General features: G+C 31.9%; 49 protein-coding genes and 1 CRISPR repeat array. Of the genes, 37 read left to right on the forward strand and 12 right to left on the reverse strand.

The window, feature by feature from the left end:
- The 21 genes from PQ963_04190 to PQ963_04290 all read left to right on the forward strand — a co-directional run.
- The coding region (locus tag PQ963_04190) for a hypothetical protein (protein MEN4028863.1) at positions 1-220 on the forward strand (220 nt) is incomplete at its 5' end.
- Positions 217-444 carry a hypothetical protein gene (locus PQ963_04195; GenBank protein ID MEN4028864.1) on the forward strand — a complete coding sequence of 76 codons (228 nt, stop codon included), beginning with the start codon at positions 217-219 and terminating at the stop codon, positions 442-444. The genes PQ963_04190 and PQ963_04195, both read left to right, overlap by 4 nt.
- A gap of 27 nt (positions 445-471) precedes the next feature.
- Positions 472-846: a DUF4064 domain-containing protein gene (locus tag PQ963_04200; GenBank protein ID MEN4028865.1), complete on the forward strand. Its 375-nt coding sequence runs from the start codon at positions 472-474 to the stop codon at positions 844-846.
- A 29-nt stretch (positions 847-875) separates the two neighbouring features.
- On the forward strand, positions 876-1247 hold the full coding sequence (locus PQ963_04205; protein ID MEN4028866.1) for a response regulator: 372 nt from the start codon (positions 876-878) through the stop codon (positions 1245-1247).
- Positions 1248-1267: 20 nt separating this feature from the next.
- On the forward strand, positions 1268-2329 hold the full coding sequence (locus PQ963_04210) for a DUF6569 family protein (protein MEN4028867.1): 1062 nt from the start codon (positions 1268-1270) through the stop codon (positions 2327-2329).
- 199 nt (positions 2330-2528) lie between these two features.
- Positions 2529-2729: a hypothetical protein gene (locus tag PQ963_04215; GenBank protein ID MEN4028868.1), complete on the forward strand. Its 201-nt coding sequence runs from the start codon at positions 2529-2531 to the stop codon at positions 2727-2729.
- 1 nt (position 2730) lies between these two features.
- Positions 2731-4812 carry a tetratricopeptide repeat protein gene (locus PQ963_04220; protein ID MEN4028869.1) on the forward strand — a complete coding sequence of 694 codons (2082 nt, stop codon included), beginning with the start codon at positions 2731-2733 and terminating at the stop codon, positions 4810-4812.
- A gap of 11 nt (positions 4813-4823) precedes the next feature.
- Complete coding sequence (locus PQ963_04225; GenBank protein MEN4028870.1) at positions 4824-5813, forward strand: tetratricopeptide repeat protein; 990 nt, start codon at positions 4824-4826, stop codon at positions 5811-5813.
- Positions 5803-6522, forward strand: a complete 720-nt coding sequence (cas6, locus tag PQ963_04230) for a CRISPR-associated endoribonuclease Cas6 (protein ID MEN4028871.1) — start codon at positions 5803-5805, stop codon at positions 6520-6522. The genes PQ963_04225 and cas6 overlap by 11 nt, the downstream gene beginning before the upstream one ends.
- Positions 6519-8384, forward strand: coding sequence for a hypothetical protein (locus tag PQ963_04235; GenBank protein MEN4028872.1), 1866 nt, complete (start codon positions 6519-6521; stop codon positions 8382-8384). Before cas6 ends, PQ963_04235 begins: the two co-directional genes overlap by 4 nt.
- 12 nt (positions 8385-8396) lie before the next feature.
- Entirely contained in the window at positions 8397-8738 is a 342-nt protein-coding gene (locus PQ963_04240) for a hypothetical protein (GenBank protein ID MEN4028873.1), read from the forward strand.
- A 1-nt stretch (position 8739) separates the two neighbouring features.
- Entirely contained in the window at positions 8740-9981 is a 1242-nt protein-coding gene (cas7i, locus tag PQ963_04245; protein ID MEN4028874.1) for a type I-B CRISPR-associated protein Cas7/Cst2/DevR, read from the forward strand.
- Between the two features lie 11 nt (positions 9982-9992).
- Positions 9993-10832, forward strand: a complete 840-nt coding sequence (gene cas5 / locus PQ963_04250) for a CRISPR-associated protein Cas5 (GenBank protein MEN4028875.1) — start codon at positions 9993-9995, stop codon at positions 10830-10832.
- Entirely contained in the window at positions 10832-13438 is a 2607-nt protein-coding gene (gene cas3, locus PQ963_04255) for a CRISPR-associated helicase Cas3' (GenBank protein MEN4028876.1), read from the forward strand. The genes cas5 and cas3 overlap by 1 nt, the downstream gene beginning before the upstream one ends.
- Before the next feature lie 19 nt (positions 13439-13457).
- The gene (locus PQ963_04260) at positions 13458-13886 is read left to right on the forward strand and encodes a hypothetical protein (protein MEN4028877.1); all 429 of its coding nucleotides are present in this window, start codon (positions 13458-13460) and stop codon (positions 13884-13886) included.
- 59 nt (positions 13887-13945) lie between these two features.
- Positions 13946-15661, forward strand: a complete 1716-nt coding sequence (locus tag PQ963_04265) for an SWIM zinc finger family protein (protein ID MEN4028878.1) — start codon at positions 13946-13948, stop codon at positions 15659-15661.
- Positions 15627-15836 (forward strand): hypothetical protein, encoded by a 210-nt coding sequence (locus PQ963_04270; protein MEN4028879.1) that lies wholly within the window; start codon positions 15627-15629, stop codon positions 15834-15836. The genes PQ963_04265 and PQ963_04270 overlap by 35 nt, the downstream gene beginning before the upstream one ends.
- A complete protein-coding gene (locus PQ963_04275) occupies positions 15836-15994 on the forward strand; it encodes a hypothetical protein (protein MEN4028880.1) in 159 nt (52 codons plus the stop codon). The genes PQ963_04270 and PQ963_04275 overlap by 1 nt, the downstream gene beginning before the upstream one ends.
- Before the next feature lie 261 nt (positions 15995-16255).
- Positions 16256-16603 carry a hypothetical protein gene (locus PQ963_04280; GenBank protein ID MEN4028881.1) on the forward strand — a complete coding sequence of 116 codons (348 nt, stop codon included), beginning with the start codon at positions 16256-16258 and terminating at the stop codon, positions 16601-16603.
- Positions 16604-16963: 360 nt separating this feature from the next.
- Positions 16964-17239 (forward strand): AbrB/MazE/SpoVT family DNA-binding domain-containing protein, encoded by a 276-nt coding sequence (locus PQ963_04285; protein MEN4028882.1) that lies wholly within the window; start codon positions 16964-16966, stop codon positions 17237-17239.
- On the forward strand, positions 17236-17664 hold the full coding sequence (locus PQ963_04290) for a type II toxin-antitoxin system VapC family toxin (protein MEN4028883.1): 429 nt from the start codon (positions 17236-17238) through the stop codon (positions 17662-17664). Before PQ963_04285 ends, PQ963_04290 begins: the two co-directional genes overlap by 4 nt.
- Positions 17665-17746: 82 nt before the next feature.
- Here PQ963_04290 and PQ963_04295 read toward each other — a convergent pair whose 3' ends face one another.
- From PQ963_04295 to PQ963_04325, 7 genes are all read right to left on the reverse strand, one after another.
- Positions 17747-18043, reverse strand: coding sequence for a DUF86 domain-containing protein (locus tag PQ963_04295; protein MEN4028884.1), 297 nt, complete (start codon positions 18041-18043; stop codon positions 17747-17749).
- Complete coding sequence (locus PQ963_04300) at positions 18040-18165, reverse strand: hypothetical protein (GenBank protein ID MEN4028885.1); 126 nt, start codon at positions 18163-18165, stop codon at positions 18040-18042. The genes PQ963_04295 and PQ963_04300 overlap by 4 nt, the downstream gene beginning before the upstream one ends.
- 4 nt (positions 18166-18169) lie before the next feature.
- Positions 18170-18574 carry a nucleotidyltransferase domain-containing protein gene (locus PQ963_04305; GenBank protein ID MEN4028886.1) on the reverse strand — a complete coding sequence of 135 codons (405 nt, stop codon included), beginning with the start codon at positions 18572-18574 and terminating at the stop codon, positions 18170-18172.
- A 142-nt stretch (positions 18575-18716) separates the two neighbouring features.
- Complete coding sequence (locus PQ963_04310; protein MEN4028887.1) at positions 18717-19304, reverse strand: plasmid pRiA4b ORF-3 family protein; 588 nt, start codon at positions 19302-19304, stop codon at positions 18717-18719.
- Positions 19305-19398: 94 nt separating this feature from the next.
- Positions 19399-19653, reverse strand: coding sequence for a type II toxin-antitoxin system RelE/ParE family toxin (locus PQ963_04315; GenBank protein MEN4028888.1), 255 nt, complete (start codon positions 19651-19653; stop codon positions 19399-19401).
- Entirely contained in the window at positions 19643-19816 is a 174-nt protein-coding gene (locus PQ963_04320) for a hypothetical protein (GenBank protein ID MEN4028889.1), read from the reverse strand. The genes PQ963_04315 and PQ963_04320 overlap by 11 nt, the downstream gene beginning before the upstream one ends.
- 171 nt (positions 19817-19987) lie before the next feature.
- The gene (locus PQ963_04325; GenBank protein MEN4028890.1) at positions 19988-21829 is read right to left on the reverse strand and encodes a hypothetical protein; all 1842 of its coding nucleotides are present in this window, start codon (positions 21827-21829) and stop codon (positions 19988-19990) included.
- Between the two features lie 532 nt (positions 21830-22361).
- On the opposite strand from PQ963_04325, the gene PQ963_04330 reads away from it, so the two are divergent.
- From PQ963_04330 to PQ963_04405, 16 genes are all read left to right on the forward strand, one after another.
- Positions 22362-22544 (forward strand): hypothetical protein, encoded by a 183-nt coding sequence (locus PQ963_04330; protein MEN4028891.1) that lies wholly within the window; start codon positions 22362-22364, stop codon positions 22542-22544.
- A gap of 85 nt (positions 22545-22629) precedes the next feature.
- Entirely contained in the window at positions 22630-22833 is a 204-nt protein-coding gene (locus PQ963_04335; GenBank protein MEN4028892.1) for a HEPN domain-containing protein, read from the forward strand.
- 150 nt (positions 22834-22983) lie between these two features.
- Complete coding sequence (locus PQ963_04340; GenBank protein MEN4028893.1) at positions 22984-23307, forward strand: nucleotidyltransferase domain-containing protein; 324 nt, start codon at positions 22984-22986, stop codon at positions 23305-23307.
- Positions 23308-23596: 289 nt separating this feature from the next.
- Positions 23597-23839: an AbrB/MazE/SpoVT family DNA-binding domain-containing protein gene (locus tag PQ963_04345; protein MEN4028894.1), complete on the forward strand. Its 243-nt coding sequence runs from the start codon at positions 23597-23599 to the stop codon at positions 23837-23839.
- Between the two features lie 89 nt (positions 23840-23928).
- A complete protein-coding gene (locus PQ963_04350; GenBank protein ID MEN4028895.1) occupies positions 23929-24309 on the forward strand; it encodes a type II toxin-antitoxin system VapC family toxin in 381 nt (126 codons plus the stop codon).
- A gap of 32 nt (positions 24310-24341) precedes the next feature.
- On the forward strand, positions 24342-24857 hold the full coding sequence (gene cas4 / locus PQ963_04355; GenBank protein ID MEN4028896.1) for a CRISPR-associated protein Cas4: 516 nt from the start codon (positions 24342-24344) through the stop codon (positions 24855-24857).
- A 44-nt stretch (positions 24858-24901) separates the two neighbouring features.
- Positions 24902-25447, forward strand: a complete 546-nt coding sequence (locus tag PQ963_04360) for a nucleotidyltransferase domain-containing protein (protein ID MEN4028897.1) — start codon at positions 24902-24904, stop codon at positions 25445-25447.
- Positions 25431-25853, forward strand: a complete 423-nt coding sequence (locus tag PQ963_04365; protein ID MEN4028898.1) for a HEPN domain-containing protein — start codon at positions 25431-25433, stop codon at positions 25851-25853. The genes PQ963_04360 and PQ963_04365 overlap by 17 nt, the downstream gene beginning before the upstream one ends.
- A gap of 85 nt (positions 25854-25938) precedes the next feature.
- On the forward strand, positions 25939-26904 hold the full coding sequence (gene cas1b, locus PQ963_04370) for a type I-B CRISPR-associated endonuclease Cas1b (protein ID MEN4028899.1): 966 nt from the start codon (positions 25939-25941) through the stop codon (positions 26902-26904).
- Between the two features lie 92 nt (positions 26905-26996).
- On the forward strand, positions 26997-27329 hold the full coding sequence (locus tag PQ963_04375) for a nucleotidyltransferase domain-containing protein (protein MEN4028900.1): 333 nt from the start codon (positions 26997-26999) through the stop codon (positions 27327-27329).
- Positions 27326-27484: a HEPN domain-containing protein gene (locus PQ963_04380; GenBank protein MEN4028901.1), complete on the forward strand. Its 159-nt coding sequence runs from the start codon at positions 27326-27328 to the stop codon at positions 27482-27484. Before PQ963_04375 ends, PQ963_04380 begins: the two co-directional genes overlap by 4 nt.
- 5 nt (positions 27485-27489) lie before the next feature.
- Positions 27490-27753 carry a CRISPR-associated endonuclease Cas2 gene (gene cas2, locus PQ963_04385; GenBank protein MEN4028902.1) on the forward strand — a complete coding sequence of 88 codons (264 nt, stop codon included), beginning with the start codon at positions 27490-27492 and terminating at the stop codon, positions 27751-27753.
- 354 nt (positions 27754-28107) lie between these two features.
- Positions 28108-33727: direct repeats of the CRISPR family, unit length 30 nt; unit sequence GTTAAAATCAGACTATTTTAGGATTGAAAT.
- Between the two features lie 844 nt (positions 33728-34571).
- Complete coding sequence (locus PQ963_04390) at positions 34572-35633, forward strand: DNA double-strand break repair nuclease NurA (GenBank protein ID MEN4028903.1); 1062 nt, start codon at positions 34572-34574, stop codon at positions 35631-35633.
- Positions 35621-37135 (forward strand): ATP-binding protein, encoded by a 1515-nt coding sequence (locus tag PQ963_04395; protein ID MEN4028904.1) that lies wholly within the window; start codon positions 35621-35623, stop codon positions 37133-37135. The genes PQ963_04390 and PQ963_04395 overlap by 13 nt, the downstream gene beginning before the upstream one ends.
- Complete coding sequence (locus PQ963_04400) at positions 37135-38262, forward strand: DNA repair exonuclease (protein MEN4028905.1); 1128 nt, start codon at positions 37135-37137, stop codon at positions 38260-38262. The genes PQ963_04395 and PQ963_04400 overlap by 1 nt, the downstream gene beginning before the upstream one ends.
- A complete protein-coding gene (locus tag PQ963_04405) occupies positions 38259-40958 on the forward strand; it encodes an AAA family ATPase (protein MEN4028906.1) in 2700 nt (899 codons plus the stop codon). Before PQ963_04400 ends, PQ963_04405 begins: the two co-directional genes overlap by 4 nt.
- Positions 40959-41042: 84 nt before the next feature.
- On the opposite strand, the gene PQ963_04410 is transcribed toward PQ963_04405, so the two are convergent.
- The 5 genes from PQ963_04410 to PQ963_04430 all read right to left on the reverse strand — a co-directional run.
- Positions 41043-41426 carry a DUF2283 domain-containing protein gene (locus PQ963_04410; GenBank protein MEN4028907.1) on the reverse strand — a complete coding sequence of 128 codons (384 nt, stop codon included), beginning with the start codon at positions 41424-41426 and terminating at the stop codon, positions 41043-41045.
- A complete protein-coding gene (locus PQ963_04415) occupies positions 41426-41743 on the reverse strand; it encodes a DUF4258 domain-containing protein (GenBank protein MEN4028908.1) in 318 nt (105 codons plus the stop codon). Before PQ963_04415 ends, PQ963_04410 begins: the two co-directional genes overlap by 1 nt.
- Before the next feature lie 94 nt (positions 41744-41837).
- The gene (locus tag PQ963_04420) at positions 41838-43220 is read right to left on the reverse strand and encodes an MFS transporter (protein MEN4028909.1); all 1383 of its coding nucleotides are present in this window, start codon (positions 43218-43220) and stop codon (positions 41838-41840) included.
- Between the two features lie 287 nt (positions 43221-43507).
- Positions 43508-43666 carry a hypothetical protein gene (locus tag PQ963_04425; protein ID MEN4028910.1) on the reverse strand — a complete coding sequence of 53 codons (159 nt, stop codon included), beginning with the start codon at positions 43664-43666 and terminating at the stop codon, positions 43508-43510.
- 23 nt (positions 43667-43689) lie between these two features.
- The coding region (locus tag PQ963_04430; GenBank protein ID MEN4028911.1) for an RNA-guided endonuclease TnpB family protein at positions 43690-44324 on the reverse strand (635 nt) is incomplete at its 5' end.

Here is a 44324-nt window from a genome sequence, read left to right on the forward strand (position 1 = left end):
AAACCCAACCCTGGGAACACCAGAAGGAACAGAAATAATGATGGGAGACTCAGAAAAAGTAGGAGCAAGCACAGTGTCAATATGGTACACCGGACCACCAATAGATCTTGACCTTTTCAGCAATATAAAAGTCACAGGAACATTCAAAAGAAACTCAGACTACAAATACGGCCTATCAGACTACGTAATAGTAACTGACAAAGTAGAAGGAATTAAATAAAATTAAACAGGGATACTCAAAAATTCACCATGAAATGCAGTTACGCTGAGATAAACGGTGAAGGAAGAGATGTTTTCAAATATCCAGTAACAGATAAAGGTAAAATCTCAAAAAAGGGTATAATAAATAATTTTTCGCTTGAAACAGTGTTTTTAAACGGTAAAATTGTGAAAGAATATAGTTTAGATGAAATTAGAGAAAACGCCAGCAGGGGCTTAAAATAAAAAATTATGGTGTAGGAGGATGATAAAATGGTTGAAGAAGTAAAAGAACAATCTCAAGTTTTAGAAACTGTTAAAGAACCATCAAGAACTTTAGAATTAGTTCTTGGGATTATGGGCGGATTTTTTGGATTACTTGGAGGCATTGGAGCTGTAATGATTGGTAGCTTTGGAGAAGCTTTTAATGTGGCTGGTTATTCTGATATAATGATTTCTGGGACAATTGCAATCATTGTGTCAATTACAGGAGTTATAGGGGCTGTAATGGTCAAGAATAAGCCACAAACCGGCGGTATAATAATGATACTAAGTGCAATAATAGGATTCATCTGCATCTTTGTATTTTATATACTGGGAGGTTTCTTCCTGGCACTTGGAGGTGTACTGGCTTTAGTGAGGAAATGAATGACCTCATTAAAGAGGAGAATTAAGGAATGTCCGGTGCAAAAATACTGGTGGTTGAAGATGAGGCCATTTTGATAATGGAACTTCAAGATGGGTTGAGGTCATGGGGTTACAAACCATTTACAGCCACTTCTGGAGAAGAAGCCATTAAAAAGGCAGCTAAAATAAAACCAGATTTAATCTTAATGGATATCATGTTTAAAGGCGAAATAGATGGAATAGAAGCAGTCCAGCAGATCAATGCCCACCAGGATATTCCAGTAATATATCTTACAGCTCATAGCAGCAATGAAGTATTAGAACGTGCAAAGGCAACAAAGCCACATGCTTATTTGATAAAGCCTTTTAATGAAAGAGAATTGCAGATTACGATTGAAACAGCTCTAAAAACACAGAAGTAAAAAATTAGGAGTTTAATAAAGTGGATTCGTTAATGGGTAAATATTTATCAACTCTGGAATTTGGACAGATACAGGAATTTGGAGAAATGTCCGTTATTCCACTATTTAAAAAAGAAAATCATGCGCTTAATTATCTTACATTACAGGAAGCCCTGGATAATGGACAGATACAGGAATTTGGGGAAATGTCCATTATTCCACTATTTAAAAAAGAAAATCATGCGCTTAATTATCTTACATTACAGGAAGCCCTGGATAAGGATCTCCTGATTATAACAGAAAAAGATCATGGAGGTTCAGTACCTGAATTAAAGGTCGTAAACAAAGCGGAAATACCTGTTCTGCTCCTTGATGGTGAAGAAATTATCGGTGCAAAGCAAAATCGGATAATAAATACAACAATACTACTTAAAGAACAGTCCGAAACCATTATTCCAGTTAGCTGCACAGAAAGCGGAAGATGGTCCTATACTTCAGCAGAATTTGCAGATTCAGATACAGTTGCTTCTTCTAAAATCAGAAAGAAAAAATCAGCCTCTGTTAGAGAATCTCTCAAAACTTTTGGCGAATTTCGGTCAGAACAAGGCGCTATTTGGGAGGGTATTGAAGAAATGCACTGCTATGCAGCAACCACAGAAACTGAGTCACCTACAAGAGCTATGAAAAACATTTATGAATCTAAAGATAAAAACCTTGAAGAATATTTAGAAGCATTTAAACCATTGGATGGACAAAAAGGCATATTTGTATTTATAAACGGAGATATAACAGGCTTTGATATTTTTTCACTGGAATCAACATATAAAAAATTCCATAAAAAGTTAATTAAAAGCTATAGCATAGATGCAATCTTACAGGAAAACTATAAAGATGTTATAGCCAAAAATAGGGTTGAAAGAGCCAGAAATTTCATTAAAAATATCACAGAATGCGAGGAAAGCGTACACAAATCAGTAGGATATGGCTGGGACTGCAGATATAAAAGCAAATCCTTGATCGGCTCTTCTCTTTTATACCAGGACCAGATTATCCATGCAACCTTTTTTGAAAACGAAAACATCAGTAAAGAAGAAATAGTATAATAAGTGAGTTTCAAGGCAAACCCATGATTTTTTATTAATTACAATGAATCTACTGTAAATACATACAAATGCCGATATCCACATCACAAAAAGATATTACCAATAAAAGAATTTTTATAAACATTTATATATTTGAAAAATCCATTAACCCATAGAAAAGAATAAAAAATGCCCCAATAAGATGAGGCAGGGAAATAAAATGAGACTAAAAATCAGTTTATCATCAAAAACCGGTAATTATTTAATTCCTTATAATTACAACCATATTCTTTCAGCTATTATTTACAGGAAGATAGCAGACCTTGATTTAGCGAGCAAACTCTATTTTTTAAGGGATTTTAAATTTTTAATCTTTCTTTTCCAGGTATATACTCTAAAAGAAAATTTAATGAGGGTTTAAATTGGAAACTCGTGCAATAACAGAAGAAGAGTTCAAAAGGATAGTTGAACACTGCAATAGAGAATTAATTCAAAAACCTGAGGATCCTGAAAACTGGACAAGGAAAGGAATGGCTTTAAATGGCCTTAATAGGCATCAAGAAGCAATAGAAAGTTTTAAAAAAGCGCTTGAACTGGATCCAGATTTTGATTGGGCCCTTAATAATATTGGGCATGCTTTATTTGCAGCAGGTGAATATGAAGAGTGTTTAAAATACATGGATAGAGCGCTGGATAAAAATCCTACAGATAGAGTGTTATGGAACAATAAGGCCTTCTATTTATCCGCAATGGGAAGATATGCGGAAGCTGTGGAAATTTTTGACAGAATTATTGATGATGCAGATGATAAAATATATATTTTGAGGGAAAAGTGCTTCTGTCTTCTTAAAATGGAAAATTATGATGAATTGGCCAAATGTGCACAGGAAATACTGGATATAAAACCTGAAAACATTGAAGCTCTGGTCTGGAGAGGATTCAGCCTTATTGAAGAGGATAAAAATGAAGCCATGAAATGCCTTCAAAAAGCTATAGAAATTGATGATGAATGTTTCTATGCATGGATATTCTCTGGAACAGCTTATGCCACATATGGACAATATGGGGAAGCACTTAAGTTCTATGATAAAGGGTTGCAATTAAATCCTGAAGATAGCCGTACATTACTTTTAAAGGCCAGAACGTTATATGAAATAGGTAAATTAGATGAATCTCTGGAATTTTTTGATAAATCAATAGAAATAAAATCTACAGTTCCAGAAGCTCATTATAGAAAAGGTCTTGCATTATATGATCTTGGAAGATACTCTGAATCTCTCCAATCATACAATAATGCTCTGAAACTTGCTGAAAATGATATTGGAATAATTTATCGTAAAGCTGATGTTCTTCATAAGCTTGGTAGATATGAAGAAGAAATGAACACTTATGATGAGATAATAAAGCTCAATCCTGAATTTTTAAATGCATATACTGATAAAGGAGCTACTTTAATTGAACTTGGAAGATTTGAAGAAGGTATGGAATATTTTGACAACGCTTTGAGGATAGATCCAAATGCCATTTACCCCCTGATGAACAAATCATCTATTTTCATGCATTTAGAAATGTGGGAAGACGCACTTTCCTGTTTAGATAAAGTTTTAAAGATTTCACCAGAATTTATGGATGCCCTATTTTTTAAAGGAAAAACACTTCAAAAAATGGGAGACTATGGAGAATCCTTAAAGTATGTGGATGAAGTTTTAAAAAGAGAACCCGAGCACGTTGGAGCATTGCTTTTAAAGGGAATTGCACTTTCAAATCTTGACAAACATTTAGAAGCACTGCAGATGCTGAATAAAGTTATTAATACTGATCCTAATAATCGGGAAGCATTATATTATAAGGGAAGAAGTGAAATGAACCTGGCAAAACTTGAAGATGCGCTTAACACATTTAAAACAGTTTTAAAGACATATCCTGATGATGGCGTGGCTTTACTTTCTCAGGGGATAATATTAAAGCTTTATAATAAATGTGAAGAGGCGATAGATAGTTTTGATAAAGCTCTAAAACAGATGCCTGATAATGAGAGTATCTGGATAGATAGAGGTCAATGCTTAGGAGTACTTAATAGACCTCAAGAAGCGCTTGAATCATTCAACGAAGCCTTGAAATTGAATCCAATGAATCGAGAAGCACTTTACTATAAAGGAATAGCTTTAAGGCAATTGGAAAGATATGATGAATCTACCAAAAGCTTCCAAAAAGTTTTGAATGAAAATCCACAACAGATTGACGTGTTGTTTCAGATAGGAATTAATTTTCTGGAATTAGATGAATATTCCCTGGCAATTAAGTATTTTGATAGTATTTTAGATAATAATTCTTACTTGGTGCCTACCTGGATAGAGAAAGGAAGATGTTTGGGTTTAATGGGGAGACCAGAGGAAGCTTTAGAATGTTTTGAAAAAGTTCTGGAAATTGAACCAGATAATGAAGCTGCTATAAATCTTAAAAAGATAAGTTTGGACATCATTAATCAAAATAAAGGCATATAGGAAGGATTGAATTGGAAAAGGGCGAGAAACTACAAAAAACAGTTGAAGATATAGACCAGAAACTGAAAAAAGATCCTGGAAACGCTGAATTATGGAGCCATAAAGGATTGCTCATGATGTATTTAAATTCAAATGAAGAAGCTCTCCATTGCTTTGATGAATCCCTGAAATTAGACCCTGGACATGCAATGGCTGCGGGTAGTAAGGGCATTGCTTTATCCAACTTAAATCGCCATGATGAAGCTCTTGAAGCTTTTGATAATGCTATTGAAATAAATCCTGATGATTGTGATATATATTTTGGTAAAGGGAGCTCTCTTGTAGCTTTAGGGGATTGTAAAAGTGCTTTAAAATATTATGAACAGGCTATCAGGCTTAATGGGGATTATGAAGTTGCCTGGATTGAAAAAGCCACATGCCTTGGATTTTTAGGAAAATATCAAGAGGCGCTGGAATCTATAAACAGTGCATTGGAAATAAATCCTGAAAATCCTCATGCAATGTATCTTAAAGGAGTACTTCTAAGGCAACTGGGACAATACGAAGAATCAATTGATTGCATGGAATGGGTTTTGAAAAACGACCCCCCAAATAGTTTGATGGCATTTGATCAGATAGGACGCAGCTTACAGAGAATGGAAAAATATGATGAGTCTGTAGAAGCTTTTGATAAGGCCTTAGAAATAGATCCAGATGTAACATCTGTTTTAAGGGAGAAAGGAAAATCACTGGGGATGTCAGGCAGAGATAGTGAGGCCTTGGAGTGTTTTAATAAAATTCTGGAAATGGATCCAGGGAATGAAGAGGGTAAGTATTTAAAAGATATTGCCTTGAATTTTATTAACCAAAAATACACTGTAAATGTATATATAGGCGAAAAAATGTTGCGCATACCAGAAATTAAAGGAAGGGAAATCGCAATAGGTATTGGTAAGCATTTTATGGAATATATGAACGGTGAAGGTTTTGAAATAATTGAGGAAAAAGAAAATGAGGCTTAAAATCAGTTTAGCATCAAAAAACAGTGATTATCTGATCCCTTATAATTACAACCACGTTCTTTCTGCTATTATTTATCGTAAGATAGCAGACCTTGATTTAGCAGCGAAACTCCATTTTTCAAAGGATTTCAAATTTTTTACATTCTCACAGATTTATGTTCCCCAATTTAAGCTCACAAAAAGAGGTGTTCTTTCCAGGGATGGGAAACTTGAATTTTATGTTTCTTCTCCAAACGACGATTTAATAAAAAGTCTCGTTGAGGGCCATCTTGAGAATTCAGAAGTTAATTTTAAAGGCGATAAACTTCTGGTGGAACAGATTGAGCTATTAAAACAGCCACTATTCAAAGAAAATATGAAAATGAAAACCATGTCACCAGTTATGGCCCGGATAAAGCGAGAAGTTGATGGGAAATTAAAGATATGGGATTTGGGGCCAGGGGATGAGCGGTTTTATGAGAGTGTCCAGAAAAATTTGATAAATAAGTATGTTAAGTTTTATGGTGATTTTGATGGTGATAGATGGGTGAAGATAAGGCCGGATATGGAATCTGCTAAAAGGCGCAGGATTGATATTAAAGGGAATTATCACAGAGGTTTTATGATGAATTTTGAGATTGAGGCAGATCAGAGGCTGGTGGAGTTTGCATATGATTGTGGTTTGGGGGAGAAGAATAGTATGGGTTTTGGGATGGTGATGGCTTTATGACCATGGTAGAAAATCGTGAAAATGTTTTAGAAGAAGAAATTATTGGAGAAAATAATGTTAATGTTCCTGAACTTCAATTTACAGGTAATTGGTTCATTGATGCGGGAATTTTGGGCTTTGTAAATTTAATGGAAAAAATATATGGATGGAATTTGGATGAACTTAAAAACAGGACAAAAGAAAACCCTGAATTAATTTATTATGGATATTTTCCATTTGCTTATGTATCTAACAGTCTTTATCTGAATGATGAAATTCAATATGCGATTGATGAACTTGAAAATAGCTTATCAGAAAGAGAATTCGAGTCTTCTGAAGATATATTTAATTTTGTTTGGGAAAATCATATTTCCAAGATAGCAGAAGATAAATGGAAATTAAATAAAATGAAAAAATTATTGCAAGTACAAGATGCTTATAATAAAAAAGGAGAAGTTAAACCTGATTTTAATGATAAAAATTATCTTGAATTGGTAGATAAGCGAGAAAAACTAATTAATATTTTAATTTCAGAAAATCAAGATGAATTAAAGAAACTTTTAAACAAAAGAGGTAAGATTGAATCATTAAAATATGAGGATATTGAACAACTAGAACAATTAGATTTAGATAATGTCAGTGAAACTTTCACTAGCAACGTAAAGAATCTTAAAGAAAGTAATTTAGAGCTTAAGTTTTATCTTAGTAAAACTTGGAATAATGAAATTGTTGGCAATCCAAGTATTATTGAAGAAAAATCTAAATTTTATAGAATTCCTTTATACAGTGGATTTTATGGTAATTTTGTATTTTTTAACAATTCTTATGGGTACTACAAACAAAAAAACGGATTTTACAATCTTATAAGTTTTAAAGTTGAAGAAGAGGCCATAATGAGCAAAATAGATAAAACAATAAATAAATTTATGGCATCTGAAGACAAGTTTTCTAATATTTCATATACTACTTTCTCAACTGAGATGTTTAGGGAGTCAATGCCTTTTTTATTTGTTTATTTTTTATGTTTTTCTAATGTATTTGAGTATTTTAGAGGAATTGGATATACTTTATTTTATTCAAATGATTTGAACTTCACCTATGAGCTCAATAAACGATTGAAATCTAAAAAATCTAAAATTGATGACTCAAATTCTCTTTTTAGAGTTACATGGCAGGAAATAATTGATCTTGTTATTGAATTTAAGTCTCAATGGAGTCTAGAAAACTTGTATGTGATTAAATACCAGAAGTTAGATAATAGAGCCCAAAATGGTATTGAGTATATAGGCATCCCTAAACTTCAAGCAATGGTAATTATAGATGATCAAATAAGAAAATCTTTAAATAAGAACCTTCAAATAAGAGGAGGCGATAATTCAAAATGGATTTGGTTAATTGAAGAATTCATAAGAAGTAAACCTCTTTTCCCTCATGTTTTAAATCATTTAGTGGAAAGAGTTAAAAACAAAATTAAAAAAGGAAATAAAAAAACATTGCTTTACTCTCTTGCCGTCGATGCTCAAATAAGGACATTAAAAAGAAATTCACAAAAAAGTCTATTTGAACCGAATTTTTTCCAAGAATATGAAGATATAGTTTTTCAGATTAAAGAAAGTAATAAATGGATGAATTTAGCATCTAAAAATACATACAAAGTTTTTTCAAGTGATAATAAAGATAAAATCATTCATAGACTTGTCACAACGATAAAAAAGCAGAATAAACATGCATTTATGAATATTATTTTAAAAGCATTACTTGAGGAAAGAAAAAAGGATCCTAAAACCGTTAAATACATAAATGACTATCTTTTTAATAATATAATTCAAAATGAGACTAATTGGCAAAACTATGCTCTTGCAATAGTTGTTGGTTTGTTATAGGGGGTGTAAAAGTTGGAAAATTTGGAAGTGAAAAAAGAAACTAAAAGATCTTTATCACAGAAAGATCTCTGGAAAATAAAAGAATATACTCATAATGCCTTTAATAAAATCGGATCTGATAATTACCGGCAAAAAATAGTTTATAATCTGCTAAATACGACTAAAACTAGTAATCAATCTGAATTTTTTTCTATTCTTTTGAGAACATTAAATGCTCAAAAATCTGACGAAAATGTTAAAGAGCTATCTGACAAATTACAAGAAATTTACCCTTTAACATCGAAAAACTTTGAAAATGTTGCTTATTCAATTATTATGGGAATAATGGCTGTTAAATCTGATGGAGGCGATTAAAATGGGAAAATATATAGTTATGGATATTGTATTCTATGGAAACTCTTTAAACTACGACCAAGGAAGTGGGAATTACCAAGAGCTTAAAAAAATAACAAAATGGGATGGAAGGCAATATACACTGGTAAGTAGGTATGCTCTGAGATATAGCTTACTTGAAACTGCTAGAAAAGCTAGTTTATGGAGTTTAGCCGAAGAAAAAAATTTAACGGCATCTGGAAGTGGAGATAAAAAGGTTATTCAGCCTGCAGTAGATTTTCTTTTATCAGGTGAGCTTCTTGAATATCCTGAATTTGATTTATTTGGATATCTAATTACAGACCCTCAAAATTTTAGGACTGCTCCTGTAAAAATCGATCATGCGGTTTCAATGACTCCTTTCAATTATGATGCTCTGTTTAATGCAAATCTTGGACTTGCTAACAGGATGAGGAAAAAATTTGGAGATATGAAGCCTAATCCATTCACATCCGAAGAACATGAGACTTTTTATCAATATTCTGTTGTTATAGATATTGAAAATATAGGTGAAACAGAAGTCTACATTAAAAAAGATTCGGAAATTAACTTTAAAAATGAAAAATGGAAAATAGAAGACATTGAAGATGGAGAAAAAATTATTTTTAAGCTTAAAAAGGGTAAAAAGCAGGATGAAATTATCCAAAGTGATAATATCGAAAAATTAGAATTAATAAATCCTAATGATGATTTAACCATAATAAAATATGGATTGAAAAAGAATTCTAATGATTCAGTAGAAAAAAGAATTTATCAGCTCATAAAAACAATATTAAACCTTAAAAGAGGTATAAAAGGAAGAGAAGAAGATCTTACGCCTAAAGTAATGATTTTGGGCATTTATGAAGATAATTTTTATAAAACTTACAAAGATAAAATCACTCTTCTAGATGAGTACGTAGAGGAAGAGTATGACGAAATAGAAGAGTCTAAACTCGAAAATGGTGGAAAAATAGTAAAGGTTAGGCACAAAACAACCAAAAGCAGGAAACCAACTTTTGAAATTAATGGCGTAAACAGTGCCCCTGAATTAATAGATGAAAAAAGAATCTTTGAATGTATAAATCACCTGTTTAGAGATAAAACAAACTCTCAAGAAGAAGCATCAGAAAAAGAGGGAAAAATTACTCATGATGAAGAGTCTATTCAAAAGGAATGTGAAGAAGTAACTGTATTTTACGATCCAAGCATTGAAGTAGAAATAAAAAATAGTAAGGAAAAATAGGTGATTGCCATATGGAAAGAGTAACCTTACTTGAAATATTTCAACCATTTGCACAGTATAGAAATCCTTTCACCTTTTATTATGCTCAATCCTACCCTTTACCTCCAAAATCAACGATAATTGGTATGTTACAGAATATCACCAGAAGATATTATGATGAAGATTTTCATGAGATCAAAATTAGTGTTCACGGAGGTTTTGAGAGCTTTTTCTGGAACTATCAGAGCTTAATTAAAGGTGCTAAAAATGGTATTAACCTTATGAAATATAAAGGGGAAATAAAACTGTGGAATCAAGGATTTCCATTATATGGGAGAGGTATAACTTCTCAAAGATCTCCCGTATTTCAGCAGGAATTGTTTAATGGTCACCTTTACATTTTTCTTAAAGGAAAAGAAGATTTAGTTGAAGAAATTGAAAAATCTTTATTAAATCCAAGTAAAATACCGTATATTGGAAGAAGTGAAGATATAATATTTTTAAGGAGTGTTTATTCTGAAGAAGACTTTTCTTTTTCTGAAAAAATAGCAAAAAAAAATATTTGGTTGACACAACCAGCTTATATTAAACTCAAAAGTAAGAATGATTCGTACCAGGAATTTCCAATTAAAAATGAGAAATTTCCTGTTTATTCTATCCCCCTGAAAGTAACATTCAAAAATGGAGAAGATCCGATTACTAATAAAGCAGAAATTACTAAATCCACTAAAAGAGTGCCAGAATTTGAAACTGTTATATATACTGGATTAGATCAGGTTATTTTTCTTAAAGATGAAGTAAAAGTTGAAAATTACAATATAAAGGATAAAAATTTAACTTTTAAAATACCTGAAGAATTCGGGTGGTTATAATGAATGAATTAATTGAAATTTTAAGAGCCAAATCAGGAGATCAGGAAAATTATTTGCTTAAAGACCACCTAAAAGAAGCTGTAAGAAGAGTTTTAGAACTCAATGAATTTGTAAAAGAAAATAAAGATTCATTTAATTATGATATGGTTGCTAACAATGACATTTTTGAAAAACTCGTGATTGCAGCTATATTACATGATCTTGGTAAAATTGATTATACTTTCCAGAAAAAGGTTTTTAACAGCGATGAAAAAGATAGTGAAGATTGGAAAAAGTTAAAAACTTTTTTAAAGCCACTTAATAATCCTGAAATGAGATATCCAAGGCATGAAATACTTTCGTCGATTTGGAGCACATTTCTATTAGGAAACAACGAATTAGACAAAAAACTGAGGACAGCAATACTTCTCCATCATTATAATGAGTATTTCATTGCAGAAAAAGATCTTATGGAGATAATTTCTAACTATCATAAGGCTACATCTTCTTATCTTAAATTTATCAATGGAAATTCTGGTATTTTACGAAATTTCCTTATGAACTTGTTTAAATATATTAAAGATGAATTTTCTAATTCTGGAATAGCATGTTCAGCAATTAATTCACTAGAAGCAGAAACGAATATTGGGAAAACAAATTTACTCCTTGAAAAGATAAATTCTCGTGAAGATGACATATCTGAATTTGCAGAGTTCTATGATATAGATAATGACAATCCAGATTATGATTTTTTAGTTCTACTTGGTTTCCTTAGAAGATGTGATTATTCTTCAAGTGGTGGAGTTAATATTGAATATAAAGAACTCGAAAATGTTTTTGAAGGATTATCTGATAAAATTGAAGGCAGTATAACTAAAGATAATGAAGAAGCTTACCTCTGGCAAAAAGATGTATTAAAAAATGTTAATACAGACAAATCACTTATCTTTATTGCCCCTACAGGCTCAGGAAAAACAGAATTTGCCATCTTGTGGGCTGAAATGAATAAAAGAAAATTGATTTATACTCTACCTTTGAGAGTCGCACTAAATGATCTTTTTTCACGTTTCCGAAATTCTAAGGATGGTTATTTTAAAGAGGAATTTGTAGACATATTACATTCAACAGCATTTATTGAATATATTAAGGAAGAAAAAGAAGGAAAATATCTAGATATGGATAAAATGATGACTTCAGTGAAAATGATTTCTTCTCCGATTCTCCTTACAACTCCAGATCAAGTATTTTTGACTTCTTTGAATTATTACGGCTCTGATAAAGTAATTTCTGTTTATCCTTTTTCATCCATAGTTATTGATGAAATACAAACATATAATGAGGAAATGGCAGCAATAATCATTAAGACACTTGAAATTATTCACAATCTAAAAGGAAAACTTCTTATAATAACTGCCACATTTCCACCTTACTTTAAAAAGTTCTTTAAAAGCATATTCGGCGAAGATTTGGAAATTATCGATGTTGCAAAGCTTGATAAAAATACTAAAAGCCAAATAAAGAATTTCGATCAGAGAAGGCACAAGATTAAAGTAATTGAAGAATCTCTTTTCAGCAAAAATTCTCAATTAAATGAAGAATCGGAATTAGAAGATTTTATTAAACTTTTTGAAAATAAAAATTTGTTTTTGGTAGTTAATAATGTTAAAAAAGCAATAAATTTGTTTAAATCATTAGAAAAAGGCAATAAAAAAGACAATATATATCTTTTACATTCCAGACTAATTGAGTTGGAAAAAAGTAGACGAATAAGTGAAATAAAAGAGAAGATTAGTAATGGCGAAAAAGTAACTGTTGTAGCAACTCAAATAATCGAAGCATCAGTGAATCTTGATTTTGATGCAATGATAACAGAAATATCAACAGTTGACAGCCAAATACAGAGATGGGGAAGAATACACAGAAATAGAGAAGCAGATTATGATGAAAATATTCCTAATGTTGTCATATTTGCAGGGGCTAAATCTGAAGATGGATCTTTAAAACTCGATAGAGGAACTAGCTTTGTATATGACAGTAAAGTAGTTGAAAAGACGTTTGAAGCCCTTAAAGAATATGAAAATAAGCAGGATTCCTTAAATTATGAAGACGAACGAAAAATGATAAATGAAGTTTTTGAAAGAAAAATAGATGGAATTAAACTTAAAAAGATTTATGAAGATGAAATTGAAAAAACATTAGACTATTTAAATTACTTTACAGTTGAAAAGAAAAGTCAAGCACAAAGACTTTTCAGAGATATCGCGGGCTATAAAGTTGTAATTCCAGGACTCATAGAATTGGAAGAAAATAAGGATAAAACTGTTAAAAATATATTTGCAAAATCTATAAGAGAAAATGCAAAGTCTTGGAAAGAAATAATGGCTAAAATAAAGGAAAATACTGGAGAAGATATAGATATCTGGGAATTAAAGAAAATCCTTTATGAATATTCAGTAAATGTTCCTATCTACTATGAGGATAAAAGCGATTTCTGGAATAGAGATACTCGTGAATTTAGAGGATTTTACATTTGGAATAGAGTTAATGACGAAGAAGTTAACTCAGTGAAAAAATATGGGCTTGATAGTATTTTGAAAAAAGAAAATGATTCGGTTGAAATTCTTTAAATAATTAAAGGTGACATTTTTGAGCAGAATCTGGGGCCTTGAAGAGCTTGTGGCAAAAGGAAAGATTACTAAAAAACACGCCGACAAAATAATGCTGGAATTCATCTATAAATCTGTAAAACTGGAAGAAGAAAAAGGAATTTGCATTTATGATGTCGTTAACGAAGAAAATCTTAATGACTATCTTAAAGGCAATGATAATGAAGAAACTGATTTCTTTGACAATAAAACAAGTGTTTGTAAGAACTGCGGTCATCTAATCAGGCGAAAATTTGACAGTTATTTTTTATGGCAGCATTTCACTCACTATATTTATAACCTGGAGGCGGAAATCATGGTGGACATCATAGAAGCCGAAAAAGAAGAATCTATTGGACCTATGCCTATTGAACAATTCTTCAAAGAATTAGAAGAAGAAGCGAACAGTAAGACGAAAACGGGTATTTGAGGAGAGGTTGATTTTTAAAAACCAGTAGATTAATTTCAAATAAAATTCCAAATCATCTTATGAAAGATATTGATGTACACCAGGTTCAAAGTGCATTTGGCAATGTAACCTTCAACAGGGGAATGGGATATTATGAGAATAAATATGTGTTAATGAGGATTAAAAAAGGAAACAAACTTACTGGAACGGTCATCGGTGCAATGCCTGAACCTTACAGGGTATGGGTTGAAATTACAGATACTATTAACTCCAGATGTAGTTGTCCTGTGGGAGTAATGTGCAAACATGGTGTGGCCCTGATTTTAGAGTGGATTAACCATAAAGATTCCTTTTTAGATGCTGATGATCTGATGGTTTCACTGGAAGCTAAGGATAAAAATGAACTTCTGGATATAATAAACCTGATTTTAGAAGAAGATCCATTTTTAGCATCCAAATTAGGGTTTTCTAAAGAAATAGATGAAGTTAAGGTGAATATGGAGTCTATTTCCACCAGAATTGACTATTCAATGGAGGGATTCATTGATTACTATGCTGTGTCTGGTGTGGTTCATGAGCTGGAGGAAGTGAAAAAAATCGCCGACAACCAGGGGAAAGAGGGAAATTTAAGGGACGCAACTGAAATATACCTTCTGATCATAGAAAAAGGAGCAAAAAATTACGGCAACGTTGATGATTCCAGCGGAGAGTTGGGCAACCTTATCGTGGAATGCGTTGAAGATGCCAGTAACTCGCTCATAGCTTTAGATGAGGAAGATAAACAGGCCCTTGTCCACAGAATAATAAGGATCGTGGAAAAGGAAGATTATGGCCTTGAAACAGAGCAGATGCTCTTTGCTGTGGCAACTCCGCACAACATGCACATCATAGAAGAAGAATTACTCCGCCGGGTTCCGGAGGCAGGGGTTGATAATCACTCCAGGTATCAGAGGAGAAAAATCATCGAACTGGTAAGTTCCCTGTATATGAACCTTAACTTACCTGAAAACTCACTTAAAACTATCCTTAAAGCAGGATTGGAAAATAAAGATGATTACCTGCGGATTGCCAGTTTTCTGGTAGGGGAAGGTAGAAGCCAGGAGGCCTTTGTATATGTGACAGAAGGGCTGCAACTGAAGGAAGAAAGGAATTACTCCCTTGATAAACTGTACTTCGATCTCATGAATCGTTTTTCAGACGAAAAATGGCTGCAGGTAAATGAAAGGGATGCTCTGGAGGTTGCTGTTAATTTATTATCTTATCATCGTGATATTAAAAAATATTCCATGATAAAACGCTTATTTATTAAAATAGAGAAGTATGATGAGCTTTTGCAGGCCATAATAACTAAGTGTGATGATAGTGTGGTAATACCCATACTTTTAAAGGAAGATCGGCTTGATGAGGCTGTAAAGCGTGCATTTTCGTCTCGTTATTTATATTCTGATTTGATAGTGAAAGTGGCTGAGGCTGCAAAGGATAAAGGACAAAATACCGATGCTGTGAATTTAACACTTAAAGCTCTGGAAAAAGGACAATTCAAAATCAATGCAACTTTTGTGGAACTCGTTGATTTTCTGGTGGAAGAATTAGAGGATGAAAAAATTGAGGAAGCTATAAATCTTACAATGAATGTTCCTGCAGCTAAAATATTTGCCACCGCTCTCTTAAAGAGAAGTCAGGAATCTGCTCTTAGATTACTTGAAAGATTACTACCCTATCTGGAGAAAGCAGAGATAAAATTCTATATGGAACGTTTAAATGCAGAATATGTGGTTAAACTCTCTAAACCATAGATATCAGACTGTTAACATTTCCCATATCCACTATGATGATGCCCTGGATATTCTGATGTTACTGAAGGAAATGATAAGCAAGGCTGAATTTGAAAAGTATGTGCACTGGCTTGCTAAGAGCAATAAAGGTAAAAAGAAGCTATTGAAAATGATGGAAGAAAGAGGTTTGATTTAATGAAATTTGAAGCACTCCAGAAAGGACGATTATCGGTTGTTGGCGATATGGCTTTTAAGGCTGCTGAAGAGGCCATATCAGCATTTGAAAGTAGAGAAAATCTATATTCTACCCACAGAAGAACCCAAACTTTTCACATGGTAAAAACCGAATTTTAAAAAAGAAAGTGTTTTCACCGACTGCACAGAATTTATGAAAGATTGGGCTATGGTGGAAGCAACGGAGACCTCGCTGAAGAAGCCGTTCAGGTATTTTAGTCCCTCAAGAATATGAAAATGAGCTTGAAAGATTCATGCGAAGCCATAAATTGAATTACCAGAAAGAAGTGGTTTTTGCATAGATTCTGCTATTATTTCAAAGGATTTTAAAATAAAATCATGCTATTCATGATTGTAATTCTGTAATGCCAAGATACTTATATGGTTAACCATATAAGACTAACCATGACTTACGTAAGTAAAACCAAAACAATCGGCACAAAAATAACATTAGCAGAATATGAAGAAGTACTCGCCCTAATAGAAGCGGGAAGATTCATAAGTGCATCTGATTTTGCGCGAGAAGCTATCCGGGATAAATTAAGGTCAATAAACATAATTAAAATCCGGGATGTGGATTATGATACTGCTAAAAAAGAAGTTTTGGGGTATTACAAAAAATACAAAAAGGCTTATATAGATGTTGTAGCAGAGGACTTAGAATTAGATCTGGAACTTGTAGCTCATATAACAGATGAACTCGTGAAAGAAGGCCGCTTAGGAGAATAATAAATGCCAGAGATTTATACGGGTAGAGAAACTGTTATAAAAGGGGATAGGATAGTTTGTGAGGCTAGAAAGATATCGCAAACTAAAGTGATTGTGAGATCTGGCAGACATAAAGCGCAAAAAGTGGTTTTAAGGGACAATGCAGTGTGTATTATTGTGAAAGAATTAAAATTTTTAAGCGCTTAAATCAGACTATTTTAAGGGGATGAATTCAAAAATTTAGGAAAAAATAACTTCTATAAATATTTACCTTTGAACCTTAATCACCTCTGTTAGGTAAGATCAATTATTTAGGTAAGAAATGTTTATATACCTATAATCACATAAAATAACCTAACACCTTAAAAAGAGGTAAAAACAATGTCCCCTGCTTTAATAAAAAAAGAAGAAATAAAAACAATTGACAATCAGGGAAGATTGGTTATACCCAAAAAATGGTTAAAAGAGCATGTAAAAGACCGAACTGTTAAACTGGAAATTACAGATGGTGAGATAATAATCAAACCCTATGAAGTTAAGGATATAAGCGATTTATTTGATACTGGTATACCTCTCGAAAGTGATGGAAGTGATTGGCATGAAATGAAACGAGAACTTATTCTCAAAGGACTAAAAAAAGAAGGTATTGATTTATGAGAATCATAGACGCTAATGTGATCGTTTATGCTTTTACCACACACAAAAAAACAAATCCTAAAACACTTGAAAAAAAGGAAAATGCTAAAAATATAGTAAAATGCTTAATATCCGGAAAAGAAACTGTTTACATGACATCAATACAAGTAAGCGAAGCAATGAACATTATCGAACGTATAATAAGTCATGATTCATCCATAAGAGTTCAAAAATTCCTTTTAGATAATCCATTCATCAAAATAATTGAAATAACTCATTTAGACATGATAAATGCTCACCAGATCGTAAAACAATACAGACAGAATAAAATAGGGTTTAATGATGCAATAGCATACATAGGTATGATAAAAACAAACTGTACTGAAATATGCACATTTAATAAACATTTTGATGTATTTCCAGACATTAAACGCATAGAAAAATGATATTGAGTTTTGCTCATAAATTTGAGCAATCATTTATAAATAATCACTCACAAAGTTGAGTAACTCTTCATGATAAACTCAATCACATTTTATCCACATAACAGGCAATATATCGGGCATATTCATCAAAATCATCCAGATTATTCTCCAGTATCTGTGAAATCATGGCAGGATCAACCTCTGTGTACATATGCACCAGTATGTTCCTGAGTTTCGCTGCCTCAGAAAATCTCCTGGCAAATTTCTCAGGGATTATCCCCTCTTTTCCAAGCGTAATTATAATGCTTCGATAGTCTTCTGGTTTTTCAAGATTCTCAAAAGAAATTATAACTTCTCCAATATCCAGGGCAGATTCAATGGCCAGTTGAAGATTACTCAATAGCAGATTTCAGGGGGTAATTCTTTACTAATTCTTCTTCGTCTGCAGGTTGTTCCTTTAAAAATTCCACATACCCTTGCATATTCAACTATTTTCCGGGCAATTTTTTCTTTTATTTTCATCTTTTCATTCAGCCGTTTTTTTAATCAGGTTGTCTGCCCATCGCTTATCGTAATATTGACGGTCCAGGTATCGGGATATGATATATTGTTCTAAATCTACCTTCAGATCTTTATTCCGAATAAAAAGTGGATAGTTAGCCTTTATAATTTCAAAATTAAGTGAAAGGGGTGCATCGTTCATTATAACCAGATCCAGACGGTCAATTTTTAATATATCCTCTAAATCAGCTATCAATCTAAGTTTTTTCCTGAACTTCTCTTTTTTATCAAGTGATTCGTCCAGAAAGACCGCCAGATCTACATCGCTAAGCTTACCTGCTCTTTGCAAGGCTACGGATCCAAAGAGGTAGGTCAGTTCAACGTAGTCCTGTTTTTGCAGGAATTCTTTAACTTCCTTCTCATACTTCAAAGAATCACCAATTTACTTTCCTTCTCGCTTAATATTCTTTAAGTTACATATATTAAATTTTTATGGTGATAAATGTCCAATAAGATGAATGATTGAACTATGACCAAAATTGACATCCCGTTATTCCTTTGAAATTACAAACTTACAATAAATCAAGTTCCTCTTTCAATCTAATTTCATCATCCAGATATTCATCAGGGTCATCAAAAACAACCTCTTTGGGGTCAAAATGTTCCGGATCGAATTTTCCTCCAAGCCACTCAAGTGTTTCTTCGTATTCTTCATGATCAGGATTTTTTATGATCTCTAAAAGCTCTTCATATTCCCAAACACCCCCGCTATCCTCAGGTGGAGATGCTCTTTTTCCTTTGATACATATCGGATAATTAACGCCTTTTTCTCTGAGGATTATCTTCTCCAGTTTTATTTTGTGCTCCCACCAATCGCCAAAGTCATAGACGTAACTTGCTCGCGGTTTTTCCATATTAAACCAATCAGATATATTTGTCTCCCACTCCGGAGCTTCTAATTCGACTTTTTTCCCGGTGAATGGATCTGTGACGTAGAATCTATGCAAATGGCCTCCACTCCAGAGCATGGCATTTTGAATGGCCACGTGCAGATCAAAGAAAGTATAGGTTTCAGGGACCTGTATTCTGCGCCAGATGGGTGGTTTGATATCTTTCAGGTCAATTCGGAACTGATAAACATGTTCAAATTTCTTTTTCATATCTAACACCTCTAGAAATCAGGAAAAACATTTATTGAATTGGAAAAAGTACAATTTAAGAACTTTAAATTATATAAATAAGAAAATTAAGGGATTATTTTTTATAAGCCTTCTTTCGAGGTAGAATGGCATAAACTATTATAGAAGGACCTTCTTGAAGCTCAAAAAGAATTCTATATCCTCCTGCTCTTAAACGATAATGGTTTTTAAAGCCTTTTAACTTTTTAATGTCAAGTTCAGGAACAAAACCTTCTTTAAGTTTAATTATTTTATCTTTTATATGGTCATTGTCATTAAGATTTTCCAGTTGTTTCTGAGCCCTTTTCTCTAGAAATACCCTATATTTCATTTAACTCAAGAGTCCCTTGCTTTTTCTTTTTTTGATACGTCTTTATCTCTTCAATTTCATCCGCATCAGGTTCTTCTATTCCTATTAGTCTTGAATCGATTATTCCTTCAATTTTTTCTAGTAGAAATTTAATTTCAGATATCTCTTTATCTATTTCGCTCAATTATCTCACCATTGGAAAATTCAGATAATTTAATATTTTAATGGTTATATCTATTAAATTTTGGGGGAATCATATTCTAAAAAATATGAAAATTTTTCTAATTATATAATTAAAGAAAAGTACATTAAATCAATAAAATTAGAGAAAAATAAGATCTAAGAGGTTTACAAGTCAATATTCTTCCATTAGTTTATCCCACCAGTCAAACTCATCAGGAAACTTCTTATAATTTTTTTCAAACCAGTCACTTAAGTGGGAATCATAAAACCCGCCTTTATTAAACCGTTTTTCAAATTTTTTAAAGCTCATTTTCATTCTAATGGCCAGAATGTAATTACGTGCACCTGCATTATCACCAGGATTTGATTTTAAGAGTTTTCTGAATAAATCCAGAGCATCATCTGTTTTTGAGGATTTCCACAACAAAACAGCCTTATTTAAAATGGTACTGATGATATGCCTGTTTTCCACCCATCCCCACTCCAGTAAGTCTGGCCATTCACCTTTCTTATCAGTTATCAGGTTTATTGCTCTTTTATAGGCTTCATCCAGCAATTTCTCTGCTTCTTTTTGTTTGCCCTCATTCTGTAATATCTTAAAGAGCGTTAAATAGGAGCCAAAAAAGTCAGGGTCTTTTTTAATTAGCTTTTTTAATTCCACTTTTAATTCAGGAATTCCAGGTTCTTCCTGAATTAAATTATGGTAATCATTCACAACTTCCCGTTCCCTGTCTATGTATTCTCCTTCATCCGGACTGGAGTTATTGTAATCAAATAATGTGGTTTGCCCAGGGTCGTATTCATTCTCTTTAATCGTGTCATATTCTCTTCTTTTTCTCCATATTGCAGATTGAATTAATTCATCTTTCAGTAAATCACGCATCGATCCCTTTTTTATTAGATCATCAAGTGATCCATCCTCCACCATGGCCTGGAATGATTCATCTTCCATCATAAGTTCCATCACAGCCTCCAACATCTTATCCTCATCATCCACTGGAACATCCTGCATATCTTTTTTTATTCTGTCTATTAATTTCAAATTAGAAGCTAAGGTCAATTTAATTCCCAGTTTAGAAGCTATAGGTTCAAGGAAAGTGAAAAGTTCTTTTTTCTTAACAATAATTTCAGTGGGTAATGATCCGGTGTTTTCAATGTTTTCCTGCACTTGAATTGAAAAAACACTCACCCACTCTTTCGGGTTCACTACTTCGGTGTTTAAAATGAGTCCAGTGTCTCTTTCGGCCCATAAAATTACGTAGGGAAAGTATGGCCTTTCTTCGGGGCCATCCTGAACAGCCTCATGAAAATAAAAGAAATCAGCTTCCCAGATTCCATGACGCTTCAATTTCTGGAGATCCTCCAAAACATTTTCATCTACGCCACCTACCATCATTTCCTCTTCATCCATTTCAAGGGGTTCTAACCATTCATCTCTCCATTTAAGGCCATTTTCTTTTAAAGGCACCCGAACTAATATTTCAGAAGCTGAAGGGGGAACAAGCATCTCTGGATCATTTTTAAAACGATTACAAACATGAATTGCCTGCTGAAGTGCAATGGTCAGAAACTGTACTTCTTCACTGTTTAAATACCATGGAAGATGGCCCGGCAGATAACTTCTAAACAATGGCCATTCATTCTTCCCCCTGAATTTTAACCCCAGTTTTCTGATTATCTCATAATCACGCTTTTCTATATATTCTCTGTTTTCAAATGAAGCCATGAGACATTTTTGATTAAGAAGCCCAACAGGTTCATCAGGAAGGATTTTTTCTCCAGATAATATTCGTAACAACTCCCCCAATCCTTCACTGCCCAAATACACCCCCAGGGCAAAATGTTCGCCTGATCTTCCCATTATGCAGCAATAACCGATTTCACCAGTGCCCGGGTTTTGAACTCCGAATATATCAGAATCCCACATCCAATCCCATGGTTTTAATTTTTTAAATTCTATTGCTGCAGAATACAGGTCTTTCCATTCGTTAATAGACGGCTGTTTATCCTTCATTTTAATATCATCCCCTAATTTTTTGTTTTAGGTGATCTCACATGAACATTAATGGATTGCATGATTACTCCTTTTTTGAGTCTTTAACTGGCCATACACTTAAAGCCATGTTGATGGTGAATTTATCGAATTCCTTATCAATCAGCATTTCTGCGATTTTAGATTACAATTCAAAATAGCCAGCCCTCTTTATTGATATGGCCACTACGCCGGGCATTAAGGTCTTCTTCTGGTAAAGTTATCATCCAACCAGAAAAACGCTTATTAAAACTATCTGCAATTAATTTCATAATCTGCCACCTGAAGACCATCTCAATTGAGTTACTTAAATCTTTATTTATCTACAATTTTATATTTCTTTGGGATCAATGAAATAATGGTTTAAACTGGTTAATCCCCTGGAGATAGTATTTACTTTAAAAACTAATATTTTAACAGGATAATATGGCAGAGAAACTAAAATTTCAAAGGATTTTAAGACCATAATCTTATGGAAATAAGGAAAAAGTTCAAATTAAAGCCAGGTGACATTATGGGATGGAAATCAACTAAAAACGGTGCAGAAGTTAAATTTCGAAAGAAAGTAACCTTTGAAGACTTCTGCAGAATAGTTGACGGGCCAGAAACTGATGCAGTTGAACTTAAAAAGAAAGTTCAACGTGGAGAAAGATTTAGATTGGGTAACTTACCCATAAACTTGAGCAATCATTTATAAACAATCACTCATAAAGTTGAGTAATTCAGTTTAAAATCTAAACCCATAAATACTCCCGAATTCTAAATAATATTAGAGGTTTAAAATGAGAGAAGAAGTTTCTAACTGGTGGAAGCAGGCGCTGAAGAACCTGGAAAGTGCTTCCAAAAACATTGAGATCAATGAATATTATGTAACTGCTTTTTTATCTCAACAGGCCACTGAAAAGGCACTAAAAGCACTTTATATCCATACAATTAAAGAGTCTCCCGGTCCAACTCATTCACTACTTTTTTGGAAGAAGCGTTAAAATCCCCATTGAATTTTTAAGCGGGCTTCGAAAATTAAGCCCTGATTTCGTTATTACCCGTTACCCTGACGCTGCACATGGTGTTCCTTATGAGCTTTACGACGATGAAATAGCAAAAGAACGGTTAGAAATTGCAAAAAATGTGATAAAATGGGTCCAGAAGGAATTGAAGATATAAAAAACTTTTTATATCTTGTAAAAAAAGAATTTAACCCAGAATTAGTACTTTTATTTGGCAGCAGGGCCAGAAATGAATACCTTAAAGAAAGTGACTATGATTTTATAATTGTAAGCAAAAAATTTGAAGGCATACACTTCCTGGAGAGAATTCAACAACTCCTTGAGTTCTGGGATCTTGATCAGGATGTGGATATACTGCCCTACACTCCAGAAGAATTCGAAAAAAAGAAAAATGAAATTGGAATAGTAAATGAAGCTTTTAAAGAAGGCATAATTATAAAATCTGCTGGATGAGAAGAAAAATTCTAATGGAAAATTATTTGAAAAACTTGAAGCAGCTAAAACTCTTTTTGAAAATGATTATGATTTATGTCCAATTAGGCAAAAAAAGAAGCCGGAATTATTATTGAAGGTGTGGAATTGTTTTTAGAAGAGTGTAAGTCACTAATTTCGCCGTAAAATTTCTGAAATCAGCTTTAACATTTTTCACCACATCCAGATGAACAGGAATCTGATCTGTATCACCTGGAAAGTTACCAAACTACTTAAAGTATTACAAATATAGAAATAGTAAGGTGATACCATGGTAAGTGTTACAAAGAAGTATCAGGTAACGATTCCCAAAGAAGTGAGAGAAGATCTTAATATTCATCAAGGAGACAAAGTGGTTTTTGTAAAAGACAGGGAAGGAAAATGGATTCTCATGACAGTTGAAGAATTAAGGGACAGAATGGTAGAGGCATCAAAGGACATTGAAGAAACTATAACCGAATCAAGAGAAGGTTTCAAAATCTTTGATTTTGATACCCAAACACACAGTATTTGATGGGTTCAAAAGAGGAGTTAAAAAGAGTCTCGAATCATTGGGCAAAGATAAATAATGAATAACTAAACTTTTTTGTTTTTGGTGATTGGATGAAACTGGTTCTTGATACTAATGTTTTTAAAAGCAAAAAATTTTGCGGCTGGCTTCTTACATCAAAAGATGTGAAATATTTACCTGCTTTTGCTTATATGGAATATCTTTATCATAATCTTAAAAAAGGAAATACCGAATCTATGGTAGATGCATTCCTGAAACAGATGAACATATCTATTGTTCCCTTTGGAAAAGATGATGCAGCAGAAGCAGCCCGTGGATCCATTGAAAACCGGGATTTCAAAGATAATGCGAGAGATTATGCTATAGGGGCCACTGCAATCAAATTGAATGCAAAACTGGTTACAAATAATTTAAAACATTTTAAATGGATGAAAAATGTTGTAACGCCTGATGATGTACTTAAAAAGCCTTAAAATTTTCATACTACCATAATTAGGGACCAAGCATGCTTTCAGACTCCGAAAAACAACTTCGAATAATAGGGACCCAGATCAACTATTATTTCATCTGCAAGATGAAACTCTGGCTTTTTTCTCACCATATTCAGATGGAACAGGAATCTGATCTTTTATCCCTTGGAAAATTACTGCATTCAAAAAGCTATAAAGATGAAAAAGAGTATACAATTGATAATTTAATCAGCGTTGATTTTATTAAAAAACAGGATTGTCTGGAGCTTCATGAAGTTAAAAAGAGCAGTAAAATGGAAAGGGCGCATGAATATCAGCTCCTGTATTACATGTGCTATTTAAAAAACAAAAAAGGTATTGAAAACATCAAAGGTATAATTAATTATCCTAAGATGAGAAAGAAAGTAATGGTAAAGTTAGATGAATCTAAAGAAAATGAACTAAATACCATAATTGAAGATATTGGCAATATAATTAATGAAGACGCTCCAAAACCTGAAAGAATGAGAATTTGCAGGAAATGTGCATATTTTGAGTTCTGCTGGGTTTGATTGTTCCAAAAATTTAAATATAAGTTGTTCCAAAAAATGAACATATGTTCCAAAAAATGAACATTCTTTCAAAACCATCTTTAAAAATACTATGCTTCCTTGGGAAAAGATACCGAGAAGAGTATCATACAAGAGAGATTGTAAGAAGGCTTAAAATAGGATTAGGCTCAGCAAGCAGGTATTTAAAAGTATTAGAAGAAGAAGAGCTCGTAATTAAATCTGAAATAGGAAAATTAAGCCTATATAAAGCAAACATGGAAAGTCCACTGCTTAAAGAGCTTAAAATCGTTTTCACATTGCTTGAAATAGATGAAATGATTAAAGATCTTAAAGCTGATTCAGATCAGATAATTTTGTTTGGAAGCTGTGCAGACGGAGAAGATACTGAAGAAAGTGATATAGATTTATTTGTCCTTTCAGATGATGGAAAACAAGTAAATAGAATAATTAATAAGCATCAAAGGATTATTGAAAGAAAAATATCTCCAATAATTGTTAATAATGCAGAATTAAGAACACTACAACAAAAAGATACGCCATTCTATTCTAGAATTAAAAAAGGAAGGGTTTTACATGAAATATCAATTTGAAAGATGTAAAGATAGAGGGAAGATAGTACAAACAGGTATTGATTCTCAACTAGTTGAAAAAGAGCTCGAAGAATCTCGTTATGATCTAGAATCAGCAGAAAAATCCGTAAATGAAGGGAATTATAAATGGACGATTGTTCAAAGCTACTATTCGATGTTTCATGCATTTAGGGGATTACTTTTTAGTAGAGGCTATAGAGAGAAAAGTCATATTTGCCTTAAGTTTGCAATTGAAGCTATTTTTGTTGATAATGGCCTTATAAGTGAAGATATACTTGAAGACTTTGATTTCGCGATGAGAGCAAGAGAAAGGGCAGATTATAGCTACATATATAATGAAAACCTCGCACATGACATGCTTGAATCTACAAAAAAGTTAATTAGCGAAGTAGAGAATCTACTTTAATTTAGAAGAGCTTGAAACATGAAAAAATATAAAATTTGTAAATAAAATCAATTAGATTACTACATAGTCATGTGTTGGTGAGCTAATGAAAAAGAACTACTATTTAATGTCAGATGGACTGCTTAAAAAACGAGAAAATACAGTTTATTTTGTAAATAAAGACGGCAAAAAGCCAATTCCAATCAACAAAATTTATTCTATCTATGCATATGGCTCGTTAACCTTTTCTTCCCAGGCAATGCATCTTCTTGCAAAAGAAGGCGTTCCAGTTCATTTCTTTAACTATTATGGCTATTATGACGGCAGTTTTTACCCGAGAGAAAAGCTATTATCTGGAGATCTGATTATAAAACAGGCAGAACATTATCTGGACCATGGAAAGAGAATTTTCATAGCTAAAAAATTTGTGGAAGGCGCTGCAAAAAATATGGAGAAAGTTCTCAAGTATTATAATCTTGAAAACCAGATAAGCAGCATATTGCTGGATTTAGAAGGTTGCAACATGATAACAGAAGCTATGAATGTTGAAGGCAGGATACGTGCTGATTATTACCAGAAGATGAATGAAATTCTCCCAGAAAGCTTTAATTTCGATAAAAGAGTTAAAAGACCGCCGGAAAATATGATAAATGCGCTTATAAGCTTCGGCAATTCCATGGTTTATTCAACAGTTCTGTCTGAAATTTATAATACTCAGCTTAATCCAACGGTTTCTTATCTTCACGAGCCATCTGAACGTAGATTCTCACTGGCACTGGACTTAAGCGAAATTTTCAAGCCATTTTTAGTAGATCGGCTGATTTTCTATCTTGTAAACAAAAGGATGCTCAGTGAAGATGATTTTGAAAAAGATCTTAATTACTGTCTTTTAAATGACAGTGGAAGGAAGACTTTCATTAAAGAGTATGATGAACGGCTTAAAAAGACCATCAAACACAGGGAACTTAACAGGAAGGTTTCTTATAAGAGACTTATTAGACTTGAGGCATATAAACTTATAAAACATATTTTAGGGTCTAAAGAATATAAACCGTTTGTAATGTGGTGGTAGAACTACAAATCTCAACTTTTCAGTGTTTAGAAGAATTTAATATTATTAACAACAAATTAAATTTAGATATAAAATTATTGCAGGTGGCGAAAATGAAGGTTAAAAGATCTATGAAGGAAATAAAACCGATTCTTTTAGAGATTAAAAAGTTACTTAAGAATATTTATGATGATCGCCTTACAATTATCCTTTATGGCTCTCTTGATAGAGATGAAGCTACAATTGAATCAGATATCGACATTGCGGTTGTTTTAAAGGGTAGAATTGATAAAATCAAAGAAATTGATAAGATACATGATATCATTTATCCACTGACAATAGAATATGGGGAGCTTATATCTGTTAACCCAATGTCTGAAGAAGAAATTAAAGATGTAGAATGGCCTTTATATTACCATATCCAAAATGAAGGGATAACAGTATGAAAGAAAAAATTAAAGCGCTTATTAAAAGAGCTGATGACAGCTTAGAATCTGCAAAGTTACTTGTTAATAACGGATTTAACGACGTTTCTGTTTCAAGATCCTATTATGCTATGTTTTATGCGGCCGAAGCTGTCTTGAAACATTTTCAAAGATGATCTGAATGTACGTGATAATTGTCTATGATATTAAAGTGGAACGGGTCAATAAAGTCAAAGGATTCCTCCGAAAACATCTCTACTGGATTCAAAATTCTGTTTTTGAAGGAGAAGTCACAAAAAGCGAGCTTGAAGAAATAAAAACAGGTTTAATGGATATTATAGAAAAAAACGAGGATTCTGTGATAATATACAGGTTTAGAACTGCAGATGCATTTAACAGGAAGGTTTTAGGTGTTGAAAAAGCACCTATTGATGGTATACTTTGATCTATAAGATTTTATTTTTATTTTAATGTAGTAAGTAATGTTTTTTTGTGTTTAACGCCTAAATAATGGATCGTTTATTATCTGATTTTTTAGCGCCTGATTAAAGTTACTTTAAGTTATTTTATATTTAAATTGCTTTAAAATAAGTTATACATAATTATTTAAACTGTTCCTTATTATTATTCTTACAAATAAATAAAAAAGATATATAAGTCCTTAATTTCCAAAAAAAGTTATGATTCAGAAGTCGTCGATCCATATAAAGGAATTCAGGAATTGGAGGTCGACGATAACAACGTATTTATAGGAGAGAGGAGAAAATGAATCTTAGGAAATAGGGCAAATTTTCGGCCTGTTAAAATCAGACTATTTTAGGATTGAAATAGTGTTTATATACGTATATTAATTTATTAGTGTTTATGTTAAAATCAGACTATTTTAGGATTGAAATAAACTTGATCTTACTATTGTATCTATCTCTTTTAATTGTTAAAATCAGACTATTTTAGGATTGAAATCTATTATCATAATATGTGAACATTTCCTCCTTAAACGTTAAAATCAGACTATTTTAGGATTGAAATCCATTTAAACAAAAAAAATAAAAAATGTTTTTTTTAAGTTAAAATCAGACTATTTTAGGATTGAAATATTGGCGCTGCACTGCAATTGTTAGGTGGGGCGGTGGTTAAAATCAGACTATTTTAGGATTGAAATGAAAACAAATATTGAAGCAAGGGGTGATGAGTTAAGGTTAAAATCAGACTATTTTAGGATTGAAATTTTCCTTATTTTTGCTTCAGGATTATAAAGGATATTGTTAAAATCAGACTATTTTAGGATTGAAATTTCATCGCGAATTCGTTTTCTGTGATTATACAAGTTAAAATCAGACTATTTTAGGATTGAAATCGTGAGATGCAGAAAATAATTAAGAAAAATGCAGTTAAAATCAGACTATTTTAGGATTGAAATCATGGCAAAAAGAACAGGCGAAATATATTATTAATAAGTTAAAATCAGACTATTTTAGGATTGAAATCAATTCCCTGGCCAGAAGACAAAGCTCGTGGAAAACGTTAAAATCAGACTATTTTAGGATTGAAATCAGCTGTGACTGCAATATCAAATTCTTCTTTAACTTGTTAAAATCAGACTATTTTAGGATTGAAATGAATGTAGACCCTACCATAGGATTAAGTAGCAGAGGAGTTAAAATCAGACTATTTTAGGATTGAAATGATTTAGAGAAAGTGTCACTTTCTCCGATACAATCTGTTAAAATCAGACTATTTTAGGATTGAAATCCCTTCCACTCAGCAATTCCATACAGTGCAAGGATAGTTAAAATCAGACTATTTTAGGATTGAAATATTTTTAAGATAGTTTCGTGGATATTTTTTGAGCATGGTTAAAATCAGACTATTTTAGGATTGAAATATATTGGCATTAAAGAGGATTGTAAATACGTTTTTGAGTTAAAATCAGACTATTTTAGGATTGAAATGGCATTTCGTGGATATCTTGTTTGTGAATGCATAATGTTAAAATCAGACTATTTTAGGATTGAAATGTAGTAGTGGATGTATGAAATTACATGCATGTACTAGTTAAAATCAGACTATTTTAGGATTGAAATTACAGAATAAACCATACTGTTTTGTGTCCTACTTGGTTAAAATCAGACTATTTTAGGATTGAAATAAATACCTTCTTTGAAAAAGATCTGATCCCTATCCCGTTAAAATCAGACTATTTTAGGATTGAAATTGTAGAAACAGTGTCATTGTTAAGCAGCATGTGCAGTTAAAATCAGACTATTTTAGGATTGAAATTCCAGTAGTATGGATATGGCCCGTCAACATGTTTTTGTTAAAATCAGACTATTTTAGGATTGAAATACAAATCAAAGAAACTGAAAATTCAATTTTGGGTGGGTTAAAATCAGACTATTTTAGGATTGAAATCATGACATAACAGCATTCAACGACGCTATACGGGTTAAAATCAGACTATTTTAGGATTGAAATTGAGCGGTACTGTTCTTCAGTTAATAACCCTTTGAAGGTTAAAATCAGACTATTTTAGGATTGAAATCTACAATCCCTCTCCAGAATCTACCGAATATGTCCGTTAAAATCAGACTATTTTAGGATTGAAATTTTGTTGTGTAAATGCTGCTCCAACTTCTTTGCTCGTTAAAATCAGACTATTTTAGGATTGAAATATTATCTATTGTTATGTTTGTAACAGTAGCATCACAGTTAAAATCAGACTATTTTAGGATTGAAATTTTGCCAAACTCCTTAGCAACGTTTTTCTCGAATGAGTTAAAATCAGACTATTTTAGGATTGAAATAAGAAATATGGTTCATCAAGTATAAGGGTGAAACAAGTTAAAATCAGACTATTTTAGGATTGAAATCCGTATTCGCCAGAAACAACATAGCCCCACTGAGGTTGTTAAAATCAGACTATTTTAGGATTGAAATTCATTCACAACATCATGCAGATATAAAAATATCATCCGTTAAAATCAGACTATTTTAGGATTGAAATTCATTCACATATCTGGTATATATTGCGCTGCTGTTAAAATCAGACTATTTTAGGATTGAAATTTGTTCCTATGTTTGTAGCTGCGGTGCTGGTGCCTGGTTAAAATCAGACTATTTTAGGATTGAAATGCGACTACTGATGCTGTGCGATGTAGGGTATAGTTAAAATCAGACTATTTTAGGATTGAAATTCTAACATATCTGCATCAAGCCCTGATCCGGCGCCGTTAAAATCAGACTATTTTAGGATTGAAATTAAAACTTGAAGGGTTCACACCTTCTTTTGTTATTACGTTAAAATCAGACTATTTTAGGATTGAAATGACAATCCTAATTTATTTAAAGCGCTGTCTACTCTGTGTTAAAATCAGACTATTTTAGGATTGAAATAAGTTGAAGAAACTAATACAATAGTTAAAGAAGTGAAGTTAAAATCAGACTATTTTAGGATTGAAATCAAAAAAATCAATCTGATAATTACCCAATTCAATCCGTTAAAATCAGACTATTTTAGGATTGAAATAAAAATGAAAATCCCCCTTTTACGAAAAGAAGCGAAAGTTAAAATCAGACTATTTTAGGATTGAAATTGCACGAAGTAGAGTTGAAAACCTCGAAAGCAGCCGTTAAAATCAGACTATTTTAGGATTGAAATTCAATTTCACTACAAATTCACTAAAACCAATAAAAAGTTAAAATCAGACTATTTTAGGATTGAAATGCGACAATATGACTGCAGGAGCATTGGATACGGCGCTGTTAAAATCAGACTATTTTAGGATTGAAATTCATGTCACAGCTTTTTAATGTTAATATGGATCTGGTTAAAATCAGACTATTTTAGGATTGAAATTCGTTAATCAATAATCTTCGGAATGGAGGATTTGAAGTTAAAATCAGACTATTTTAGGATTGAAATTCATGGAGAATCTGGATCAATGTAATCGGAGTAAGAGTTAAAATCAGACTATTTTAGGATTGAAATTCCAAACATCAGGCATTTAGGCAAAAAAGGCGCTATCGTTAAAATCAGACTATTTTAGGATTGAAATGCGATAAGATTAGCAAGGATCGTGATTAATGTAGCGAGTTAAAATCAGACTATTTTAGGATTGAAATCCTAAAACAGGGCCTCTTGCAGAAATTAAAGCAGAGGTTAAAATCAGACTATTTTAGGATTGAAATGAATTCATGCGGAGTGTTGTTACAACCGCAGACGAGAGTTAAAATCAGACTATTTTAGGATTGAAATTCTAATGTCTCAGTGTCATATGAAATAATAGGGGTTAAAATCAGACTATTTTAGGATTGAAATAAAAATTAACTGTTTTAGTATTAAGTTGTGTAGACAGTTAAAATCAGACTATTTTAGGATTGAAATGGTGTGGGTCCTGGTGTTATACTGAATGTACTCTTTTCCCGTTAAAATCAGACTATTTTAGGATTGAAATGCTATACAAGGAACAGGGGTTTTTAACCTAACTGTTAAAATCAGACTATTTTAGGATTGAAATTAGTAAAGAAGGTTTGATTTGTGTTTGCCTTGATTAGTTAAAATCAGACTATTTTAGGATTGAAATTGTAAACAGTGATATCAGTAAGAATCTTGCGCAGAGGTTAAAATCAGACTATTTTAGGATTGAAATTAACATAATACCTCCATTATTTAGTGCATTTTAGTTAAAATCAGACTATTTTAGGATTGAAATGGAAGCGGATAAAATATATAAAACAAGTGTTCTTGAGTTAAAATCAGACTATTTTAGGATTGAAATCCGAATCCCCCGCCTCCAATGAGAACGCTATGTGGGGTTAAAATCAGACTATTTTAGGATTGAAATTAGAGGGGCAACAGAAGAAATCAGAACAGGTATACGGTTAAAATCAGACTATTTTAGGATTGAAATGGTGAAATAACGGGCATGCATCATTTTTGATGTCGGTTAAAATCAGACTATTTTAGGATTGAAATAGGCAATGTATAAGGAACAGTAGTGCACCTGCAATTAGTTAAAATCAGACTATTTTAGGATTGAAATTCGCTAGGTATGATTGGAAGGAGATGGTGGTGTCTTGTTAAAATCAGACTATTTTAGGATTGAAATAAAAGCATGCAAAACATCCAGAGGACTTAAAGGTGAGTTAAAATCAGACTATTTTAGGATTGAAATGTGCGTGTGACATATACATTAACTATGATATATTTGTTAAAATCAGACTATTTTAGGATTGAAATTGTGACTTGCATCTACACAGTTCCCTGCTTTATCTGTTAAAATCAGACTATTTTAGGATTGAAATGTATTTTACCTACACAAAGCCAGTAAAGGTTATATTTGTTAAAATCAGACTATTTTAGGATTGAAATAATTCTTCTTCAAATGATTTAACTGCTGCTACAGGGTTAAAATCAGACTATTTTAGGATTGAAATTTTTAATATCTTTTTCATGTCTATGATATTTGCCTTGTTAAAATCAGACTATTTTAGGATTGAAATTCGGTTGATTATTTGTTTGATCTTTCGGCTAAAGTTAAAATCAGACTATTTTAGGATTGAAATCCATATTTAAGCTGTTGTCTTGTTATCCAATCCAGGGTAGTTAAAATCAGACTATTTTAGGATTGAAATCCCTAACATAATTATGTAATGGCATCGGTTCTATTAAGTTAAAATCAGACTATTTTAGGATTGAAATGGTGGAGGTACACATATATGGCGACTTGGAAGTCCTGTTAAAATCAGACTATTTTAGGATTGAAATTTTGATAGCAATCAGAAGCGCCTTACTGAGTTTAAAGTTAAAATCAGACTATTTTAGGATTGAAATCGCTAAACAGACAGACGCCAGCTTCAAGGGAAAAGTTAAAATCAGACTATTTTAGGATTGAAATTGGTGGGACGGATATGATGTATAGCTCATGCGGGTTAAAATCAGACTATTTTAGGATTGAAATGAGTGAATATGAAGGGATATGTTCTAATTTTAATATGTTAAAATCAGACTATTTTAGGATTGAAATAATGCCCTAACTGCAAAATAGTTGTTAAATCTGCTGGTTAAAATCAGACTATTTTAGGATTGAAATTTCATGGATGCCTTAACTTTTTCAGCGTCTTCTTTAGGTTAAAATCAGACTATTTTAGGATTGAAATGCTGCAAGCTGAAGAACTATTATCAAAACAGCTATCAGGTTAAAATCAGACTATTTTAGGATTGAAATTTGTACATTTTTTTAACCTCCACAAAAAGAATTGTTAAAATCAGACTATTTTAGGATTGAAATGAACCTGAATCATTATCAGATTTGTTTATTAAAGGCGTTAAAATCAGACTATTTTAGGATTGAAATGATTTTCAACACAAACCTTATTTCCGTGCACATGTTAAAATCAGACTATTTTAGGATTGAAATCAGTTCTTTGGCACTGTCTAAAAGTATAGTGATTTTATTATTTTTTTTCTCTTAGTTTTTTAATCTTTTAGATTTAGCTCACATTTTTTTTAATTTTTACACTTTTAATCCAAGTAAAACACGAAGAAGATTTCAGCATGTCAAACAAATAATTATTGGTAATATCACTAAAATGAAGTGATATATCTCGCTAAAGGTCGTAAACGTCAGGAAAAAAGAAAACACGTTCCTTTTTTACAAAAATGGAATAAAATTTATAATGTGTTTCCAGCAATGTTTTGGATATTTGTCGAATATTTCTGCTTTTTTCATCTTAAAAAGCCCTCCAAATTCTATATTTTTAGACCTCGAAAATCACAGATTTTTGGCGGCCCTTGAAGTCCATGATTTCAGGGCTAAAACAAAGCTTTTCAGGTTTCATATGGTTTTTTATTCCTCTTTCTGTTTTTAATATTTTTTGGATGTGTTTTTAGACTGATAGAATAGTGGTTTTTCCAAAAACACCACTAACAGTGTATTCAAAATCGTTACAGTAACTTCAAAAATTGAGGAAAACAAATTCTTATGCGAAAAGTTTAATAGCGTGCAATTTAAAGATACCATACGTAAAAACCCAAGATATATTGTCCTTTGATAGTTATAAAAACTTCGGAAGACATGTATTCATAAAATCACTAACAAAATCGGCAGCGCCCTTTCAACATTCTGTAACTAAGTGGTGAGGATAGATAAGTTTTTAAATAACATATGCTCCTTAGTATATGGTGAAAATTATTTTATATAGGTCATGGTGAACTAATTGCTTGATTCTCTCTATGAAAAGGCATTGAAAAAAAGGAATGAATTGAATAATAAATTGGAAATTGATTTTGAAAAAATTAAATTTGATCCTGGAAAATATTGGGTAGACATGCCTATTGAAGAGCGGAAAACAGATATAATTATTTCTGGTGGGGATGGAAGTCGTAACTGGAAAGAATTCCTGGGTTTTGTTGTTTATGCTATAAATGCAGAATGTTTAATACATAATGGGAAAAATCTTCAAAAAGTAGAATGTTGCGATGTTGATATTATTAATCCATATAAATATGTTAAAAATCGATTAGAAACATATATGAGCATTTATGAGATTAAAAGCAGTTTAAAAGCGTTCAGAGAATTTAATGTTGATTTAATGCTTTTTGATGGTTCACTTTTGGGAAAACTGATAAGGCCATCTCCTATGGAAAATACGCTTCCAGATTGGATAAAAAATGAAATAAGATTAAAATATTTAAAAGAAATTGAAAAAGACTTAGAAAAAAATTTTAAAATACAAGTAGTGTCTCCTAAATTATTTGATTCAATGGAAACATTTGGGGAAAATATAGTTGATTCTATAATTTATCTTGAGAATCTGGAAAACCTCTTAGCTACAAGGTATTTTTTAAAAGAAGCTCAAAAGAGAGAAAAACAGATAATAGGAATATCAAAAACATCAACAAGAACAGATTACCAAACTACATTTGACTCTAATATTCCAGACATGGCAATATTTGATGGATACAGTAAAAAACAAGGATATTCAAAGCCACAATATTTGGAAGTATCCCAAAACATGGTCAAAAGAATTTTTCCTGTTTACAATGATTTTTTTAAAAATTTAACTTTCACAGTTTTTTATGCGAGATTGGATGATTTTAAAAATATTTTGAAGTTTGAATTACCTTATAAAGCAAAAGAAGATGAAATCATTACTTTATTGGAGTCATTAAAAGGTATTTGTACTGAAGGATATCCTTATTTACTAAAAAAAGCGCATGATGATGTTGTACTTCGAAATCGTGATATTGATACTATTTCAAGAATAATGGGATTTAATGATTCGGATTTTAAAGTGGGGAGAGATGGTTTATGGCTAAAATAATTGGAAGATGTATTGGAGAAACTTCACCTGTAGAAGTGAGTTTTATTTCCAAGGAAATGCCTCAAATTGGAGAATATGTATCAATGGAATATGATGGGAAAAAAGTACTGGGAATGATTGAATCTTTAGTCAGGGGAAGCGTTTCTATTAACGATGATATTTATGATCCAAAAACTGTGGAGCGTATTAAGGAGATAGAAGGGGATGATCATTATATTCGTGGAAGTGTTCGAATTTTAGGAGATGTTGAAAAACTGAGAATTCCTAGAACTCCTCCAATGCCTGGAACTGAAATTAAAATTGCGGATCCTCATATTCTTAAAAAGATATTTGAAATTGAAAGTAATGGTCTTAAATTAGGTAATTTAATCAGTCAGGAAGAAGTGGAAGTAGAAGCTGATATAAATAAGATGATTACACGCCATTTAGCGATTTTAGCTATGACTGGGGCTGGAAAGTCTAATACTGTGGCAGTAATCATTAATGGCATTTTAAAAGTAAATGGATGTGTTATAATATTTGATATGCACTCTGAATATGTAAATTCAGAGTTTGAATATGGTGGAGTCAACCCTATTAAAGCCAGAATTAACCCATTATACCTTTCATTTTCAGAAATAAAGCAATTAGCTAACATTCATGAAAAAGCTTATGTTCAGGAAAGATATTTCAGAAAAGCGCATAATCAGGCTAGAAAAGTTATTGAAAATGGAACAAATCAAGATTATTTTACTATTATAAATCAAATACTTGAAAAATGGATAGAAAGTGATGAACCTCAATATAAAACATATTCTAAATCTATTTTTGATGTGTTAAATAAAATAGATGACTTAAAAAATAAATATAATAGCATTTTAGATTTAAATTCACCAGATATTCTGGATAAAATAAAATTAGATTCTGCAAATGTCATTGATTTAGGTTCTGTTGATGAAAAAGCAGCAGAAACAATAGTAAGTCATGTTTTACGAAATGCTTTAAATAAAAGGAAAAATTACATTAGAAAAGAAGAAAAAGATATCCTTAGTTACCCAGTATTTTTCGTACTTGAAGAAGCACATATTTTAGCTCCTAAAAGTAGACCTGCACGTTCTAAATACTGGATAAGTAGAATTGCAAGGGAAGGACGTAAATTTGGTGTTGGTTTATGTCTTGTAAGTCAAAGTCCCAAATCATTAGACCCGGATTCGCTTTCTCAAGCAAATAACATGATTATTTTAAGGCTGGTTGAGCCACAAGACCAGAGGCATGTTCAAACAGCCAGTGAAAGCCTGAGCGATGATCTTGTAAAACAGTTACCTTCATTAAATGTAGGAGAGGCTATAGTATTAGGGCTTATGACCAAAATTCCTACATTAGTTAAAATTGATGAATTTAGAGGTAAACTTTCTGGAGGAGATTTAAACATAGTTGCAGAGTGGAATAAAAGCGTGGAGGAAGAAAATAAGATTCTGCAGGAGCAAGAAGATGAATTAGATGAACTGGAGGAAGAATATTAATGCGCTTTGCCCATATAGCTGATACACACCTGGGTTACAGACAATATGGTCTTTTTGAAAGAGAAATAGACTTTTATCATCATTACAATCGGTTAATCGATAAAATCATTGAAGAAAGACCTGACTTTGTTATCCATTCTGGTGATCTTTTTGAAACCTCAAGACCTCCAACAAAAGCACTTCTAACAGCCCAGGAAAGTTTTTTAAAATTCAAGGAAGAGAAAATCCCTGTTTATGCAATTGCAGGTAACCATGATATTGTAATGAGAAAGAATGCTCTTCCCCCTCAGGTTTTATACAAAAAATTTGGTTTAAAATTAATTGGATCAAAAAATCCTTATTATAACCATGATGGTATTTTTATAGGAGGATCACCTTACAGATCCAAATACCATTCTAAATCTCTCTTAAAAAGTATTAAAGCCATTGAAAATGAATCTAAAAACTATAAAAACAGAATTTTAGTCTTACATCAAGCTATAGATAAATATTTACCCTTTGAATATGAAATGAAGATAGGTGACCTACCAGATTCATTTAATTATTATGCTTTAGGCCACCTTCATGCCAGAATATTAGAAGATTTTGGAGAAGGTAAATTAGCTTATCCCGGATGCCCTGAAATCTGGAGAATGGATGAACTTGGAAACTACAAGAAAAGGGGCAAGGGATTTAACCTTGTTGACATGGAAGAAGATATTCCTGCAGTTGAAGAGGTTAACGTCAAAATATCACGTAAAATTCTTCAAAGAAGGATTCAATATTCTAATTTTGATGATGAAATCAAACAATTAAGAGAGTTAATCCTTAAAATAGATAAAAAGCCTATTGTAGAATTAATAATTGAAGGAAAATCCTATAATCGATCTTTAGTACATGAAAATTTAAATAAACTCTTTAGAGATATTACTTTACAGATACGTCCAAAATATAAGTCTGAAACGGCCTTTGAACCTTCAATTATTGAAACAGAAACATTAAATATCCAGGATCTAATGATAGAAATGTTAAATGAATACGACAAAGAAGTCTCTGATTTTGCTGTTGCTTTATTTGAAAGACTTTCATCAGGTCATAATGAGGAAGCGGCAGTGATAACCAGGAAATTCTATGAGGAATTCCAGTGATTATTAAAACAGTTGTGCTTGAAAATTTTAAATCTCATTTAAATACAGGAATTGATTTTAATACAGGAATTTCTATAATTATGGGAGATAATGGAGCAGGAAAATCCAGTATTCTTGAATCAATTAGTTTTGCGCTTTTTAAAGAATATGCCAGTAAAAAAATGGATAAACTCATAAATAATGAAAAAAATCAGATGAAGGTCACTATAGAATTCATTGCTAATGGCAGGACATACAAAGTCGTTCGAAAAAGAAAAAGAAATTCCAGTCCAGAATCTATGCTTTATGTTGAAGATAATGGTCGATTTTCAGTAATAGAAAAAGGAGATTCAGCAGTAAGTAATGAAGTTGAAAAAATTATTGATCTGGATAAAAATCTATTTTTAAATGCTGTATATGTAAGACAGGGTGAAATTGCTAATCTGGTTACCAAAAATCCTGCAGAAAAAAAAGAGATGATGGGAAGACTTTTAGGTGTTCAAAACCTTGAAAATTCCTGGAAAAACATGAAATTTGTAATTGATGATTATAGAAAGCAGGAAATTCGAATTAATGGCAAACTCGAAAATTTAGGAAATGCTGAAGAAGATTTAAAGAAAAAAGAAAATAAAATGGATGAATTAACTTCAAGAATTTTGGATATGGAATCAAAATTAGGTAAAACCGAAGAAAAACTGGGTAAATTAAAAACAGTTAAAGAATTTTTTGATAAAAAGGAATTAATGTTCAATAAAGTAAAGCAGGATATTGAACATGGGGACCTAACACTCAATAGACTTAAGAAACTTGAAGAAAAGCTGTCTAACCAACTTATCGATATAGAAAAAAAAGAGGCACAAATAGAAAAAATAAAACCTGAAATAGGTAAAATCAGTGTCTTAGAAAACCTTAAGGATAAAATTTTAAATTTAAGGGAATTAGAAAATGAAAAGGTACATATAGAAAAATCTCTTAAAAAAATTGAATTTTTTAAAAATATTATAGCTCAAAATAAAGATTTTTATGATAATTTTATAGCTTTAGAACTTCAAATAAATGAATTAAGTAATTCAAGGAAAGAATTTGAGGGTAGTGACGTATTAAAAAATAGGATTGAACGTGATATCAAAGATATTTCTGTAAAGATAGAAGAATTAGAAAATACCATTTATAGCAAGCTTAAAGTATATGGAGAACTTCTTGAAGAAGAAATAGATTCCATAGATGAACTGGAATCATATCTGCAAACAAAAAAAGTAGACATTGAAACTAACCTTAAACAGAATTTGAATCAAATTAATGAATTTAATTCAAAAATTTCAGATCTTAAAGGGCAGAATAAAGAAATAAATAAAGCAATTGAGGAATTAGAAAACGCTGAAGATACATGTCCTGTATGTGAATCTGACCTGGATGAAAATAGAAGGGAAGAGTTACTGAATAAATACAAAATACAGATTGAGGATAATAACAACGAAATATCTTCTTATAATGAGAATTTAAAGATATGGAAGTCTGAAAGAGAATTTTTAGAGAAAAGGAAGATTGAAGTTGATAAAATTAATATTGACATTCTTAAAAAGGATTCAAGAGATCTAAAAAGGAATAAAATCGAAATTGATGAAAGGAAGCTTCAATTAATTGAAGTAGAAAAATCAGTTGAAAGTTTAATGGACATTGATTTGAAATTGAATGAAAAAATTGCTTTAAAAGAAGAATTAAAGGATAAGTATCAAAAATATCTTGGAGCTCAAAATTCCTTAAATGCAATGGAAAACCCTGAAGAGCTTTTAGAATCTTTTAATCAAATTGAAGATAAGATTGGGGCTTTAAAATCTGAAATTAATAAACTTTGCATGGAAATCAATGTTAAAGAGGATCAGGTAAAGACCGAACTTGATGATCTACGAGAAATTAAGGAAACACTGGATAGATTAAGTGGTGAGGTGAAGGCTAAAGAGAGTATTTTAAAGAATTTAAATGATACTGAAGTTGAAATAGTAACTGTTTCCAGGGAAATAGAAAATCAAAAAGAGGAAATTATTCAAATAGGCTATGAAAGCAAAAAGCACAAACAGGCTGGGGATGACCTGAATAAATGCCAGAATGAATTAGAGAATATGCAAAAAGAGATTGGTAGTCTCAAAGGTCAATTAAAGACTACTGGTGAGAGAATAGGTGAGCTTAAAAAAGAAATTAAGATTTATCTAAATGATAAGAAAGAGTTAGAGAAAATTGGTAGATTTATTGAACTATTAAATGAAATAAGAAAATTATACGGAAAGGATGGACTTCAAAAGGATCTTAGAAATAAATCAAGACCATTAATAGAAAGGAACACCCTCGATTTCTTTAACAAGTTTAATTTTGAGTATTCAGATATGAAACTGGATGAAAATTACGATGCGACTTTATTTGGCCCTTCTGGTGAAAATACACTGGATATGATTAGCGGTGGAGAAATTATAGCAGTTGCAATTGCTTTAAGACTTGGAATTGCTAAAACCCTGGTTAAAGGTAACTTAGAATTGATGATACTTGACGAACCTACAGTTCATCTTGACTCTTACCGCAGACATGAATTAATAGATGTGATTAAAAAGCTTTCAGTCATACCTCAAATGATAATTGTTACTCATGATGCAGGTTTAGAAGAAGCTGCCCATAATATTCTAAGAATTAAAAAAGAAAATGGCATATCTGCAATAGAAGACTGAGATATTTTATTTTTTTTAGTTAAGAACTTATTTTTCTATACTTTTCATAAAAATTTTTCTAAATTTTGGATTTTTTATCATGGATTATGCCTCTGCTAAATTAAAATGAGTTTGTATAATCGGTAAATTAATGTCATTCATAGCTTCAGCTAAAAGAGGTTTTTCTACTTCTTTTTGCCTTACAGGTACTATAAATGAAGCTTTAACTTTAATTGAATCTTCAGTTACCTGAATATTCATATCCCACTTAATGAGATTTTTCAATGAAAATTTACTTACATTTAGAAATTTAGATGCATCTAATATTTCTAAAGCAACAGGCACATAATTTTTATCAAAATCTACAATTATATTGCCTTCTATTTCAAGAGATTCCTTATATTCATAATCATCTATCACATGAAGATACAAAACATCATTTTGTACGTCGTAATCTTTATCCATTTTAAATGAATCTTTTTTATTCATTATTTACGCACCCTTACTTTTTCATTTTGTTCATATGTGGTTACTACTCTTATAACTTTTTCGGGAGAATTAACAATTGCAATCACAATAATTAAATCATACCCATCTTTTGCTGGATGAACATAATACATCCTAAATTTATTTAAATCTTGTTTTAATATCCCCTGGGGTTTCTGATTAATCAATGAATCAATAATCCAGCTTTCAGCTAACTCCCGATCATACATCTTTTCAAGTGCATGATATGTGAAAATAATCTGCTTTTTTGAAGTAGCAGCTAAAGTTGGCGGTACATTTTCTAAATCAATATCATTCATCACTTGTTATTGGAATGTAAGTAATATAAAGATACCTATTTATTATGTGTAATGTGTGTATTAAATTTTTTGAAAAATAGAAAAAAATGAAAATTCAACTTTTTTCTGTCTTTTTACTTCTTCCTGCAATCGATACAAAAACACCTGCAAAACAGAGCACTGTAAATACTCCAAATGTTATCTGTATACTTAAAACCAACGCAGGATAATTTTCAGGTGCTATAACCACTCTTCCAATAAAAAGTGAAAATATCAGTATGGCTATACCCATGCTCAATGTCTGTCCAATTAGCCTCATGGTGCTTACTGTTGCAGATGCTATTCCTGTAAATCCTCTCTCAACTGATCCCATTATGGCATTGGTGTTTGGAGACGAAAAGAGCCCAAAGCCAGCTCCCAGAATCACAAGACCCACTGTAATTAACATAATATCTGTACTGTTGTTTAAAAAGCTGAAAATGAAAAGACCAAATGCTGTAAGTGCCATTCCAACTGTAGCAATAATTCCTGGCTCGTATATATCTGAAAGTTTTCCAGCTACAGGAGCTAAAACAGCCATGACAGCTGGCTGTGCTATGAGAATAAAACCTGCACTTTGAGCATCAAAGCCTTTTATATGCTGTAAATAAAGGCTCAGTAAAAATACCACTGCAAATGTTGCCATGTAATTTATTAATGCAGCCAGGCTTGAAAACCCAAAAGTTCTGTTTCTAAAGAGTTTCATATCAAAAACAGGAGCTTTAACTTTTAATTCAAGTAAAACAAATGCTATAAGACCTATGATACCGATTATTATCATTATAATTCCAGATATTTTTGGAAGCTCTGAAAATCCGAGCATGAAGGTCAGTAAAGCTATACTGTAAAGCACTGTTCCTGGAAGGTCGAATTTCTCCCCCTTACACGCTACCCATTCTCCCTTTAATTTCCAGAGTGTGAGAGTTATAACCAGGATTCCAAGGATCACAGTTAAGTAAAAAAGGCTTCTCCAGCCTAAATGTTGTGTTAAAATTCCTCCAAGTGCCGGCCCTAATGATAACCCCACATAAACAGCCCCAATTATGAAACCTATCATTTTTCCACGCTCATGCGGTAGATAAGCTGAAGTTACAATGGCAAGACCTGTGACAAATATCATTGCAGACCCAATACCCTGAATAACTCTGAACGCTATAAGTGAAGTGGCAGAGAAGGATATTGCAGATAAAAAAGAACCAATGGTAAAAATAATCATTCCATAGATGAAAATCTTTTTCATACCATAAATATCGACAATTCGCCCAAATGGAACTGCAAATATGGCTGATACCAGCAGAAAGGATGCGGGTATCCAGCTTAGTAGTACTGCATCTGCTATAAACTCATTTCCTATAGCTGGAAGTGCTATATTTATGGCAGATGACATAAAAGGTGTTAAAAATGATGAAATAATCACTATAACCAGTGCGGGAGTTTTATAGCTGCTGTAGTTTTCCATGAATTTCACCAGATATAATAAATTAAATTATACACGCTCATTTTTTGTATGAAAACATAAATATATTCTGATATGATTTTTAAGAGATTAGCTATTATTGATAAATTCAGAGGGTAACATGTAAATGTAATAATAACTTAATAATAAGTATGACTATGTTAATGGAGTTTTTGGCTAACTGGTTTTTGAATATATTTTATATATCTATGATATCCATACCTTTAATTTTGATATTTAAGTCATTTAAAATTGTTTTAGATAATTTAATTCAATAGGGAAAAATTTGTTTAAAAACTAATTCTACCAATTACATAAGCTATCGCTGGGAAAAAAATGAGATAAGATATTCCAGCTAAAAAATGAGCTTTAAAAGAGTTGTCAGCATCATTTTCCTTACCCCATCTGGAAATTACATATTCAAATTCCTGGGGAGATTGAACTACCATGACCTGTAGAGGTCAATGGATTCCTAATCCACCAACTGATTGTTGGTTTTACCAAAGGCAATCCCCGTAGTTCCTACGGTTAGAAAAAACCTTGAATGACGTTGTTTGTCATTCAAGGTTTTCATATTATATGCAGCATTAACATCTCTATCATGATTACAACCACAATCAGGACAGATCCATCTGCGAATATTCAAATCCCAAACTTCTGTAACATATCCACAATTACTGCAAGTTTTAGAAGTGTATTTTTCATTAACAACTCTAAAATGTTTATCATACCAATCAGACTTATATTCTAATTGCCGTTTGAACTCAAACCAGTGTTGATCTGCTGTAGTTCTTGCTAAATACTTATTTTTCAATCCCAATTGGCTGTTCACATTTCCAACATAGATTTTATCAAATTCTTGTACTATTCGTGTTGTTGTTTTATGTAGAAAATCATTTATTATATTCTTTTTCTTCCAGTATAATTGGTTAAGCTTGGTTTTCGCTTTCAGCCAATTACACCCATCTTTAACTCTTTTGCTTATGATTTGATTATATCTCCTTATCTTATTATCAACCTCTTTTAAATATATTTTACCTGTTTTAAAACCATTACTAAATGTTGCTAAATCCTTCAATCCAAGATCAATACCCACTGCTTGATTAG

The organism is Methanobacterium sp. (assembly GCA_039666455.1).
Lineage (GTDB): Archaea > Methanobacteriota > Methanobacteria > Methanobacteriales > Methanobacteriaceae > Methanobacterium_D.

What these genes read in the sequence shown, in the direction of transcription:
- PQ963_04200 (MEN4028865.1), top strand. Translation starts at nt 472, where the DNA reads ATGGTTGAAGAAGTAAAAGAACAATCTCAAGTTTTAGAAACTGTTAAA.
- PQ963_04205 (MEN4028866.1), top strand. Translation starts at nt 876, where the DNA reads ATGTCCGGTGCAAAAATACTGGTGGTTGAAGATGAGGCCATTTTGATA.
- PQ963_04215 (MEN4028868.1), top strand. Translation starts at nt 2,529, where the DNA reads ATGAGACTAAAAATCAGTTTATCATCAAAAACCGGTAATTATTTAATT.
- cas6 (MEN4028871.1), top strand. Translation starts at nt 5,803, where the DNA reads ATGAGGCTTAAAATCAGTTTAGCATCAAAAAACAGTGATTATCTGATC.
- PQ963_04235 (MEN4028872.1), top strand. Translation starts at nt 6,519, where the DNA reads ATGACCATGGTAGAAAATCGTGAAAATGTTTTAGAAGAAGAAATTATT.
- cas7i (MEN4028874.1), top strand. Translation starts at nt 8,740, where the DNA reads ATGGGAAAATATATAGTTATGGATATTGTATTCTATGGAAACTCTTTA.
- cas5 (MEN4028875.1), top strand. Translation starts at nt 9,993, where the DNA reads ATGGAAAGAGTAACCTTACTTGAAATATTTCAACCATTTGCACAGTAT.
- cas3 (MEN4028876.1), top strand. Translation starts at nt 10,832, where the DNA reads ATGAATGAATTAATTGAAATTTTAAGAGCCAAATCAGGAGATCAGGAA.
- PQ963_04265 (MEN4028878.1), top strand. Translation starts at nt 13,946, where the DNA reads ATGAAAGATATTGATGTACACCAGGTTCAAAGTGCATTTGGCAATGTA.
- PQ963_04270 (MEN4028879.1), top strand. Translation starts at nt 15,627, where the DNA reads ATGCAGAATATGTGGTTAAACTCTCTAAACCATAGATATCAGACTGTT.
- PQ963_04275 (MEN4028880.1), top strand. Translation starts at nt 15,836, where the DNA reads ATGAAATTTGAAGCACTCCAGAAAGGACGATTATCGGTTGTTGGCGAT.
- PQ963_04280 (MEN4028881.1), top strand. Translation starts at nt 16,256, where the DNA reads ATGGTTAACCATATAAGACTAACCATGACTTACGTAAGTAAAACCAAA.
- PQ963_04285 (MEN4028882.1), top strand. Translation starts at nt 16,964, where the DNA reads ATGTCCCCTGCTTTAATAAAAAAAGAAGAAATAAAAACAATTGACAAT.
- PQ963_04290 (MEN4028883.1), top strand. Translation starts at nt 17,236, where the DNA reads ATGAGAATCATAGACGCTAATGTGATCGTTTATGCTTTTACCACACAC.
- PQ963_04300 (MEN4028885.1), bottom strand. Translation starts at nt 18,165, where the DNA reads ATGAAAATAAAAGAAAAAATTGCCCGGAAAATAGTTGAATATGCAAGG.
- PQ963_04310 (MEN4028887.1), bottom strand. Translation starts at nt 19,304, where the DNA reads ATGAAAAAGAAATTTGAACATGTTTATCAGTTCCGAATTGACCTGAAA.
- PQ963_04315 (MEN4028888.1), bottom strand. Translation starts at nt 19,653, where the DNA reads ATGAAATATAGGGTATTTCTAGAGAAAAGGGCTCAGAAACAACTGGAA.
- PQ963_04325 (MEN4028890.1), bottom strand. Translation starts at nt 21,829, where the DNA reads ATGAAGGATAAACAGCCGTCTATTAACGAATGGAAAGACCTGTATTCT.
- PQ963_04330 (MEN4028891.1), top strand. Translation starts at nt 22,362, where the DNA reads ATGGGATGGAAATCAACTAAAAACGGTGCAGAAGTTAAATTTCGAAAG.
- PQ963_04335 (MEN4028892.1), top strand. Translation starts at nt 22,630, where the DNA reads ATGAGAGAAGAAGTTTCTAACTGGTGGAAGCAGGCGCTGAAGAACCTG.
- PQ963_04340 (MEN4028893.1), top strand. Translation starts at nt 22,984, where the DNA reads ATGGGTCCAGAAGGAATTGAAGATATAAAAAACTTTTTATATCTTGTA.
- PQ963_04345 (MEN4028894.1), top strand. Translation starts at nt 23,597, where the DNA reads ATGGTAAGTGTTACAAAGAAGTATCAGGTAACGATTCCCAAAGAAGTG.
- PQ963_04350 (MEN4028895.1), top strand. Translation starts at nt 23,929, where the DNA reads ATGAAACTGGTTCTTGATACTAATGTTTTTAAAAGCAAAAAATTTTGC.
- cas4 (MEN4028896.1), top strand. Translation starts at nt 24,342, where the DNA reads ATGCTTTCAGACTCCGAAAAACAACTTCGAATAATAGGGACCCAGATC.
- PQ963_04360 (MEN4028897.1), top strand. Translation starts at nt 24,902, where the DNA reads ATGTTCCAAAAAATGAACATTCTTTCAAAACCATCTTTAAAAATACTA.
- PQ963_04365 (MEN4028898.1), top strand. Translation starts at nt 25,431, where the DNA reads ATGAAATATCAATTTGAAAGATGTAAAGATAGAGGGAAGATAGTACAA.
- cas1b (MEN4028899.1), top strand. Translation starts at nt 25,939, where the DNA reads ATGAAAAAGAACTACTATTTAATGTCAGATGGACTGCTTAAAAAACGA.
- PQ963_04375 (MEN4028900.1), top strand. Translation starts at nt 26,997, where the DNA reads ATGAAGGTTAAAAGATCTATGAAGGAAATAAAACCGATTCTTTTAGAG.
- PQ963_04380 (MEN4028901.1), top strand. Translation starts at nt 27,326, where the DNA reads ATGAAAGAAAAAATTAAAGCGCTTATTAAAAGAGCTGATGACAGCTTA.
- cas2 (MEN4028902.1), top strand. Translation starts at nt 27,490, where the DNA reads ATGTACGTGATAATTGTCTATGATATTAAAGTGGAACGGGTCAATAAA.
- PQ963_04395 (MEN4028904.1), top strand. Translation starts at nt 35,621, where the DNA reads ATGGCTAAAATAATTGGAAGATGTATTGGAGAAACTTCACCTGTAGAA.
- PQ963_04400 (MEN4028905.1), top strand. Translation starts at nt 37,135, where the DNA reads ATGCGCTTTGCCCATATAGCTGATACACACCTGGGTTACAGACAATAT.
- PQ963_04410 (MEN4028907.1), bottom strand. Translation starts at nt 41,426, where the DNA reads ATGAATAAAAAAGATTCATTTAAAATGGATAAAGATTACGACGTACAA.
- PQ963_04415 (MEN4028908.1), bottom strand. Translation starts at nt 41,743, where the DNA reads ATGAATGATATTGATTTAGAAAATGTACCGCCAACTTTAGCTGCTACT.
- PQ963_04420 (MEN4028909.1), bottom strand. Translation starts at nt 43,220, where the DNA reads ATGGAAAACTACAGCAGCTATAAAACTCCCGCACTGGTTATAGTGATT.
- PQ963_04425 (MEN4028910.1), bottom strand. Translation starts at nt 43,666, where the DNA reads ATGGTAGTTCAATCTCCCCAGGAATTTGAATATGTAATTTCCAGATGG.